This is a genomic window from Pseudomonas sp. K8 (genome assembly GCF_014889455.1).
In the GTDB taxonomy this organism is placed as follows: domain Bacteria; phylum Pseudomonadota; class Gammaproteobacteria; order Pseudomonadales; family Pseudomonadaceae; genus Aquipseudomonas; species Aquipseudomonas veronii.
The window spans coordinates 1-55917 of the sequence record NZ_VJWO01000008.1 but is presented as its reverse complement, the minus strand read 5'-3'; the positions used below and the strand labels follow the sequence as shown (position 1 = coordinate 55917).

At 55.2% G+C, this 55917-nt stretch carries 53 protein-coding genes, 1 tRNA gene and 9 pseudogenes (1 of these 63 only partly in view); 37 read left to right on the top strand and 26 right to left on the bottom strand.

All coding sequences use genetic code 11. The annotated features are described in order from the left end of the window. Together INT12_RS08205 and INT12_RS08200 are read left to right on the top strand one after the other, a co-directional pair. A protein-coding gene (locus INT12_RS08205) for a carbon-nitrogen hydrolase family protein (RefSeq protein ID WP_193040364.1) crosses the window boundary here: on the top strand, positions 1 to 192 show its 3' end. The gene continues 576 nt to the left of window position 1, outside the view; only the last 192 of its 768 coding nucleotides appear in the window; its start codon lies beyond the left edge, outside the window; the stop codon is at positions 190 to 192. A gap of 1 nt (position 193) precedes the next feature. After that, the gene (locus INT12_RS08200; protein ID WP_177032211.1) at positions 194 to 640 is read left to right on the top strand and encodes a GNAT family N-acetyltransferase; all 447 of its coding nucleotides are present in this window, start codon (positions 194 to 196) and stop codon (positions 638 to 640) included. Between the two features lie 55 nt (positions 641 to 695). Here the strand turns inward: INT12_RS08200 and INT12_RS08195 are convergent, their stop codons facing one another. Continuing rightward, positions 696 to 935, bottom strand: a complete 240-nt coding sequence (locus INT12_RS08195) for a DNA-binding protein (RefSeq protein ID WP_046384003.1) — start codon at positions 933 to 935, stop codon at positions 696 to 698. Between the two features lie 83 nt (positions 936 to 1018). On the opposite strand from INT12_RS08195, the gene INT12_RS08190 reads away from it, so the two are divergent. From INT12_RS08190 to INT12_RS08150, 9 genes are all read left to right on the top strand, one after another. Next, on the top strand, positions 1019 to 1375 hold the full coding sequence (locus tag INT12_RS08190; RefSeq protein WP_046485884.1) for a helix-turn-helix domain-containing protein: 357 nt from the start codon (positions 1019 to 1021) through the stop codon (positions 1373 to 1375). 165 nt (positions 1376 to 1540) lie between these two features. After that, on the top strand, positions 1541 to 2182 hold the full coding sequence (gene uvrY, locus INT12_RS08185) for a UvrY/SirA/GacA family response regulator transcription factor (RefSeq protein WP_026140040.1): 642 nt from the start codon (positions 1541 to 1543) through the stop codon (positions 2180 to 2182). Between the two features lies 1 nt (position 2183). Continuing rightward, positions 2184 to 4007: an excinuclease ABC subunit UvrC gene (gene uvrC / locus INT12_RS08180; RefSeq protein ID WP_017847080.1), complete on the top strand. Its 1824-nt coding sequence runs from the start codon at positions 2184 to 2186 to the stop codon at positions 4005 to 4007. A gap of 32 nt (positions 4008 to 4039) precedes the next feature. Further along, a complete protein-coding gene (pgsA, locus tag INT12_RS08175) occupies positions 4040 to 4600 on the top strand; it encodes a CDP-diacylglycerol--glycerol-3-phosphate 3-phosphatidyltransferase (RefSeq protein WP_017847081.1) in 561 nt (186 codons plus the stop codon). Between the two features lie 63 nt (positions 4601 to 4663). Further along, a tRNA-Gly gene (locus tag INT12_RS08170) sits at positions 4664 to 4739 on the top strand. A 235-nt stretch (positions 4740 to 4974) separates the two neighbouring features. Continuing rightward, positions 4975 to 6816 carry a tyrosine-type recombinase/integrase gene (locus INT12_RS08165; protein ID WP_115128426.1) on the top strand — a complete coding sequence of 614 codons (1842 nt, stop codon included), beginning with the start codon at positions 4975 to 4977 and terminating at the stop codon, positions 6814 to 6816. A gap of 90 nt (positions 6817 to 6906) precedes the next feature. After that, on the top strand, positions 6907 to 7449 hold the full coding sequence (locus INT12_RS08160) for a lysis system i-spanin subunit Rz (RefSeq protein WP_092239318.1): 543 nt from the start codon (positions 6907 to 6909) through the stop codon (positions 7447 to 7449). A gap of 148 nt (positions 7450 to 7597) precedes the next feature. Next, a complete protein-coding gene (locus INT12_RS08155; RefSeq protein WP_193040365.1) occupies positions 7598 to 8392 on the top strand; it encodes a DNA adenine methylase in 795 nt (264 codons plus the stop codon). 79 nt (positions 8393 to 8471) lie between these two features. After that, on the top strand, positions 8472 to 9074 hold the full coding sequence (locus INT12_RS08150) for a hypothetical protein (protein ID WP_139273610.1): 603 nt from the start codon (positions 8472 to 8474) through the stop codon (positions 9072 to 9074). A 27-nt stretch (positions 9075 to 9101) separates the two neighbouring features. Here INT12_RS08150 and INT12_RS08145 read toward each other — a convergent pair whose 3' ends face one another. Next, a complete protein-coding gene (locus tag INT12_RS08145; protein WP_092239324.1) occupies positions 9102 to 9803 on the bottom strand; it encodes an SOS response-associated peptidase family protein in 702 nt (233 codons plus the stop codon). 99 nt (positions 9804 to 9902) lie between these two features. On the opposite strand from INT12_RS08145, the pseudogene INT12_RS31205 reads away from it, so the two are divergent. The 4 genes and pseudogenes from INT12_RS31205 to INT12_RS31195 form a co-directional block, all read left to right on the top strand. Next, positions 9903 to 9995: pseudogene (locus INT12_RS31205) on the top strand (peptidase S24); the annotation flags it as partial. A 464-nt stretch (positions 9996 to 10459) separates the two neighbouring features. Next, the gene (locus tag INT12_RS08140; protein ID WP_069553013.1) at positions 10460 to 10669 is read left to right on the top strand and encodes a hypothetical protein; all 210 of its coding nucleotides are present in this window, start codon (positions 10460 to 10462) and stop codon (positions 10667 to 10669) included. A 484-nt stretch (positions 10670 to 11153) separates the two neighbouring features. Continuing rightward, positions 11154 to 11477 (top strand): hypothetical protein, encoded by a 324-nt coding sequence (locus INT12_RS31200; RefSeq protein WP_226926062.1) that lies wholly within the window; start codon positions 11154 to 11156, stop codon positions 11475 to 11477. A gap of 25 nt (positions 11478 to 11502) precedes the next feature. Next, positions 11503 to 11790 (top strand): transporter, encoded by a 288-nt coding sequence (locus INT12_RS31195; RefSeq protein WP_226926060.1) that lies wholly within the window; start codon positions 11503 to 11505, stop codon positions 11788 to 11790. 386 nt (positions 11791 to 12176) lie between these two features. Here INT12_RS31195 and INT12_RS08130 read toward each other — a convergent pair. Continuing rightward, positions 12177 to 12733 (bottom strand): annotated as a pseudogene (locus INT12_RS08130) (IS5 family transposase); the annotation flags it as partial. 248 nt (positions 12734 to 12981) lie between these two features. Here INT12_RS08130 and INT12_RS08125 point away from each other — a divergent pair. Both INT12_RS08125 and INT12_RS08120 read left to right on the top strand, forming a co-directional pair. Next, positions 12982 to 13314, top strand: a complete 333-nt coding sequence (locus INT12_RS08125) for a DUF2790 domain-containing protein (RefSeq protein WP_092230483.1) — start codon at positions 12982 to 12984, stop codon at positions 13312 to 13314. 264 nt (positions 13315 to 13578) lie between these two features. Continuing rightward, positions 13579 to 13710, top strand: a pseudogene (locus INT12_RS08120) (OprD family outer membrane porin); the annotation flags it as partial. Here INT12_RS08120 and INT12_RS08115 read toward each other — a convergent pair. From INT12_RS08115 to INT12_RS08105, 3 genes are all read right to left on the bottom strand, one after another. Then, positions 13709 to 14689 (bottom strand): hypothetical protein, encoded by a 981-nt coding sequence (locus tag INT12_RS08115; protein WP_147283342.1) that lies wholly within the window; start codon positions 14687 to 14689, stop codon positions 13709 to 13711. The pseudogene INT12_RS08120 and the gene INT12_RS08115 sit on opposite strands and share 2 nt — an antisense overlap. A gap of 445 nt (positions 14690 to 15134) precedes the next feature. Beyond that, the gene (locus INT12_RS08110) at positions 15135 to 16058 is read right to left on the bottom strand and encodes an NAD(P)/FAD-dependent oxidoreductase (protein ID WP_092230476.1); all 924 of its coding nucleotides are present in this window, start codon (positions 16056 to 16058) and stop codon (positions 15135 to 15137) included. Positions 16059 to 16897: 839 nt separating this feature from the next. Beyond that, positions 16898 to 17287, bottom strand: coding sequence for a DUF305 domain-containing protein (locus INT12_RS08105; RefSeq protein WP_226926058.1), 390 nt, complete (start codon positions 17285 to 17287; stop codon positions 16898 to 16900). Positions 17288 to 18222: 935 nt separating this feature from the next. On the opposite strand from INT12_RS08105, the gene INT12_RS08100 reads away from it, so the two are divergent. Next, on the top strand, positions 18223 to 18561 hold the full coding sequence (locus INT12_RS08100) for a DUF2790 domain-containing protein (RefSeq protein ID WP_034114901.1): 339 nt from the start codon (positions 18223 to 18225) through the stop codon (positions 18559 to 18561). A gap of 215 nt (positions 18562 to 18776) precedes the next feature. Continuing rightward, positions 18777 to 20105: an OprD family porin gene (locus INT12_RS08095; RefSeq protein WP_034114902.1), complete on the top strand. Its 1329-nt coding sequence runs from the start codon at positions 18777 to 18779 to the stop codon at positions 20103 to 20105. Positions 20106 to 20700: 595 nt separating this feature from the next. Here INT12_RS08095 and INT12_RS08090 read toward each other — a convergent pair. The 5 genes and pseudogenes from INT12_RS08090 to INT12_RS31190 form a co-directional block, all read right to left on the bottom strand. Then, a pseudogene (locus INT12_RS08090) lies at positions 20701 to 21054 on the bottom strand (ATP-binding protein); the annotation flags it as partial. A 212-nt stretch (positions 21055 to 21266) separates the two neighbouring features. After that, a complete protein-coding gene (locus INT12_RS08085) occupies positions 21267 to 24425 on the bottom strand; it encodes an efflux RND transporter permease subunit (protein WP_069553010.1) in 3159 nt (1052 codons plus the stop codon). Then, entirely contained in the window at positions 24422 to 25897 is a 1476-nt protein-coding gene (locus INT12_RS08080; protein ID WP_034114904.1) for an efflux RND transporter periplasmic adaptor subunit, read from the bottom strand. Before INT12_RS08080 ends, INT12_RS08085 begins: the two co-directional genes overlap by 4 nt. Beyond that, a complete protein-coding gene (locus tag INT12_RS08075; RefSeq protein WP_034114905.1) occupies positions 25894 to 27150 on the bottom strand; it encodes a TolC family protein in 1257 nt (418 codons plus the stop codon). Before INT12_RS08075 ends, INT12_RS08080 begins: the two co-directional genes overlap by 4 nt. 100 nt (positions 27151 to 27250) lie before the next feature. Then, the gene (locus INT12_RS31190; protein WP_080758782.1) at positions 27251 to 27592 is read right to left on the bottom strand and encodes a hypothetical protein; all 342 of its coding nucleotides are present in this window, start codon (positions 27590 to 27592) and stop codon (positions 27251 to 27253) included. Positions 27593 to 27942: 350 nt separating this feature from the next. On the opposite strand from INT12_RS31190, the pseudogene INT12_RS08070 reads away from it, so the two are divergent. Further along, positions 27943 to 29079 (top strand): annotated as a pseudogene (locus INT12_RS08070) (MFS transporter). Between the two features lie 29 nt (positions 29080 to 29108). Here the strand turns inward: INT12_RS08070 and INT12_RS08065 are convergent. Next, complete coding sequence (locus tag INT12_RS08065) at positions 29109 to 29576, bottom strand: DUF411 domain-containing protein (protein WP_069553036.1); 468 nt, start codon at positions 29574 to 29576, stop codon at positions 29109 to 29111. Beyond that, positions 29566 to 30222 (bottom strand): c-type cytochrome, encoded by a 657-nt coding sequence (locus tag INT12_RS08060; RefSeq protein WP_083272243.1) that lies wholly within the window; start codon positions 30220 to 30222, stop codon positions 29566 to 29568. The genes INT12_RS08065 and INT12_RS08060 overlap by 11 nt, the downstream gene beginning before the upstream one ends. An 18-nt stretch (positions 30223 to 30240) precedes the next feature. On the opposite strand from INT12_RS08060, the pseudogene INT12_RS08055 reads away from it, so the two are divergent. After that, a pseudogene (locus tag INT12_RS08055) lies at positions 30241 to 31094 on the top strand (IS5 family transposase). A gap of 198 nt (positions 31095 to 31292) precedes the next feature. On the opposite strand, the gene INT12_RS08050 reads toward INT12_RS08055, so the two are convergent. From INT12_RS08050 to INT12_RS08035, 4 genes are all read right to left on the bottom strand, one after another. Beyond that, on the bottom strand, positions 31293 to 32393 hold the full coding sequence (locus INT12_RS08050) for a copper resistance protein B (protein WP_169850847.1): 1101 nt from the start codon (positions 32391 to 32393) through the stop codon (positions 31293 to 31295). Then, a complete protein-coding gene (locus tag INT12_RS08045) occupies positions 32365 to 32637 on the bottom strand; it encodes a hypothetical protein (RefSeq protein ID WP_139273583.1) in 273 nt (90 codons plus the stop codon). The genes INT12_RS08050 and INT12_RS08045 overlap by 29 nt, the downstream gene beginning before the upstream one ends. A 12-nt stretch (positions 32638 to 32649) precedes the next feature. Next, positions 32650 to 34521, bottom strand: coding sequence for a copper resistance system multicopper oxidase (locus INT12_RS08040; protein ID WP_115128420.1), 1872 nt, complete (start codon positions 34519 to 34521; stop codon positions 32650 to 32652). A gap of 218 nt (positions 34522 to 34739) precedes the next feature. Beyond that, positions 34740 to 34946, bottom strand: a complete 207-nt coding sequence (locus tag INT12_RS08035) for a co-regulatory protein PtrA N-terminal domain-containing protein (RefSeq protein WP_034114927.1) — start codon at positions 34944 to 34946, stop codon at positions 34740 to 34742. Positions 34947 to 35345: 399 nt separating this feature from the next. Here INT12_RS08035 and flgB point away from each other — a divergent pair, with 399 nt between their 5' ends. Further along, a complete protein-coding gene (gene flgB / locus INT12_RS08030; protein ID WP_092237211.1) occupies positions 35346 to 35759 on the top strand; it encodes a flagellar basal body rod protein FlgB in 414 nt (137 codons plus the stop codon). 269 nt (positions 35760 to 36028) lie between these two features. On the opposite strand, the gene INT12_RS08025 is transcribed toward flgB, so the two are convergent. After that, positions 36029 to 36229 (bottom strand): heavy-metal-associated domain-containing protein, encoded by a 201-nt coding sequence (locus INT12_RS08025; RefSeq protein WP_034114911.1) that lies wholly within the window; start codon positions 36227 to 36229, stop codon positions 36029 to 36031. Positions 36230 to 36856: 627 nt separating this feature from the next. Here INT12_RS08025 and INT12_RS08020 point away from each other — a divergent pair. The 10 genes and pseudogenes from INT12_RS08020 to INT12_RS07975 all read left to right on the top strand — a co-directional run. Beyond that, a complete protein-coding gene (locus tag INT12_RS08020) occupies positions 36857 to 37096 on the top strand; it encodes a hypothetical protein (protein ID WP_092237208.1) in 240 nt (79 codons plus the stop codon). Positions 37097 to 37506: 410 nt separating this feature from the next. After that, positions 37507 to 37782 (top strand): metal/formaldehyde-sensitive transcriptional repressor, encoded by a 276-nt coding sequence (locus INT12_RS08015; protein ID WP_092239330.1) that lies wholly within the window; start codon positions 37507 to 37509, stop codon positions 37780 to 37782. Positions 37783 to 37801: 19 nt separating this feature from the next. Continuing rightward, positions 37802 to 38710, top strand: coding sequence for a CDF family Co(II)/Ni(II) efflux transporter DmeF (gene dmeF / locus INT12_RS08010; RefSeq protein ID WP_092239333.1), 909 nt, complete (start codon positions 37802 to 37804; stop codon positions 38708 to 38710). Positions 38711 to 38823: 113 nt separating this feature from the next. Beyond that, a complete protein-coding gene (locus INT12_RS08005; protein ID WP_092239335.1) occupies positions 38824 to 39198 on the top strand; it encodes a hypothetical protein in 375 nt (124 codons plus the stop codon). Between the two features lie 2 nt (positions 39199 to 39200). Then, positions 39201 to 39383, top strand: a complete 183-nt coding sequence (locus INT12_RS08000; RefSeq protein ID WP_092239337.1) for a DUF1289 domain-containing protein — start codon at positions 39201 to 39203, stop codon at positions 39381 to 39383. A 601-nt stretch (positions 39384 to 39984) separates the two neighbouring features. Then, a complete protein-coding gene (tnpA, locus tag INT12_RS07995) occupies positions 39985 to 40308 on the top strand; it encodes an IS66-like element accessory protein TnpA (RefSeq protein ID WP_186352298.1) in 324 nt (107 codons plus the stop codon). Continuing rightward, positions 40305 to 40640, top strand: coding sequence for an IS66 family insertion sequence element accessory protein TnpB (tnpB, locus tag INT12_RS07990; protein ID WP_034139925.1), 336 nt, complete (start codon positions 40305 to 40307; stop codon positions 40638 to 40640). The genes tnpA (INT12_RS07995) and tnpB overlap by 4 nt, the downstream gene beginning before the upstream one ends. 62 nt (positions 40641 to 40702) lie before the next feature. After that, positions 40703 to 42052, top strand: a pseudogene (tnpC, locus tag INT12_RS07985) (IS66 family transposase); the annotation flags it as partial. A 578-nt stretch (positions 42053 to 42630) separates the two neighbouring features. Next, the gene (gene ltrA, locus INT12_RS07980; RefSeq protein WP_024073359.1) at positions 42631 to 44292 is read left to right on the top strand and encodes a group II intron reverse transcriptase/maturase; all 1662 of its coding nucleotides are present in this window, start codon (positions 42631 to 42633) and stop codon (positions 44290 to 44292) included. A 104-nt stretch (positions 44293 to 44396) separates the two neighbouring features. After that, positions 44397 to 44618 (top strand): annotated as a pseudogene (locus tag INT12_RS07975) (transposase domain-containing protein); the annotation flags it as partial. A gap of 146 nt (positions 44619 to 44764) precedes the next feature. Here the strand turns inward: INT12_RS07975 and INT12_RS07970 are convergent. The 6 genes from INT12_RS07970 to INT12_RS07945 form a co-directional block, all read right to left on the bottom strand. After that, positions 44765 to 45247: an ATP-binding protein gene (locus INT12_RS07970; protein ID WP_169850845.1), complete on the bottom strand. Its 483-nt coding sequence runs from the start codon at positions 45245 to 45247 to the stop codon at positions 44765 to 44767. 144 nt (positions 45248 to 45391) lie between these two features. Next, on the bottom strand, positions 45392 to 46435 hold the full coding sequence (locus tag INT12_RS07965) for a cytochrome D1 domain-containing protein (protein WP_092239342.1): 1044 nt from the start codon (positions 46433 to 46435) through the stop codon (positions 45392 to 45394). A gap of 156 nt (positions 46436 to 46591) precedes the next feature. Continuing rightward, positions 46592 to 48928: a heavy metal translocating P-type ATPase gene (locus INT12_RS07960; protein WP_115128418.1), complete on the bottom strand. Its 2337-nt coding sequence runs from the start codon at positions 48926 to 48928 to the stop codon at positions 46592 to 46594. 2 nt (positions 48929 to 48930) lie between these two features. Further along, on the bottom strand, positions 48931 to 49185 hold the full coding sequence (locus tag INT12_RS07955) for a DUF2933 domain-containing protein (protein ID WP_092239429.1): 255 nt from the start codon (positions 49183 to 49185) through the stop codon (positions 48931 to 48933). Between the two features lie 97 nt (positions 49186 to 49282). Further along, the gene (locus tag INT12_RS07950; RefSeq protein ID WP_092239346.1) at positions 49283 to 49819 is read right to left on the bottom strand and encodes a plastocyanin/azurin family copper-binding protein; all 537 of its coding nucleotides are present in this window, start codon (positions 49817 to 49819) and stop codon (positions 49283 to 49285) included. 169 nt (positions 49820 to 49988) lie between these two features. Continuing rightward, entirely contained in the window at positions 49989 to 50342 is a 354-nt protein-coding gene (locus INT12_RS07945; RefSeq protein ID WP_092239348.1) for a co-regulatory protein PtrA N-terminal domain-containing protein, read from the bottom strand. Positions 50343 to 50551: 209 nt separating this feature from the next. Here INT12_RS07945 and INT12_RS07940 point away from each other — a divergent pair, with 209 nt between their 5' ends. The 4 genes from INT12_RS07940 (at position 50552) to copD (ending at position 54318) form a co-directional block, all read left to right on the top strand. After that, positions 50552 to 51241: a heavy metal response regulator transcription factor gene (locus INT12_RS07940; protein ID WP_115128416.1), complete on the top strand. Its 690-nt coding sequence runs from the start codon at positions 50552 to 50554 to the stop codon at positions 51239 to 51241. Further along, entirely contained in the window at positions 51238 to 52626 is a 1389-nt protein-coding gene (locus INT12_RS07935; protein WP_115128415.1) for a heavy metal sensor histidine kinase, read from the top strand. Before INT12_RS07940 ends, INT12_RS07935 begins: the two co-directional genes overlap by 4 nt. A 360-nt stretch (positions 52627 to 52986) precedes the next feature. Next, a complete protein-coding gene (gene copC / locus INT12_RS07930; protein WP_048388142.1) occupies positions 52987 to 53370 on the top strand; it encodes a copper homeostasis periplasmic binding protein CopC in 384 nt (127 codons plus the stop codon). A 3-nt stretch (positions 53371 to 53373) separates the two neighbouring features. Then, positions 53374 to 54318 (top strand): copper homeostasis membrane protein CopD, encoded by a 945-nt coding sequence (copD, locus tag INT12_RS07925; RefSeq protein WP_193040106.1) that lies wholly within the window; start codon positions 53374 to 53376, stop codon positions 54316 to 54318. A 165-nt stretch (positions 54319 to 54483) separates the two neighbouring features. On the opposite strand, the gene tnpC (INT12_RS07920) is transcribed toward copD, so the two are convergent. After that, the gene (gene tnpC / locus INT12_RS07920) at positions 54484 to 54840 is read right to left on the bottom strand and encodes a Tn3 family transposase post-transcriptional regulator TnpC (protein ID WP_115128413.1); all 357 of its coding nucleotides are present in this window, start codon (positions 54838 to 54840) and stop codon (positions 54484 to 54486) included. 294 nt (positions 54841 to 55134) lie between these two features. Beyond that, a pseudogene (locus INT12_RS07915) lies at positions 55135 to 55513 on the bottom strand (integrase); the annotation flags it as partial. A gap of 66 nt (positions 55514 to 55579) precedes the next feature. On the opposite strand from INT12_RS07915, the gene tnpA (INT12_RS31890) reads away from it, so the two are divergent. Then, a partial coding sequence (tnpA, locus tag INT12_RS31890; RefSeq protein ID WP_193058813.1) for an IS66-like element accessory protein TnpA occupies positions 55580 to 55917 on the top strand: 338 nt, incomplete at its 3' end.

The following is a 55917-nucleotide window of genomic DNA, read 5'->3' as shown; positions in this document are numbered from 1 at the left end:
GTGGTATTGATGGCCAATCACGGTGGCCCCTCGGGGGGCTGGGCGTGCGCGGGGCGCAGTGCTATCTGGGGCGCCGATGGGCAGGTGCTTGCCGCCGCGCCGGGGGTGGGCGACGCGCTGGTCATTGCCCGTCGCGATGGCGGGCGCTGGACCGGTCAAGCGGTAGCACTGCGGGCTGAAGGGGCGCGATGACATGACGTTTCACCTGCGCGCGGCGACTGACCAGGACCGCTCATTTGCCCGGACGTTGACCTACGAAGCCATGCGCGGCTACTACGCGCAATACCGTTTGCTGTGGTCCAACGATGGTTTCGACGTGGCCTGGGCGGGGCGCGAGAATTGGCTGATCTGCAGCGACGATACCGTGGTGGGCTTTATCAGCCTGAGTCGCGACAGCCAGGCGCTGTACATTCGCGAGTTGCATATTCTCGAACCGTTCCGTGGCCGTGGAGCAGGCAGCTGGGTACTGGAGCAAATGGCGCTTAAGGCGTGCGGTCAAGGTCGCGGTCTTTTACGGTTGACCGTGTTTAAAACCAATCCGGCAAAAAGGCTTTATCAGCGCAAGGGTTTGCAAGTTGCGGGTGAGGAAGCGTGCTTCTGGTGCATGGAACGCGATTGTCGGTCCATGTCCGCAGACTAATAAGTGACTCATTTGCGCAAAACAGGCACAACGGCTTAATAAGCGCATACTGAACCTAGGGCAATATTTCTTGTTCCTGCCTCAGAGGCTCATTCTCGGCAAGGATGATGCCTTCTTTCATGCCCAGAAGGACCGCTACCTTATGGGCCTCTCCCCGCCGTCCTTTCTTGCGCCCAGCGAGCACCTGATACGTGGTTGCCGGGTCGACACCGTGTTCCCGGGCGAACGCTTGAACCGACTTACCTTGGTGTTCAAGCCAAGCCTTGGCTTGTGCAGCAGTACGAATTCCGGGCATAGTTCAAAACCGTTCAAGTTTGTGTAACCAAGGGATCAGCGTATCACCTCTTGGGGTGTGCCAATTTAGGATCATACATCCAAATGAGTGGAATCGGTTTGCGTCTAAGGCAGGAAAGAGAGCGGCTTGGGTTGTCGCAAAAAGTGTTTGGTGAAATTGGAGGCGTTGAAGCGAACGCACAAGGCAAATACGAAAACGGCGGGCGGGCGCCGAAGGCCGATTATTTATCGCGTGTGGCCGAAAGAGGCGTGGATCTTCTGTACGTATTAACAGGCGCTCCCACGCCGGCGCAAATGGATAACTTGAGTCAGATCGAAGAAAAAGTGCTGGGCAACTACCGGGCCATGTTCAAAGAGGACCAGGATGCAATCAGGCGGTTGACCTCTACCCTGGCCGAGCATTCGCTGACGATGAAAGTGAACGGCAAATTAAAGCTGTAGCCCAGGATTCCTGACCTTTCCCCCAGGAAACAGCGCTGCTCGTCGTTCGACGGGCACGCTCTTCGCGCTCAAGCGCTATATATATGACACTTGCAACTAGGTCTGCGCCTTGGTTTTTTGCTAAGGTGTTCAGCAACCTATAAGACCATATCGCGAGGTGTCTGCTTGATTAGGGTGCTAGTAGTCGATGACCATGATCTCGTTCGTACAGGCATTACACGAATGCTGGCTGACATCGATGGCCTGCAAGTAGTCGGCCAGGCTGAATCGGGTGAAGAGTCCCTGATCAAGGCCCGGGAGTTGAAACCCGATGTGGTGTTGATGGACGTCAAGATGCCTGGGATCGGCGGTCTTGGCGCCACTACCAAATTGTTGCGCAGCCACCCGGACATCAAAGTCGTGGTGGTCACCGTGTGCGAAGAAGACCCGTTTCCTACACGTCTGCTGCAGGCGGGGGCGGCGGGATACCTGACCAAGGGCGCAGGCCTGGCGGAGATGGTACAAGCCATTCGCCTGGTATTTGCCGGCCAGCGCTACATCAGCCCGCAGATCGCGCAGCAGTTGGCGATCAAGTCCTTCCAGCCCACCAGCGATTCGCCGTTTGACGTGCTGTCGGAGCGTGAAATCCAGATCGCCTTGATGATTGTCGGCTGCCAGAAGGTGCAGGCCATCTCCGACAAGCTGTGCCTGTCCCCCAAGACCGTCAACACCTACCGCTATCGCATTTTCGAGAAGCTCGCCATCAGCAGTGATGTTGAATTGACCCTGCTCGCGGTGCGCCACGGCATGGTGGACGCCAGCGCCTGACATGACCACACCGTTTGATCCGAGTGCCTTTCTCTCGACCTGCAGCGGCCGCCCCGGCGTGTACCGCATGTTCGACAGCGAGGCGCGCCTGCTGTATGTGGGCAAAGCCAAGAACCTGAAAAACCGCCTGGCGAGCTACTTCCGCAAGACCGGCCTCGCGCCGAAAACCGCGGCCCTGGTGGCGCGTATCGCCCAGGTCGAAACCACCATCACCGCCAACGAAACCGAGGCGCTGCTGCTTGAGCAGACGCTGATCAAGGAATGGCGGCCGCCTTACAACATCCTGCTGCGTGACGATAAATCCTACCCCTACGTGTTTTTATCTGACGGCGACTTCCCACGCCTGAGTATTCATCGGGGCGCGAAGAAGCAGAAGGGCAAATACTTCGGACCTTACCCCAGCGCCGGTGCGATCCGCGAAAGCCTGAGCCTGCTGCAAAAGACCTTTTTCGTGCGGCAGTGCGAAGACAGCTTCTACAAGAACCGCACCCGGCCGTGCCTGCAATATCAGATCAAGCGTTGCAAGGCACCCTGTGTCGGCCTGGTTGAACCGGCGGAGTACGCCGAGGATGTGCGCCATTCGGTGATGTTCCTCGAAGGGCGCAGCAACGCCCTCACCGACGAACTCTCCGGCGCCATGGAACAAGCCGCGAGCACCCTGGATTTCGAGCGAGCCGCCGAGTTGCGCGACCAGATCTCCCTGCTGCGGCGTGTGCAGGACCAGCAAAGCATGGAGGGCGGAACCGGCGACGTCGATGTGATCGCTGCGTTCGTCAACCCGGGTGGTGCCTGTGTCCACCTGATCAGTGTGCGTGGCGGTCGGGTGTTGGGCAGCAAGAACTTCTTCCCGCAGACCGGGATCGACGAGGAGGTCGCTGAAGTCATGGCCGCGTTCCTGGGCCAGTATTACGTCAGCAGCCCCGAGCGCGACTTGCCGTCGGAACTGATCGTCAACGTGGTACATGAAGACTTCCCGACGTTGATCGAGGCCATCCACGCGTTGCGTGGCCGTGAACTGGACATCAGCCACCGCGTGCGCGGCACGCGGGCGCGCTGGCAGCAACTGGCCGTGACCAACGCCGAGCAGGCCCTGAGCGCACGCCTGGCAAATCGACAGCACGTGGCCGCGCGCTTCGAGGCCCTGGCCGAAGTCCTCAACCTGGACGAACCGCCCCAGCGCCTGGAGTGTTACGACATCAGCCACTCCAGCGGCGAAGCCACGGTGGCGTCCTGCGTGGTGTTCGGGCCGGAGGGGCCGATCAAGTCCGATTACCGGCGCTACAACATCGAAGGCGTCACCGCCGGCGACGACTACGCCGCCATGCACCAGGCCTTGACGCGCCGCTTCAGCAAATTGAAGGAGGGGGAGGGCAAGCTCCCCGATATCCTGCTGGTGGACGGCGGCAAGGGCCAGTTGTCCATGGCTCGCGACGTGCTCAACGAACTGGCGGTGCCCGACCTGATCCTGCTCGGCGTGGCCAAGGGCGCCACGCGCAAGGCCGGCTTCGAGACGTTGTACTTGAATGATGCCGCCCATGAGTTCACGTTGAAGGGCGACTCGCCTGCGCTGCACCTGATCCAACAGATCCGCGACGAAGCCCACCGTTTCGCCATTACCGGCCATCGCGCCCGTCGCGGCAAAACCCGGCGAACCTCAACCCTGGAAGGCGTGGCCGGAGTAGGCCCGACACGCCGACGCGATCTGCTTAAACATTTTGGTGGCTTGCAAGAGCTCTCCCGTGCCAGCATTGACGAAATAGCTAAAGCACCCGGTATCAGTAAAAAGCTCGCTGAGTTGATTTATGCAAATCTGCACAGCGAGTAGAATGCCTTCTCACCTCGCAGCCAGTTGTGCCGATGAATATCCCTAATCTGATCACCGTTCTACGCGTCCTGCTTATTCCGATTTTCATTTTGTTGTTCTATTTGCCTTACGAATGGAGCTACATGGCCTCCAGTTCGGTGTTCGCCGTTGCGGCCGCCACCGATTGGCTCGACGGCTACCTGGCCCGGCGCCTGGAACAGAGCACGCCGTTCGGCGCGTTCCTCGACCCGGTGGCCGACAAATTGATGGTGGCCGTGGCCCTGGTGCTGCTGGTGCAGGAACACGGCAACCTGTGGCTGACCTTGCCGGCTGCGGTGATCATCGGCCGCGAGATCGTCGTTTCGGCCCTGCGCGAATGGATGGCCGAAATCGGCGCCCGCGCCCACGTCGCCGTGTCGAACATGGGCAAATGGAAAACCGCCGCGCAAATGCTCGCGTTGGTGATCCTGCTGGCCAACCCGTCGGACTTTTCCTTCTGGGTCTTGCTGGGCTACGCCTTGCTGCTCATCGCTGCCGGCCTGACGCTGTGGTCCATGCTCCAGTATTTACGCGCTGCCTGGCCTCATCTGCGCACCACTGTTGAAAAAAAATAAAACTTTTTTGAATCAAGGGGTTGACGGGTGCTGAGGATTCTATAGAATGCGCCTCACCAAGACGCGGGAATAGCTCAGTTGGTAGAGCACGACCTTGCCAAGGTCGGGGTCGCGAGTTCGAGTCTCGTTTCCCGCTCCAAATATTGCGCTACAGAGTTCCACTGAATTCTGTAAGTGATTGAAATCAGGGCCTTTAGGCCCTTTTTTCGTTCCAGCGGGAACCACTGAAATCCAGCTCCATCCAGTGCTTTTAAGTCCCGATTTAAGTCCCGAATGAGGATCTTGGATTTGGATGTGCACTGAATCGGTTTTTTGCTGGAGCAGCTTGGATAGCGAAACGAGCATCTGGCCCTGACTCTGTTCAGGAGCTCGCTATGGCACTCTCAGATACCACCGTTCGGCAAGCCCGAATCACCGGCAATGACTACACGATAGGCGACACGGATGGGCTCGCGCTCAACGTGACCGCACGCGGCGGGAAAATCTGGCGTTTCAGATATTACTGGGCGGGCGTGCAGAAGCGCATGTCCCTCGGTAGTTATCCGCAAATCAGCCTTAAAGAAGCCCGTGCCCGACGTGACGAAGCGCGTGCCTTGGTCGCCCAAGGCATCAATCCCTATGAGCACCGTAAGCAGCAGCGTCGTGCTGTTCGTTTTGCGGCGGAGCATACCTTCGAGGCCGTGTTCAATCAGTGGGTGGAGTTCCGCAGGCTGAGCCTGAAGGAAGGACGCCAGAGCACGCTCTCGCAGATCTTGAGAATTTTCAATAAAGACGTCCTGCCCAGCCTTGGCGGGCGGTCTATCTACGATATCAATCGTCACGATCTGCTGGATTTGTTGGGCAGGATCGAACAGCGCAAGGCCTTAACGACAGCCGAGAAATGTCGGACCTGGTTCAACCAGTTGTTCCGCTATGCGTTGGTGAAAATCGAGGGGCTGGAACACAACCCAGCTTCAGACCTCGACGTTGTCGCACTCCCCAAACCGCCTGTTACGCACAACCCATTTCTTCGTATGGACGAGCTTCCGGGATTGATGGCTGCTCTTCGAAATTACGGTGGCGCCAACCAAACTCGGCTTGGCCTTCGGTTGTTGCTGCTGACCGGTGTCCGCACGGGCGAATTGCGGTTGGCGACGCCCGACCAGTTCGATCTGGAGAAGCGTTTGTGGGTCATACCGGCGGAGGTGGTGAAGCAGCTCCAGTTAGCGATGCGAAAGCCGAGTAAGCAGATCCAAAACGTACCGCCCTACATCGTGCCGCTGTCGGTGCAGGCGCTCGAGATCGTGCGTCACTTGCTGGACCAGGTTGTTCCGGCACAGCGCTACTTGTTTGCGCATCGAAGCGACCTGAGCAAGCGTATCAGTGAGAACACGCTGAATGGCGCGTTACGTCGGATGGGGTACGCAGATCAACTCACTGGTCATGGGATGAGGGCGACGATCTCGACGGCGCTGAACGAGATCGGATACCCGAAGGTTTGGGTGGATGCTCAGCTTTCTCATGCTGATCCAGATAAGGTGAGTGCGGCCTACAATCACGCGGAATACGTGGAGCAGCGCCGGACGATGATGCAGGATTGGGCGAACCGCCTGGATCTGTGGGGGCAGGGCCAGCTGAAAGCGGCAAGCTCTCCGCTTACCATCCGTTTGGAAGGGGCCGCTTCGCTGCCATCGCTTGAAAACGCGAGCGCAGATTCCATTCAGTTCAACGGCACCTTTCCAGCGACAACCGTCTCGGTGCCCAAGGCTTCGGTTAGCAACGAACCAGCTCTTATCGTGTCGCACCAGTCGCCTGTCGTACCTCATTCGGTCCCGACTGAAAAGCCGCATCAATCTCGCGTGTCTGACATCCAGCGCGTACGCGCCGAGATGCTAGCCATTTTTGAAGCTCCGAATAATTTACCGCTGCTTGTCTTCGCCAAATTGGCAGGCAAATCTAGAGATCAGATCAATCGCGATATCAAGGCTCGGCGCCTGCTGTCGCTGAGCCTGGGGAATCGCGGTCAGCGCATTCCCGATTGGCAGCTTGATCCACTGCGGCACAAGTTGGTACTTGCTGCGTTAGCGCGGTTTCCGGATGTCGATGCCTGGAGGCTTTATCGGGCGGTCTGTGAGCCCCACGAGCGACTGAAGGGGCGTTCGCCAATCGATGTGCTCACTCCGGAGAACTTCGACATGACTGCGCGGATCGTTTGCAGCGCCCTGAGCCCAAGCTGAGTTGCTGTCCTAGCGCGGTGACAATGGGTGTCACCGCTTGCTTGAGTACTGCTTGGCAAGGAACTGTAGTCGAGGCCTGCCGGCGGTGTTATGCGTCTCGTCGACCTGATCCCCTTGCAATACCGCGTGCTGGTCGCCGGCCTTTTACTGCTCGCTTTGGTCGCTACTTCGGCGGCCATCGCCTGGACGGTCCAAGGCTGGCGATACGGTCAGCAGCTGGAAAAACAAGCCCGGCTCCACACCGAAACCCTCAACCAGATCACCCTGGCCTCGGCCGCGCTGCAGCGCGCCGAGCAGGACAAGCGCCTGACCCTGGAACAGCAGCTGGCCGCCAAAGACCAAACCCACTATCGAGCCCTAACCGATGCCCAACGTGATCAGGATCGCCTGCGTGATCGCCTCGCTACTGCTGATGTCCGGCTGTCAGTCCTACTCGACGCCACCGATTCCACCAACGGCTGTGCAGTGCCAGCCACCACCAGCGCCGGCGGCGTGGTTCATGGAGCCACACGCGCCCGACTTGACCCGGCGCATGCTCAACGAATTATCGGCATCACCGATGTCGGCGACCGGGGGCTGATAGCCCTGGCGGCCTGCCAGGCCTACGCCAAAGAAGTTTCAACACCGAAGTGAAAAGGAGCGACCGGGCCGGATGCGCCAACATCCGGTCCGGTCGCCGTCCCTGCAGATGTCCCTGCAAGTCCAGCCAAGGCTCCTGCTCCGTGCACAAAGCGCGGCGAGTCTAGCACCTGTTTATCCATACAGTAATGTCTTGCTTTCAATGAGTTCACCCATCATCCCTTGGATGGGCGGCAAACGCCGCCTAGCCGACCGCCTCATTCCGCTTTTTCCGCCTCACGAATGCTATGTCGAAGTCTTCGTCAGCGGTGCCGCGCTTTACTTCATGCGACCCCAGGCCGCTCCGGTTGAAGTCCTGAACGACATCAACGGCGACTTGGTAACGCTCTATCGTGTCGTGCAGAACCACCTGGAAGAATTCGTGCGCCAGTTCAAATGGGCGCTCAGCTCCCGCCAGGTGTTTGAATGGCAGAAAATGACCCGTCCCGAAACCCTCACCGACATCCAGCGCGCCGCCCGATTCTTCTACCTGCAGCACCATGCCTTCGCCGGCAAGGTCAGCGGACAGACGTTTGGCACCGCGACCACTGGCCCGGCCATCAACCTGCTGCGGATCGAGGAGAACCTCTCGGCCGCATGGCAGCGACTGTCCGGCACCTACGTCGAAAATCCCCCCTGGCTTGATTGTGCTGAGCGCTACGACCGCGCTCATACGTTCCACTACATGGACCCACCGTACTGGCAGACCGCTGGATATGGCGTGGACTTCCCGTTCGAGAATTACGAGCGGATGGCTGACTTTATGCGTCGCTGCAAGGGCAAGGTCATGGTCAGCATCAACGACCACCCGGACATCCGTCGCGTGTTTGAAGGCTTTCACTTCGAGACGTTGGACATTCGGTACAGCAACACGAACCAGCGAAAGGGCACGGCCGAGGTCAGCGGCGAACTGGTGATCATGAACTGGGAGCCGGAAGCGTTAGGAGGCCTGTTCTAGCCATTCGTTTTGGCTCTGCTACAGTGACGACGCTGTAAGGAAAAAATGGGACCTTTAACTCTCACAAGGATAAATGGATATGACTTCTGCAGTTGTTACCTCAAACGATTTCCTAGTTGTCATGCAAGAGCGGTGCACACGGGCAAAAAGTTACATCGAGAACGCGTCCCAGAATCCCTCCGCTCCGTTAGTGGAGTCTCTCGCTGTACGTGAAGAGTCGGGATCGCTTCCGGTAGCGAACAGCGATGCGCTCGGTGATGCTTTGCAGCAAATCAAGGCGGTAGCCAATGCTGGCGCCACCCACACCGCTAACCAAGCTCAGAATGAGATTAGCACCAGCGTCTCTAATTTTATGCAGAGTGCGAAAGATGGTAGTGCTGTTGAGAAATTTAGGGAAAGCATGAGGAGAAGCGGACAAACTGCCAAAGTTAACGCGAATCAGGCAATCGATAAAGCCTACGATACAGCTATAGAGCTTGTCTCTAACATGAGTCCTTCAGACCAAAATGCTGTCGTTAATCTTATGGATAACATTGGAGGAGTCCTTTCGAATATTTATTCGAAAATCAATAGTTTCATATTAAACGCAATCGAGACGTTACAAAGTTGGATTAATAACGCGTTCGAAGCTATTAAGGCATTATTTTCACAAATAGCGGCGTATATCAAAAGCGTACTGTAATTTGGGCTAGAGCCGTTCTATCGAAGCTTAGTTTTCTTCTGAGCGCCAGGGAAGCAGCAATTGTGCTCCCTGGTTTTTCACGTTCCCCACCTCTTTGCCTACGGTATACCATTCGAAGTGGGCTTCCGACCGGGAACGGTCTCTTGCAATTTCCTCTGCTTGCCTTGCGCTGAGATCTGGATCAAGCCAATCCCGCGCTTGTTCAGGTGATAACACCAGAGGTCTGCGATCATGGATATCCACCATGCCCTGTTCGCAAGACGAGGTAATGATCACGAAGCCGTCGCCGTCGCGCTCGTCGAGACCTGGACTGGCCTGTGCGAGCGCCCCGTAGAACATCGGCTTCTGACTTTTCAGGCGAATGAAATACGGCTGCTTTTTCTTTGGATCATTTGGGTCTTTAACCCACTCATACCAGCCCTCGCTGGGCACCAGTGCGCGCCCGGCCGGCCAAAGCTGTTTGAAAAACTTTCCCGTCGTAACGGTCTCGATCCTGGCATTGATAGGGTCCGGACGCTTCCCCTTCGCCCAGAAGGGCGCCCATCCCCACCTCACTGGCGTGACATGAACGCCTGCCTCTGTGCTGTGCAGGATCTGCACGCGGGTCGTCGGAGCCACGTTGTACCGGCTGATCGGCTCCGCGTCGTACCCGCCGAACAATGGCAGCTGGAGGCCTAGCTCCTCCATAAACACCGCCATCCCCTCGTACTGCACGAATCTCCCGCACATGAGCTGTCCCGCCTGTCAGATTTTTCCTATACAGAATTGACCGCGAACCTTGTACAAAGTTAACTGTATGTTCGTACAGTATTTTTGGATCGGTGCGTCATGAGCTTTTCAATTCTAGGCCCTATTGCTGAGGGTGGCTTGAAGCTGCCCCTGTGTTCGTTTCGAGTGCCTGCCGGGTTTCCGTCCCCGGCGACCGTTTTATAATGGGGAACATATGTCGACTATGAAAGCTCAAGGCTTGAGTGGTGGTTGTATGCAGCGCTCATATGTTTAGATGTGTAAATTTAAGTCAATAAATGTCTAGTCAACATATTTCGGTAGGTTTGCTCTGATCAGAAACTTGTCTATTGTTCAAACCTAAAACCGGCTTGCAGGACGCGACTTGGCTGATGATTTTCTAACGGTTGAGCTTGGTACAAAACTAGAGATTGGAAATTGCATGCTAATTGACCACCACATTTGCATTCGATTTGACCACCTTCAGCTGATTAGTTTTGATCTATAAGAAAACGTCATGGCAACACAATCCGCCCAGTTGTCGCCTAAGCTCTGCTACCAATACATACGCATTGAAGGGATTGCGCATAGGGGCTCATCATCAAATGGCCTGCTAGCCTTTACGCCTCTATAACGATGGCACATTACGGAAATTGGCAATGGCGATAGACCAAACGAAGAGGTTGATCAGCACTCGCAGCGAGGAAAACGCCAACCAGTTGCTGAGGGCAGGATGGACGCTGTTGTTGGTGGCTGATCGTAAAGAAGGAAAGCACCAGTGGCTGGTCTATCAGCTAGCGTGGCAGCGCGAAAGTGACCCCGTTGAGATCACCTTCACTGGTGTAGAGCCGGGGCCAGACCCGTTTTAAACTCACGGAGCGTCGTTGCTATCTGCGGCATTAATCTCTCGATTTATCGTTTAAAAAAATTATTTGCACGGCAGTTGACCACTACACCCCCCACTGCACCGGTATCTGCTCAGACGTTTCCGTCGTCCAGCACTTCAAGTGCTCAAGTCGAATGCAGCCTTGTTGATGCTGATAGTGCCTGCCGCTTGGCTGACTGTCACCTTGGTGATGGGGGGCAGGCGCTATTGGTGCTGGCGCGATAGGGGCGTGCAGATCATGAGGTGCTAGTCCTGTATGAGGACTGGAAACTGCAATGCCAGGCCGCCGGCATCATCCGGAAGCGGTTCAAGGAAGTGCGTGATGCTTTGGTCAATCGAGGATCGGCCAAGAGTATCCGATCGAAGTGCGGCCACACAGTGCTGGTGGCAGCTGTCAGTGCCAAACGAATGCTGATGCGCTACAACAATACATAGAACTCTGGGGTCCTCACAGGAAGCGAGCGAATGTGAATGAAATACAAACTCTGCGTCGTCAGGTTGGTTCGGTTCGCATCCGCTTCGCTCATCATAGTAGCCCCGGTGCAGTCGCAGAGGATCTCGAACCCAGGTCCTACGCCAATACGCCGGTCGGTATCAATTTCCTGCTCATGGGCTACAGCGATCTCAACGGCAGCGTGACGGCCCACCCCTCAATCCCGCTCCAAGATGCCAAGCTCAATATAAAGACTGTCGTGCTTGCTTTTGCCAAATCTCTGGACGTCTGGGGCCGCTCCGGGAAGTTCGATATCGTGGTGCCTGAGGCAAGATTGACGGGCTCTGCTCGCCGGTGAACCCAAGGATCGTAATGTTACAGGGTTGATCGATCCAAGATTCCGCTTCTCGGTCAACTTATATGGCGCCCCGGCGATGTCCCTGACGGAGTTCCCCAGCTATCAACAGGATGTGATAATCGGCGCCAGCCTGGCGATCACGGCGCCGCTCGGCCAATACGACGCTAGCAGGCTGGTAAATCTCGGCAACAATCGCTGGTCATTCAAGCCTGAACTTGGGTGTTTGCGCCGATGCCGAATTGACCCACGTGCCGAGATTTTACTGAGCCCCTCTGAATTCTTGCGAACCAATGCCAGTGCTGCATTTCGTTAGATTGGACTTGGGTCAGTCTTTAGTCGGCGCGTGGATCAATTCGGCATCGGCGCCAACACCATCTTGCTCTGGAACAGCGCCATGGGCATGGCGCGCAGTCTTTGGCAGAGACGCAGACGAACCTGGCCGTAAGCGAACGGGAGCGTGCCCTGCTGACGGAACATTTAACCCGAGCTAAAACCCAACTGACCGAGTTGACCACAGACAAGCAGCTCCTCCTGCAAGATAACGCGGTGCTCTCCAGTCAACTTTCGGAGTCAAAGGCCAAGTGAGAGATATGCCTAGATAAGGGGGGTCATTCGATTCGTCAATAACCTACTGTTATTTATTAATTTCTTATTTTTTACGGTCAAAAATAATTGGTGATGAGCTCCTCAGGAAGCCCGCCGTTGAACTCTTTCAAGATCGCTATTTGTCAACAGCCCTCGTCGGCTATGCATTAAACCGGACTCGGTATCGACGCCAATGTGCGCTTTCATCCCGAAGAAATACATATTCTCCTTCTTCATCTGATGCCTTTCCGGATCGCGCTTGCCGTCCTTGTTCTTGGTCGAGCTCGGGCTCGGGCTCGGGCATGACTGATCGTCGCATCGACCACGGTGCCTTGGCGCCGTATCAAGCCACGATCGTCCAGATAACCGTTGATGATCTGCAAAATCCTGCCCGCCAGTTCATGTTTTTCTAGCAGGCGGCGGAAGTTCAGGATCGTGGTTTCATCGGGAATTCGATCCAGATGTAGGCCGGAAAACTGGCGCAGGATCGTGGTCTCATACAGTGCCTCTTCCATCGCCGGATCGCTGGAGCCGAACCAGTTCGGCATCAGATGAACCCGCAGCATCGCCATCAACGGATACGCTGGATGACCGACTTCGCCCTTCGGATAATGCGGTTCGATCAAGGCAATCAAGCCCTTCTAGGTCACGACCTGATCCATTTCAATCAGGAAGCGCTCGCGGCGGGTCTGCTTACGTTTGCCGGCGTACTAGGCATCAGCGAAGGACATCTGTTTCATGGGGTAAAACCGTCATGTTCGTTATTTCACCAGAGCTGGAAGTCTTTTTCAGAGTTCTCTTAAGTATGCCATTAACGGAGCAAAGACCTTGCCTGACAGACATGTAATGTTAACGGCAGCTTTCTGACAGGTATCATTAGCTACTATCTAGTCACCAGTGAATTAGAGCTCGTAGAATCATGAAAACATTGAATGCAGTCATCGCTATTTCGATATTGGTAGTTTCATCCTTTGCCATGGCTGAAGGCGGAGGAGATCGTGTTTATGGTCGGATGATGCAAGAAAATCAACAGGCGATGGAGCAATACGCTCTCAAAAATAGTAAAGCCATACCTGAGATTGTTCATTATGAATATGGTATGAACCTGGATGTTCAGAAGGTAGTTAGTGTCACCCAAGCCAACAAATCCTGTGACGTTGCGCCTTCGCGCATGACCTATGAGGACTCTGCTGGCAAACTCAATACCTTGGAGTACATAGTTATGGGTACCAAATGCCAGCACGGAGGCTAGTCCAAAGGAGCCATGTCTGCGTCATATTATTTGGTTTGATTGTTTAATCGCGCTTACGGCTAGCTGACATAAAAGTAATTTTCAGGCCGCACTTGAGTTATCTTTTGTATGGAGTCATGTCTGCCGGCGCGTAGAAGAAACTCTCACGTGCCGGAGGGTTTTTATAACGATAAAATATTTCATAAAGAAACTCTGCCAAGCTATAGCCTGGAGTGTTACATGAATAATAAAAACTTTTATGGTCTTCCCCTCATTGCCCTTGGCATGAGTATGGGGCAGTTTGCAGTGGCCGTTGAGCAAAAACCAGAGGGGTTCATTGAAGGGAGCAACTTTAACATTCTCAACCGCAATCTCTACTTCAATCGCGACTTTCGCAACGGTCAGTCCAGTCGAACTATCTTTGCATATTGTGTTGAAAGTAGAGCTTTTCGTCGCCATACCGAGATGCCACGATCTTGGAATTTAGAACCAGCTGGCCTAAAAGTTTAGCCTGCTCGACCGTCTCGCCTTTATCCAAGGCGTAAACGTCGTACAGCACCTCTCCGACAGGGAAGTCAGTCAGCTTTATCCGAAAGTCATCCTGCATTGTCACCCCGTTGAAGCGAGCAACAGCTGCCGGCCGTGGCTTAAAAATAAGTTGATAAGGCGCCCTTGGCGCAGCCACTTTAGAGCCATCGATGTTAATGCCGGCCAGGTGCTCAACGGTCAAGTGACCAGGATCTGAATCTCTAGCCCCAAAACGTATGGCTGCCCATTCAAAGAAACCGGCTAGTAAGCGCGTCGCAAAAGAGGTTGCGGGTGGAATGATGTTGCTGAAAGTCTTTTCGAAGAAGTTGTATCCCTCTTGGCCGTCGATGGAGTTCATAACCTGTAGATTGACCGACGGGTGATTATCGTCAATGAAAAACTTCAAAGCTAAGGCCGGCACAGAGTGCGTATCCGTCGGCTTAGTCGCCACCGAAAGACGGCCGATCACGCAGTCGGCGCCACTTTGGAAGATGCCGGTATAGCGACTCGCCACTCCACGGTTTGCCACAAACCGGAAGCGCGCCTCTGCACCAAATGCATGCACCAATTTGCGCCGCCCTTGCTCCAGCTCATCGCCTTGCGCAGTCAGCGACTTAACCGTAAAACTCGGCATTGCCAAGGTTAAGGTATCGCCGATGCCTGGCGCAGTCAGCGCTGGGAGTTCAGAGCCGTAGAGGGAAGGCACAATCTTGTTTTTCCAGATGAAGTCCTCCTTTTGACACGCCGATTGAGGTCGCGCTACGGCATCCCCAGTGATTGATAATGGCTGAACGCTGGGGGGTTGGCAGCCCGTCGTCGTGAATACAAAAAAGGCGGATAAGAGCGTACTTGCTTTGATCAACGGCATCGTCTGACTCCGAGTATTCCCTACCGATGTATGCACAATAACCACGATCTCCGTATAGCGCGGCAGATTGGGGTCTTCGGTTCTGCTTCATCGAGCAGCGCCGGTACCTCGGCCCCTCGATATAGCCGTATACGGTGCCATCGCGCCGCCAGCCACCTGACGCTTGATCTCGAGAAAGTCTGCTCCGGCACGGTAAGCGCTCGTAGCCGACCCGCGGCGAAGGCTGTGGCTGTGCTCATCTCCCGTAGCCTTGCCTCTCAGGCTCGTGTCGCCTGGGTGGTATTAACGCTATCCCCATGCAGCGCAGCATTACCGACTAAATCCCTACTGCTAATGAGCAGAAATAAAGGTCGCTGCTCAGTCCGAGCTGCCTCTCACCAGCACGTAATGTCGTGGGCTGCTATCAGTGTATGGCCGAAGCAGACCGTTCTTCGAGATTAACTTATCAGCGATAGTTGTCCTTGAGGGCGTTGTGTATCGCGGTCGCCGCAGTCGCCGCATGGGCGACTCCAACACTCATCTGATTGAGCGCGTTGACTACATCGCCCGCCGCGTACAACCCTAGGACTGACGTGCGCTGGTCGGTGTCCACCACCAACTCGCCATCGCTCTCAAAAGTTACGCCGAGGCTTTTGGCCAATTCGGTCCGTGCGTTGGAGCCAAGCATCGGGTATAAGGTGTCGAAACTGAGTTCGTCGCCGTTAGCCAAGCGTAGCGCCACACGATGCCCTTTGATCTTGCGGATTTGCTCGATCGGTTCCTCGATGAGACGGACGCCTGCCTGTGCAATTTTGAGACGTTCGTCGTTGTCTAGTTCTCTGCCGCCCGGTTGCACAATAAGTGTGAGCTGGCGGGTGTAGGTACGGAGAAATAGCGCATGCTTGAAACCTTCCTCGGCGGAGGCGAGAAGAGCAATGTCCTGGTCGATGACATCGTATCCGTCGCAAATCGGGCACCAACGCACATAGCCACCGAGAGTGGCCTCACGTAGATTGGGTATCTCAGGAGGCTTATCAATAACGCCGGTGGCAAGAATCACAGTTGACGCAACAACGCGGTCATCGTCGATGTCGGCGATGAAGTCGTCTCCTCGCTTTGATAGTGCTTTCACGGTGGCTCGTCGGACATAAACATTGTAGCGCTCTGCCTGATTGCGCAGCCGAGCCAACAACTCGGCGCCCGAAACACCTTGAGGAAAACCGGGATAGTTGTGCGTGATCGGGATCAGCTCCGCACGGCTCTGGCCGGCATCAACCAGGAGAACCTGTCGGCGATAGCGCGCCAAATAGATAGCCGCCGTCAGCCCGGCAGGGCCTGCACCGACGATAAGGCAATCCACCACATGATATTGAGCCTGCTTGCTTGTCATCCGGCTTTCCTTCTATTGCCGACGCTGCCGGAGCCAGAGTCATTTGGCAGTGAATTGAGGCGCCCAGTTCTAACTCCAAAAACTACTGTTTCAGGCGGTCAGACCACCGGCCAACTTGGTATCTATCATTCATTTACCGAGCTGAAACGCTGTCTAAGTCACTGCGTAGCGTTGTCCGAAACTGATAATTAACGGTGTTGGCCTCGGCAGACGCAAGCATCTCGCCGTCTCGCGCCACGACCACGAACGGGTCGCCGGACGACTGTAAAACCGTCGTTTCCGGCAACCGATTAGTCCTTTTTGACCGCGTACGATCACTTTGGCGTAAGCGCAGCCTCGGTCCCTCTAAAGTTGGCCATTTTCGAGACGCCCAGCCAGCGTACTTGCGCGGCGCCCCGATCAGACCGTATCTGGCGGTACCAAAGCGCGGAGCGGTCATATCCAACACATTGCACGGGGTATAATCGCTCCGCCGACCACGCGGCTCATCCGCGCCACGAGCAGGACAATACCGGCCATCATGCAGTTATCGAAATTAGCTCGAACAGAACGCTTTGGCCCATGTTCTGGTCTCGCAATGTCTCTACTGCTCTCAAACGATTTTGCTTCTCAACGCGCAGTGACAGAGGAAGAAGATCATCTCGGACTCAAATAGTGCCTTTGCTTGCAGGTCTTTGGCCTATCTCGAATGGTTTTGGAAATCCATGGACCAAGCGCAGCATAGTTTTCGTCCAGTACCAGTTCACCGTGATATGCGCCGGCAGCGAATTACCGTCCAAACCGGCGCGGTTATTTCCTTCAAAGATACGGCGCACAGATCGACTTCGGCATCACCATAGTCATGGCTTTTTATTCGCTTTAATCCACTGATCGAATACGGCGATTTCCTTCTTCTGTGCGGCAATTATGTCCTTGGCCATACGGAGCATCTCTGGATTTTTTCCGTTCTGGAGTTCGGCTTGCGCCATCTCGACTGCCATTTGGTGGTGCATGCGCATGTTGGCCGCGAAGTCATAATCCACGTCACCAGTCATGGACATGCCGCCCATTTGTTTCATCATCTTCGAATGATCCTTCTGCTCGGAAGGCATCTGCATCGCTTCGCTTTTCGTGGGTTCTGCGGCATTAGTCCACGTCGGCGCTGCTGCCATTACCGCGACAGCCATCGCTACCACCCTCATCGACAAAGTGAACCGGCTAGAGCTGTTGTGCTTGATATGCTGTGACATTGTGAATCTCCTATTAGCGCCGAAGGGTTGGCACATGCATGCCATGGCCCCCGAACACGGAAATTGCTATTTCTGTACTGCATGGGGCTTGACTAACTCTGTTCGCCAGCCATTTTTCGGCAGATCTCTGCGCATTCACGGCAGGCCCTGACGCAATCTTCCATACCACCGACCTGTTCGCAGCTCTTCACGCAAGCATCACAGATCTCGGCGCAAACCCCACAAACGTGGTGGTGAAAGGTGGAACCACTCAACAAGAAATTGGCCGACGTCTGACAGATCTCGGCGCAGTTGATCATTAGGCGAAAATGTTCGGCCTCAAGGTGTTTACCCCCCGCCTCAAGGCAATGGGTCATCGCTGTATTCAGACAGGTTTTGTGGCAGTCGCTACACGCCTCAACGCAAGGCCGCAGGTATTGGTGAGTGTTTCTGTGAGAGGTAACCGGGGTGTCGCTCATAGCTATGTTCTCCATTGCATCCAAGGAAAGACAACACTAGCAGTGGTGCTGAGACCAGCGGCATTCGATAATTTCTATTAAAAACAACTGATCATTTCAGACTGATCGCGGATGAGTGATACTGCAGACAAGCACCAAGCGTAACGCGAGCAAGATGCTGTTAAATAGCATTCAAGTAAGTGCATACCCAAGGGCCAAGGGCTCATATTTCACCCTAGACCACGCTCGGCGGACAGTCGACTGAAATTAAAATTACATTTCTGTCAGCTCTTGGTTGGTTAACACTTCGTTGCGAATTGAGTTTAGTACCGAACGTCACCTAATAACGGTCGAAACACAAATTATAGGCGCGCTGTTAAGCATGCCATTAATTGAGTAAAGACCTTGCCTGACAGATATGTAATGTTAACGGCAGCTTTCTGACAGGTATCATTAGCTACTCTCTAACCATCAGTGAATTAGAGTTAGGAGAGGGTCATGAAATCATTGAAGGCAGTCATCGCTATTGCGGTATTGGCAGTTTCGTCCTTTGCCATAGCTGAGGGTGGAGGGGATCGCGTCTTTGGTCGGATGATGCAAGAAAATCAGCAGGCGATGGAGCAATATGCCATCAAAAATGGTAAGGCCATACCTGAGGTTGTTCATTACCAGTATGGTTTGAACCTTGATATCGCAAAAGTTATCAGTATGACCCCAACCACAGGATCTAGATACTGTGGGTTGGCCCCTTCGCGTATGACCTACGAAGACTCGAGTGGCAAGTTGAATACCCTCGAGTACCAAGTGCTGGTCAGTAATTGCCCTCATGGTGGCTGATCGCTTACGGTCCAAGTGCATTAGAGAAACTAAGGTTTATTTATGGAGCACCAAGTGGATAATTACATTCCGCTGACAAAAAAGTAATTTTTAGGTCATGCTAGCGTTATTTTAGATGTGAAACTATGCTGCTGCACGCAGGGTGTTCACCTGCATGCTTATAATCATAAATATTTCACATTAAAACTCTGCCAAGCAAAAGCCTGGGGTATTACATGAATAATAATAATAACTTTTATGGTCTTTCCCTCATTGCCCTTGGCATGAGTCTGGGGCAGGTTGCAGTGGCCGTTGAGCAAAAGCCAGAGGGGTTCATTGAGGGGAGCAGTTTTAACATTCTCAACCGAAATCTCTACTTCAATCGCGACTTTCGCAACGGTCAGTCCAGTCGAACGGGGAACGGTTACTCCGAAGAGTGGGCTCACGGAATTATCGGACGTTTTGAGTCAGGCTTCACACAGGGCACTGTGGGCTTCGGCATTGATGCATTCGCAATGCAGGGGATCAAGCTTGACTCGGGTGATGGCCGTTCTGGAGCCGGTGGCACAGTAGACATCATGCCCTACAACAGCAAGGGTCAGCCTGAGGATACCTATTCAAAAGTCGGTGGAGCAGCCAAGCTTCGCTTGCTAGATACGGTCGTCAAGGTTGGGGACGTATTTCCTTCCACGCCTGTTGTGGCGTATGGGGACTCACGACTGCTGCCTGAGAGCTTTCGTGGCGCCACGTTTGCCAACACCAGCATTGAAGGCCTGACCTTGCAGGGTGGTCGCCTGCATGCGATGAGCCAACCGAATTCAAGCAGCATGCGCGATGGTTTCGCTACGTTCTATGCAGGATCTGTAGACGCGCCTTGGATCGCCTACTTGGGTGGCGATTACACCGTTAACGAACATATCGGTGTGAGTCTCTATACCAGCCGCTTCAAAGATGTGTGGAACCAGTATTACGCTGGCACCACGTTAAGCTACCCACTTTCCGAGACTGTCGCGCTGATTGGTGGCCTGAACTACTACCGAGCAGTCGACGAGGGAAAAAAACTGCTGGGCAGCTTCGATAACAACATCTGGAGCGGTAAGACCGGTATCCAGTTTGGTGCCCACACGCTGACCGTTGGCTACCAGCGCAGCAATGGGGATGACGATTTTGATTACCTGCGCCAATCTGATTCTATTTTCCTGGATAACTCTATCCAATACAGCGACTTCAACTCCCCGAAAGAGCAATCCTTGCAGCTACGCTATGACTTGAATATGCAGTCCTTTGGCATTCCTGGCCTGAGCTTCATGACTCGTTACGCGAAGGGCTGGGATGCTGACTACTCGAATGCGAACAGCGTCTATATGCGCCGAGGAGCTGATGGCGCTCCACTGCAGGACCAGAAGCGTTGGGAGCGAGACATCGAGGCTAAGTACATCATTCAAGCCGGCTCCCTGAAAGACATGTCCTTCCGTGTGCGCCAAGCGACGACTCGGGCTACCGCCTTCGAATCAGATTTGGATGAGATTCGTCTGATTGTGGAGTACCCGCTGCAAATTCTCTAAATCGAGCATTAGCTACCTAGCTCACCAGGTACAACCCGTCTCTTTGTTACTCCTTTGGTTGGGAGGCGGCTTAGGCGCCCTTGTGGCGCCTTTTTTTATGGTGCGCCAGGCATGGCGCGTTGCGCGCAAGCGCAACCAGTTTGGCTGTGGTGGCCACACTGGTGACTTGGAGGTGAAAGTCCTCTACACACCCGGCAAGGGGAAGTGTTAGCCAGAGGCAAGGGTGTCGCGGGTGACCGCGAATCTGAAGGAAGCCCGAGGCAAAATGCTGGCCTGACGAACAGGAAGCGGATTAGGCGGCACAGCGGGGTAAGGTAGCCATAATTGCCCAAGCCCAATACTTGCACGGAGCGCTGTGACGTAAATCCGACAGGCATAAGCAGGAAGGTCGCGCGAATTACCCTGGGAGATCTGTTTAGCCTGCCATGTGCTACCGGCATCGCGAGATGACGGGATGGGCGACAGAAGTCAACAGAGGCCGTAGTAGCTGCTCGAAACCGGAGCAATGAAGGGCTGAACCTGCCATGAGTGGATAGTCGGGTGTGATCTCTGCAGAGCGTAAAGCAGAAACTCCGCGTAGCGGGGGTCGAGACCATCAGGAGGTAGGAGCCGGAAGCTCCGAGGGCCGGTCTGGGCGCTTAGATACCGCAGGCGACACATCAACGGAACCAAACTCGCTGACGCTGTTTGTCAGTAGGCAGGAAGCGTTGTGCACCAGCCGATCCAAAATGGCATCGGCCAAGGTCGGATCGACGATAAGCTCATGCCATTTGTCCACCGGCATAGAGCGGTCATCCAGCAACTCCAGCATGTCGCGCCGTTGCTCGGCGGTAAGCGGCACAAGCCCCCAGTCGAGGATCAGCAGATCGGTCTTGGCGTAGCTGTCCATCAGTTTCGCGAAGAGGTCTTCCAGCAGGTGTGGCAGGCGCAGGTAGCGCACTCTGTAGCCGTTGTACCCACGCCCTTGGAGTCGCCATGATCAGGTTCAGCCCAACGCACTGCCACCAGCGTCGATCTCTATCAGCCGTGTTTTGACGCAGTTCCGATAGAGTTCGATCACCGATTGATTATAAAGGTCGCCCCCTGCCAGACCAAAAAATCAGACTGCTGGATGACGTTGCACAAACAATCATGGGGCGTGCAGTGGCGGACACAATCACTTCATGGCCTGCTTCCTTCCGAGGGTATGGATTCAACCGCGAGGCGTCGTCGGCGCATCAATCGGTAAGCTGCCGGGATGACAAATAGGGACAGTAAGGGCGCGGTAACCATACCACCGACCATGGGCGCAGCGATGCGGCTCATTATTTCGCTACCGGAACCGCTGCCCAATAGGATCGGTAATAGGCCAGCAATGATGACCGCCACCGTCATGGCCTTGGGTCGAACCCGCTGCACGGCTCCTTCGCTAATTGCTGCTATTAGCCCTCGCTCGGTACTGTCGCCGGCCTCTACACGTTCGGCCCAGGCGTTTTTCAAGTAGAGCAGCATGATCACGCCGAATTCGGCAGACACACCCGCCAGAGCAATGAATCCGACGCCGGTAGCCACCGACAGGCTAAAGCCGAGTAGGTAGAGGAACCATGCCCCACCAGTAAGGGCGAACGGCAAGGTGGCCATGATCAGCAAAGCCTCGTCGAATCGGGAAAACGTCAGGTACAGCAGCACGAAAATGATCATCAGCGTGGCCGGCACTACCAGCTTGAGCCGTGCGTTGGCTCGTTCAAGAAACTCGAACTGCCCCGAGTAACTCAGGCTCATGCCTGGCTGCAGCTTGACCTGCTCATTGACAACACGACGCAGATCGGCAACCACTGAGGCAATGTCCCGGCCACGTACGTCGATATACACCCACCCGGAAGGTCGGGCGTTCTCGCTCTTGAGCATCGGCGGGCCTTCACTGACCTTGACCTTCGCCACCGTGCCAAGGGTGATCTGGCTCCCTAGCGGAGTGTAGATCGGCAGTTGCTCTAGGGCGCCAAGCGAATCACGCCACTCTCGGGGATAGCGCACATTGATCGGAAAACGGGCGAGCCCTTCAATGGTCTCGCCAACATTCTCACCACCAATAGCACCGGCGACGATCGACTGCACATCAGCGATATTCAACCCGTAGCGGGCAGCGGCTTTGCGGTCGATATCCACATCGATGTAGCGGCCGCCCGTCAATCGTTCAGCCAGAGCCGAACTGACCCCGGGCACGTTTTTGGCTACGCGCTCGACCGCCTGAGTCGCCGCGTCGATTTCCGTCAAGTTTGTGCCGGCAATTTTCACTCCAATCGGACTCTTGATCCCAGTGGCGAGCATGTCCATGCGGTTGCGGATCGGTGGTATCCAAATATTAGTCAGCCCAGGGACGCGCACCACTCGATCCAACTCTTCCACCAATTTTTCCTGGGTCATACCAGGACGCCACTGTTCGCGTGGTTTGAACTGGATAGTGGTCTCGAACATCTCCAGCGGCGCCGGGTCGGTAGCGGTTTCGGCACGACCAGCCTTACCAAAAACGTGTTCGACTTCGGGTACCGTCTTGATCAAGCGGTCGGTCTGTTGCAGCAGCTGCGCCGCTTTCTGTGCCGACAACCCCGGCAGAGCCGAAGGCATATAGAGCAAATCGCCCTCGTCCATTGCAGGAAGGAACTCGCCACCCAAACGAGAGATCGGCCACAACGCGCTGAGGAAAACCATTAACGCGATTAATAGGGTGACTTTGGGTCGATGTAACACCGCATCAAGGGCCGGCTGATAGATCCTGATCAACCAGCGGTTTAGCGGGTTCTGGTCCTCTTTGGGGATCCGACCACGAATCCAGTAACCCATCAGTACCGGCACCAGGGTTACCGAGAGTCCGGCCGCCGCCGCCATGGCATAGGTCTTGGTGAAGGCCAATGGACCAAACAGACGACCCTCTTGAGCCTCCAGGGTGAACACCGGGATGAACGATAGGGTGATGATCAGCAGGCAGAAAAACAGCGCCGGCCCCACCTCCGCCGCCGCTTCGGTTATCACATGCCAGTGACGTTCGCCCTTCAACTCCTCCCCAGGATGGGCCACATGCCAAGCCTCGATCTTCTTGTGAGCGTTCTCGATCATTACCACGGCGGCGTCGACCATGGCGCCGATGGCAATAGCAATCCCGCCAAGGGACATGATGTTGGCGTTGATTCCTTGATGCCGCATGACGATGAAGGCAATGAGCACCCCCACCGGCAAAGAGATAATGGCCACTAGGGATGAACGTAGGTGCCAGAGAAATATCCCACAGACCAACGCGACGACGATGAACTCCTCAAGCAGTTTGTAGCTGAGGTTTTCCACTGCGCGGTCGATCAGTTTGCTGCGGTCGTAGGTGGTGACGATTTCCACCCCGGCCGGCAGACTGCTTTTCAGGTCGTCCAGTTTGGCCTTGACCGCCGCAATGGTTTCGCGAGCGTTCTTGCCGCTGCGCAGAATCACCACGCCGCCGACGGTTTCGCCTTCGCCGTCGAGTTCAGTGATGCCGCGGCGCATCTCCGGCCCCAGCTGGATCGTCGCCACGTCGCCTAGGGACACTGGCACCCCGCCAGCACCGAGCTTGAGCGGAATGGCACGAAAGTCATTCAGCGTCTTCAGGTATCCGGAGGCGCGCACCATGAACTCGGTCTCCGCCATCTCCAGCAACGCACCACCGGTTTCCTGATTGGCCTTGCCAATAGCGTCGGTTACCTCAGCCTGAGTGATACCGAGGCTGGCCAGCTTGAGTGGATCGAGTTGGACCTGATACTGCTTGACCATGCCACCCACGGTGGCCACCTCCGCAACGTTGGGCAGGGTCTTGAGTTCGAACTTGAGGAACCAGTCCTGCAAGGCGCGCAGTTGCGCCAGGTCGTGTCCGCCACTGCGGTCCACTAGTGCGTACTGATAGATCCAGCCCACGCCTGTGGCGTCTGGCCCCAAGGACGGTTTGGCGGAAGTCGGCAGTCGGCTTTGGACCTGACTCAAGTATTCCAGCACCCGGGAGCGGGCCCAATACAAATCGGTACCGTCTTCGAACAGCACGTAAACGAAGCTGTCGCCGAAAAAGGAATAGCCGCGTACGGTCTTGGCCCCTGGCACCGAGAGCATGGTGGTGGCCAACGGGTAGGTCACCTGGTTCTCAACGATCTGCGGCGCTTGTCCCGCATAAGGGGTGCGGATGATTACCTGAGCATCGGAGAGATCCGGAAGTGCATCGATCGGCGTGCTCTGAACCGACCAGACGCCCCAGACCGTGACGAAGATCGTCGCCAGCAGCACTAGAAATCGGTTGGCCACTGACCAGCGAATCAGGGCGGCGATCATGGCTGACCCCTTAGTTTTTCCAGGCGTTCAATGCGTAAACCATCATCGGTTTGGCTAACCGATACCCTAACCTTGTCTCCCGTCTTGAGACCTTGAACGAGAGCAGGGTCAGTCAATGGGAAGGTCATGGTCATACCAGGCATGCCCAGCGTCTTGAACGGACCAAGGGCGATTGTTACGTCTTGGTTATTGATCTCGACGATCTGCCCATCCGCCTCATGAAAGCTGGAGGCTGCTGCGCTGGGTGGTGACATTTCCAGCGTGCTCGCAACAATGCCCTTGAGACTGGCCTCAGAGTCGAGCAGGAACTGTCCAGAGCTGACTACCTGCTGACCTTCTTCCAACCCCTTCAATACCACCGTTTTGCCTTCGTTTTCCTGCCCGAGTTGCACTTCTAGGGGGCGGTAGCGACCCGCGTCTTCGGCGAGCATCACCAGGACGCGTCGGCCGGTGCGAATGATTGCCTCGCTCGGCACCCACAGCACGCTTTGTTCGGTAGAGCGTTTTAGGTGCACCTGGGCCGTCATGCCCGGCCTGAGTCGCCCATCAGGGTTGGGCAGTTCGACCCGGACACGCACAGTTCGGCTGTCGGGGTTGGTTTCGGGCAGAATCGCACTGACTGTGCCCTTGAGCACTGTTCCCGGAAAGGCTGGCAAACGTGCTTCTACCGCTTGCCCCATGATGATCGATCCAGTCTCCGACTCTGGTACGGCCACTGCCAGCCAGACGCTGCTCAATCCATTGACTCGAGCCAGAGTCTCGCCGGCCGCCACGGTCATACCCGAGCGTACATCCAACTCTTGCAGTACACCGCTAATGGGGCTGGTGAGCGTCAGGACCGGCTGGGTCTTGCCGCTTCGCTCCACTTGAGCAATCAGCGGTGCTGGCATCCCGGTCAAGCGCAAGCGCTGGCGTGCTGCCGCCAGCAAGTCGGCATCGCCACTGCGTTTGAGTGCGAGAAACTCTTCCTGAGCAGCGGCCCATTCCGGTACCAGGATATCGGCCAAAGCCGCATGGGCTTTGAGCACATCGCCTGGAGCACGGGCGTACACTCGCTCCACAAAGCCAGCAGTACGCGATTGAATCACTGCAACATCCCGCTCGTTGAATGCCAACACACCGACCACGTCCAAGTTGGAAGTAAGCACGCCGCGAGTGACTGTGGCCACTCGCAAACCGAGATTCTGGGTCAGGCTGGGGTCGATACTGATGGCCGCACTGTCCGCTGCAGCATCCGCGTAGCGGGGCTTCAACTCCATATCCATAAAGGGAGACTTGCCTGGTTTATCGAACTTCTGCTGCGGGGACATCGGGTCGTACCAATACAGTACTTTGCGTTCGTCTTGGGCTTTAGGGGCCTGTTCGGCTGCGCTATCAGGCATGCGCTGTTGAGCGAACCAGTAACCGCCGGCAGCGCCCAAGGTAATCGAGAGACCTGCCAGCAAAGCCCCTTTCCAGATTCGAGTACTCATTGATTGGTGTCCCCATAGGCGAAATACAGGCGAGCACTGGTGAGGGCTCGCTGTTCTTCGAAGTCGATCTGTTTGAGGCGGGCCTCGATGAGTTCACGTCGGGCAGTGATGACAGGTGCCAGGTCGCTTTTACCGGCCCGGTAGCTGGCCATGGTCATCCCGACTTTTTCCTTGGCCAGGGGTAACAGACTGTCCTGGCTGCGGTACACGGCACGGTTCAGACGCTCGTATTCGGCCAGATCGTCCTCCAGTTGCTGGGTGTGTTCACGTACGAGAGCTTCGCGCTCGGCCTCCAACTGATTCAGTTCAGCGTGTTTGGCGGCGATCTTCGGGTTCTGTCGGGACTCGGGGAACAGTGGCAAGTCGAACGTGAACTGCACGCTGACCATGTCGCCGAACTGACGGTTGCGGCGCTGGTAATCAAGCTCCCAACTCCAGTCGGACTGCTTTTCGGACTCTGCTTCACGGACCTTGGCCTGCGCTTCGCGAGTCATTGGCGCGTATGCCGCCAATGCGGGGTGATATTGCAGCTTATGGGAATAACCTGAGGTATCGATGGGCCACTCGGGCAAGCTGCCGACGGGCTGGTCATTGGCCGCTGGGCCAATCCAGCGTTTGAGGGCCGCTCGGGCTTGCGCACGCAGGCGAATTAACTCGTCCTGTTGTTCCGCCAACTGAGCCGCCTCCTGTTTCGGCGTTACTGCATCGGCAGGTTGGGCACGACCACCGGCGATCTGCGCCCGGACGGTATCGGCCAACAGACGGTTCTCCCGGTAAAAATCCTGAAACAGCACCTCTTTACGCTCGACGGAGTAGCTGCTGATCCAGGCCAATGCCGTGGCCTGACGAACGTTCAGCCGCTCGACACGGCCTTCGGCCGCGGCTCGATCTACGGCCGCCTCGGCAACTTCGATACGCGCCCTACGCTTGTCACGATTGGGCACCTCCTGCATGACGCCGACCATCTGCATGGTCATACCGTCCTGCTCGAGGCGCCAGCGGTCAGGGCCACCGATGGGATAGTCTTGTATGCCCAGCAGGAGCTTCGGGTCGGGTAGTTCTCCAGCTGGAATGGCGGCGCTGCTGGCCGCTTGCAGTTTGGCCGCTTGGGCGGTCAGCGATGGTGCATTGTTTTCAGCCAACCGTAAGGCTTCGTCGAGTGTCAGGGGTGCAGCAAGGCTTGGCAATGCCAGCACGCTTGCCGCCAGGGCAGCCACGAGGGGCCAACCGGTGCAGTAGCACTTGGGATTCATGTTCACGATTCCTGTGATGATCCACTGCGCGTGTCTTGGGCTCGCGCGCAGATATGCCATCCCGCGCCAGGGCGGGATGAGGCTCAGTGGGGTACAGGAATCAAGCGCGAGGCGGTCGCCACACCCCGGAGGGAGCCTGAGTAGACAGGGAGTCGCTGAAGATTGTTAGTATTTGCGGACTGGACAAACGGGTGGCAGGTTTCCCCAACAACACTTGTAGCAGACTGGCGCTCCTGCATTCCTGACCAGGTTTGCAGGGTTTGCCATGATCGGCGGAGCTGCTCATATCACCGCAACAGTCCTGGTTCATATCATCCATCATGGTCATACCCGTCGTGTTCGTCGGGCAAGGTTCTGTCGGTGACTGAATGCCCGCCATCCCGCTCAGGGGAAGCGCCAAGCTGATCAGAAAAATGAGGAACAACCGCAGATAGCGTTTCATGCGAGGAAGTTTAGTCGCTGGCGACGGGCGATACCATTACGAATCTGTCAGGTAGAACCAGCAGCAACGGCGCTCCTTAATTTAGCGGCCTGTCTATACGCATGCTGATAGGTCAGGCTTCGTAAATGATTGTCTCGTGAGTCGGTAATGCCACGATAAGGATCACCGAAATGGGTAGAACCAGTGGACCGTGCCGAGAACAGCGCTCAACAACAGATAGATACCCGCCAAACACCTACTATCCTACCGCCTATAAGTTTGTTGAGCAGATAGCTCAATATGAGCTCGCCGCAACAGAATCACTGGACGCTGTAGATACACTTGCGGACGACAGCCAAGGAAACTGGAATATGTCCGAGACAATAGCTACACATAGCATTCCCCGTACGGTCTGGGCGCTAGGTTTCGTCAGCCTGTTCATGGACTTTTCTTCAGAAATGGTTCATAGCTTGCTGCCTATCTTTCTGGTGGGCACTCTAGGCATCAGCATAATCACTCTGGGTCTGATCGAGGGCATTGCGGAGGCGACGGCCCTGATAGTGAAAGTGTTTTCAGGGGCGATCAGCGACTACGTCGGTCGTCTCAAGGGCTTGCTGCTGGTTGGCTAGGGTCTTGCGGCACTCACCAAGCCGCTCTTTCCATTGGCTCACTCTGCAGAAATGGTGTTCACCGCACGCTTTCTGGATCGGATCGGCAAAGGTATTCGCGGCGCTCCACGTGATGCCCTGGTCGCTGATGTATCGCCACCGCATATCCGTCGCTTGCTTCGGCTTACGTCAATCCATGGATACGATAGGGGCCTTCCTCGGGCCAGCAGTAGCCATCCGCCTGATGTATGCCTTCAGTGAAAACATTCCACTGGTGTTATGGATCGCGGTGATACCGGCGTTGGTAGCGGTCAGTCTGATTTTTATTGGCGTCGATGAGTCCGAACACGAGCATTCAGCTCAGCGCTTTCGTTCACCCTGGCACGTTTTAGTGAGGCCTTCCTGGGCTTGCGCGCTCAGCAAGCAGGGTTGTCTGCAACCTGGGTGCCGATAGTAATGGTGGTGATGGCCTTGTTCTACACGCTCTCGGCCTACCCTGTGGGGAAGCTCTCTGACCGTGTAAGTCGCACAAGTCTCCTCAGGGTCGGGTTGATATTGCTGATCTTGTCCGATCTGGTTCTAGCCAGTGCCGAGTCCGTCTCAATGTTGATACTCGGCGTCGCCCTATGGGGACTTCATATGGGATTTAGTCAGGGGCTACTGGCTGCGCTTGTCGCTGACACGACACCGGCAGAATTGAAAGGAACCGCTTTCGGGATTTTCAACCTGGTGAGTGGTGTATCCATGTTGCTGGCAAGCGGGATTGCGGGGTTATTTTGGCAAACGTATGGCTCAGCAATGACATTTTATGCCGGCGCGGTTTTTTCTGCGATAGCGCTCATACTGCTGATAGCACAACGTAGCAAGAGCACACATCGCTTGCATGATCACGGGCAGTGATCATGCAAGAATCAAGGAAAGTTTGAAACTTAGTTTGCCATGTACTCGGCAATCACTTGGTCAGTACCTGCTTTGCTCAGGCCGATGACCTGATAAACATCCTGCTTCCCACCGACCTCCATGCCAGGCGAGCCTGCCGGCATGCCCGGCACAGCTATCCCGATAAGGTCGTCGCGTTTGCTCAAAGCAACTATTTGCTCGGCAGGCACGTGGCCTTCAACAAACTTGCCGTTGATCACCGCGGTGTGGCATGACGAGAGACGCGGAGCAACACCCAGGCCCTGCTTGACCGCGCTCATGTTGGTTTCTACATGATCAACGACGGTGAAGCCGTTAGCTTCAAGGTGCTGCATCCACTTCTTGCAGCATCCACAGTTAGCGTCACGATGGACGTCGATCGTCATCGATTCTGCTGCATGACCAGCGGAACTGATAAACAGAGCCGCGAATGCAGCGAGGCGAAGTGCCCGGCCAGGACGAAGAAAGTTATTTCGCATGGGTATGCTCCTTCCCATCAGCATGGGTATGAGTTTTTGGCTGATCCGCAGGAGCATCTGCACCCTCAGTATGAGCATGCTCAGTACTTTCATCCTGAGAGGGTGCTGCGTCTTCATCATGAAGATGCGCACTATTTTTGTCGTCATGATGATCGTCGGACTCAGCTACTTCTTCAGCGCCGCCTGCATCATGATGTCCAGCGGCAGCCTCTTTTTGACCGTCATGCTGTCCTTCATGGTTATGCATTTTGGTCTCGCCGCCACCGTGTTGGTGGCCATCGCTGCTTGCTGTCAGGGCCTTATATTGCTCTGCATCCAAGGCGGGAAGCTGCTGAAGAAAAGCAACCATCCCCCAGATGTAGGGGTCGGCCATGCTTTTGCCCCAGGCTGGCATGCCTGTGGACTTGATACCGTGCTTGATGATCCAGAAGGCGGCAGCTGGATTTCCATCAACGCCCAGTTTTGAAAGATTTGGAGGTGCCGGGTAAAGACTTTTACTCAACTCGGTTCCAGCGACACTCGGAGCGAGGTGGCAGCCAATGCACATTGAGTTGTAATTGCCTGCACCTGCACGAATGAGAGCTTCATCGCTTAGGCTCTGTACGTAAACCCAAGAAATACGATTTTCTGTAAAATACACCGCCATTAAAGCCAGGAGGCCAAGATGGCAAAGCGGTATGAACTCCCCGACGCAGCCTGGGATCTGGTTGCAGATATCTTCACCAAAAATCAGCGCACCGGGCGCCCTCGGGCCGATGATCGCCTGATGCTAAACGGTATTCTCTGGGTGCTTTGCTCTGGCGCAGCCTGGCGAGACATGCCCGAACGATTCGGCCCTTGGTCAACGATCTATCAACGGTTCCGAGGATGGCGTGATTGCGGAGCTTTTGATCAGATGCTCAAGCGTCTTCATATCCGATTGAATGAGCAGGGTTTGATTGACTTGGAAACATGGATGATCGACTCCACTGCCGTACGAGCAACCCGGGCCTCATCAGGTGCCGGGAAAAAAGGGGATTTGAAGAACCGCAAGACCACGCGCTCGGGCGCAGCCGGGGTGGCCTGACGACCAAGATTCACATGCTGTGCGACGCCAATGGTGTGCCTCTGCGTTTCCTGTTGTCAGGCGGACAAGCCAGCGATATAGCCTATGCCCAACCGCTACTCGATCAGGCTTGCATACCCAGCCTGCGCGGTCGCCCACGCAAGCGTTGCCGCTGGTTGCTGGCTGACAAGGGTTACGACGCTGAAGCGCTGCGCCAGTATTGTGATCGTTATCGCATGCAGCCAGTCATTCCGTTGCGAAGCATGAAGCGCAAAACCAAGCCAGGATTGCCTCGACTTTTTGATCGCCCCAAATATCGGCAGCGCAACATCATCGAACGCATGTTTGGCTGGCTGAAGGAGAACCGTCGCATCGTGACGCACTTCGACAAGCTCGCAACAAGTTTTGCGGCGATGGTCTCATTGGCCTGCGCTATGCGGTGCTTGCGACAATACTTTACGTACAGAGCCTAGGTCGGGGACTTTAATGTCGCGTGAACGCACTGCAATCGAGCGATCCCGAGCAGTGGACAGAAGTGCGTAAACGGGATCGGAGTGGGGTTCATCGGCCCCAACGTTGAACACACCAAAATGCACGACGCCGGCCCCCATGATGACTGCAACCACACCGGCAGCAGCCAACGTTTTTATTGTTCTTTTCATATAAGGTTCTCAAAACCACATCCGAATACCTACGACAAATCGCGCCTCGTTCGTATCCTCTCCTTCATCGCTAGCGAGGTCTGCGGTCTTGCCATAGGAGCGACTCCAGGTAACGCCGATGTAGGGGGCAAACTCGCGGACAAGCTCGTAGCGCAACCGCAAACCTACTTCGGTATTGGCCAAACCAGAACCAATGCCGCGTTGCGGGTCGTTTTTCCCGTAAAAATTCATTTCGGCTGTGGGCTGCAAGATCAAGCGATTGGTAAGCAGAATGTCGTAATCGCCCTCTAACCGAGCCGCGGTCTGCCCGTTCTCACCAATGAATGCGGTGGCTTCCGCTTCAAAGTTGTAGAGAGCCATCCCTTGGATACCCAAAGCGCCCCAAGTCTGTGGCGAGCCTGGTTTAAAATCTTGACGCACCCCGGTAACAACGTCCCACCACGGACTGATCGAGTGCCCCCACAGTGCTGTGAGTTCGGCGCTCTCGGTTACACCGTTGGTACGTTCACCTTCCGAACGCAGCCACAGACGATCAACGTCCCCACCGATCCATCCCGTAGCGTCCCAGCTCAGGGCACTGCCGTTGTCAGCGTCCTGATACTCGAACTGATCGAGGAGAAAGAACGTGTTGAGGCTTTTGTCAGAGAGGCCATGACCAGCCACCGGAGGAAAGGCGGCTTCACGATCAGCGTCGGTCAGTACCGGAATAGGGGTTCGGCTCGTGGTAGTCGCCCTTGCATCCATACTCATTTTGCTGTGGTCCATGCCTTCCATCTGGCCTTGATCCATTTGCCCATGATTCATTTTGCTATGGTCCATCGGCTTTTCTTGGCCTTGGCCCATGTTCATTTTACTGTGGTCCATAGGCTCCATCGAACCATGATCCATCTTGGAATGGTCCATCTGGCTGTCTTTGGCGGGGATCGACTTTTGAACCCCCGAGGGTTTCGAGTCCGAACTCGAGGGCATGGTCATCGACGGATCCATTGCCTCAGCGGCGTTCGCCAAGCCAAAAAAAGCGGGGCTGATGGAGACGGTCAGTGCCAGCAGGGTTGGGCGTAAAAAATTACTGGTCATGATCTCAATCCGCTTTTTTAGTTTTTTGGTCATGATCCATCGACTCATCGCTCATTTTGCTGTGATCCATCGAGCCATGGTCCATGGAACTGTGATCGGTTTTGGATTCATTGGTCTTGGGTTTTTGGGTTGACTCTGGCTTGTCCGTTGATGATGCAGGAGTTGGATGGGAATGATCGCCACCGCTTTCTCCTGCCAGTGCAACGGGCACTCCCCCTAATAGGCCAATGACGAGGGCGCAACCGATCAGCGACTTACGATTCAGATATGTGTTCATAACCCGTCTCCTTTACTCATCAACCCGTACTTCACGGAACATGCCCATTTCCATATGGAATAGCAGGTGGCAGTGATAGGCCCAGCGACCCAACGCATCAGCGGTGACTCGATAGCTGCGTTTGGTTCCTGGTGGCATGTCGATCGTGTGTTTGCGCACCATGAATTTCCCGTTCTCATCCTCAAGGTCACTCCACATACCGTGGAGGTGGATGGGGTGAGTCATCATGGTGTCGTTCACCAGCGTAATGCGCAGACGCTCGCCATACTTGAGGCGCAATGGTTCGGCGTCAGAGAATTTGATGCCGTTGAATGACCAGGCGAACTTTTCCATATGACCGGTCAGGTGCAGCTCAATGGTGCGATTGGGCTCGCGGCCATCCGGATCCTGGAAAGTGCTCTTAAGGTCAGAGTAGGTAAGCACGCGACGGCCATTGTTGCGCAAGCCAATACCCGGATCGTTGAGCTTCGGCGTAGGGGTCATGGCTTGCATGTCAACCAGGGGGTTATTGGTTTCGGAGGCGGGGTGAGTCTGCATCTCTCCGCCCATGCCGCCCATGCCGCCCATACCTGCCATACCGGACATGTCACCCTGGTCCATACCTGCCATATTGCTGTGGTCCATACCGGTCATATTGGACATGTCATCCTGGCCCATGCCGGTCATTTTGCTGTGATCCATGCCGGCCATACCGGACATGCCACCTTGCTTCGTAGCGCCGCCATCCATGCCCGCCATGCTGCCATGGTCCATACCGGCCATACCGCCCATCCCCATGTCATCCATGGTCACAAGAGGGCGAGGATCAATCGCCGGTATCGGCGCCTTCAATCCTTCGCGCACGGCCAAGGTTCCGCGCGCATAACCGGTTCGATCCATGGACTGGGCAAAAATGGTATACGCCTCTTGACTGGCAGGCTCGACGATCACGTCATAGGTCTCTGCCACGGCGATGCGGAATTCGTCGACGCTGACCGGGTTGACGTGCTGGCCGTCGGCGGCCACAACGGTCATTTTCAAGCCTGGGATACGGACGTCGAAATAGCTCATACCCGAGCCGTTAATGAAGCGTAGGCGCAGCTTCTCTCCCGGCTTAAAAATACCTGTCCAGTTACCGTTGGGGGCCTGGCCGTTCATGAGGTAGGTGTAAGTATCCCCACTGACGTCCGCGAGATCGGTGGGGTTCATTTTCATTTCGGCCCACATCTTCCGATCCGCCACTGTCGCGGACCAGCCTTTCTCGCTGACATCGTCGATGAAGTCGCCCACGGTACGCTTGTGGTGGTTGTAGTAGTCCGATTGTTTCTTGAGCTTGGCCATGACGCGAGCAGGATCTTCATCGGTCCAGTCGGTCAGCATCACCACGTAATCGCGGTCGTACTGAAAAGGCTCCGGCTCTTTTGAATCGATCACGATGGGGCCATATACGCCAGCTTGTTCCTGAAAGCCCGAGTGGCTGTGGTACCAGTACGTACCGTTCTGATGCACCTTGAATTTATACTCGTACATGCCATCGGGGGCGATGCCGTGGAAACTCAAGCCCGGCACTCCATCCATGTTGGCCGGCAAGATGATCCCGTGCCAATGGATTGAAGTGTCCTGATCCAGGCGGTTTTTTACCCGCAGCGTGACCGTTTCCCCTTCGCGCCAGCGCAGCAATGGTCCCGGCAAGGAGCCATTGATGGTCATGGCCGTGCGTGGCGAGCCGGTGATGTTTACCGGGGTTTCACCAATAAACAGATCAAATTCGTTGCCGGTGAGTACGCTCGGCAGACCAGGACTGGTCACTGCCCATACAGGAGTGCGCCAAAGGCCAAAGCCGCCGAGAATGCCACCAGCGGCCAAGCCTTTAACGAATGTCCGCCTAGAGGTTTTGGAATGCATGCCGTTTATATCCAGTCAGTCGAAAGGGAAACCGTGTGAAACACGCTGTGGATTATGCTTATAGGTTAGCGGGCTCTCAGGAGCTCGTCTCGAATCTCTATGAACCTTGCCCGCCGCCGCAAAGGACTAAACTCATAGGGCAGGCGAGCTCAGAAATTGCCACATTTTAACCACCGAGGTGATTACATTTCTGTCAGCTTGGGAGTGCATCGAGCCGTTCAATATTTGGCTTGGTCGACAGCGTTGGCTTTGCTCTCGGCTACTGGGGGTTGAGTGCCTTGCTTTTGGGCAATTTGGTACGCGTCCATTGACCTCTTCATTGCAGCCTCCATGCGCGCGAACGTCCGGTCACCGCCACCTTCGGCCATCGCCAGAGAAGAGACGGTCAAAGCGGCTATGACAAACAGGGTTTTAATGGATTTCATGGGGGTATCCTCGAATAAGTTTTGGTCATCCCGTTGAATCCACATTGAAAAATGATTCTTGGGGGCTGAGCTCAAGGCTCGATATAACTTTAGGACTCATCCCCTGTCAGAAACCTTAGGTGAATATTACAGTTGTGTCAGGCTGCCACTTTTCTATTGAATAGCAGGCGGATTAATTCGTAAGCTCTCACTCATCCAAGTAACACTGCATCGTATTTAACCGATTAAAATTTATATATGACAATTTTGTAAGCTTCCTGTCATTTTTAAAGAGATTCGACGGTTTTTGAACAGCTGAACAGGATCTGAAATTCGCCGACGCTGATGCATTGTATTTAACCTTGAGTGTTCGATATGCGTATTGCGTCGGGACTGGTAATTCCACAAAGGTGATTAGACGTGAGTATTAATTTTGAAAAAGCCGTTGGTTCTGCGGAAAGAGCGTTAATTTATCGCAGCCAAAGAGCGGAGGTGCTGAGCAATAATATAGCTAACGCCGATACGCCAAATTTCAAGGCCCGCGACTTGGACTTTCCTGCCTTGCTTGCAAGCCAGTCAAAGCGAATGACGGATGCTCAGTTTTCTTTACAAACAACAAACCTAAAGCACATTGCTGGGAACGGATCAGCAGCCGAAATTGATGAGAGAGCTTTACTTTACAGAATTCCAAATCAACCGTCCCTGGACCAAAATACCGTGGATCAGCAAGTCGAGCTTGCGAAGTATACGGAAAATGAAATTCATTTCGAGGCAGCGTTCACCCGACTCAATGGTTCATTTAAAGGCCTGATTAAGGCTCTTCGTGGGGAGTAATTGCCAAAAAACAAGTACTTGCACTATAGAACAGGCCGGTTATCTCTGCCCTGGTTGCCCTAAAGTCAATGTCAGCAGACTTCGACCCATTGCCTACCACATTGTGCTCATTGAACCATTGAGGCGGGCTGGATAGGTGCTGAAGCTATTACTCCAGGAAAGCGCTAAGAAGACTTTGATCAGCTTATCTCGGCCCTGGGCTCATATCTGAAATGAGCCCAGGGAGAGCCTGTATATGGGAGCGTTAAAGCTGGAGCGGATCAGCACCATCAGGCGCTGATTTTGGAAGGAAAACCCAATGTTTCCACAGCTGCGCGGACTCGCTCAGGGTTTTCGCTACTTTCAACGTTGACCTTGCCGGCAGCACGATCCACCAAAACCCTTGCCTCGCTATCCAACGCGTGAATAGCTTTGGTGATTTTGCTAATGCAGCTGCCGCAACCAATGCCGGACACATCTAAGACGAACATAGTTATTCCTCTCGTATTGAGCGGCTTCTTTAGCCGCAAACACAGCATAAACGTTGACATGATGGCAAGGTCAAGTCTTGCCTGCACCCTGGTTTGGGGAGATCGCAAAAAAAGGAGTTCCGCACACTAAGCGACAACCGACCGGCTTCAGCCTTTGTGACACGGCCTATGTCCGGTTGGAGCAGGGGTCATGCCGAGATAAGGGAAAATTAGGACATTTGCTTCGCATGCGGTTGTTCTATAAAGGCTTGCGTGCAATCCACCTCAAGTCCTCCTGAATGGCTGGCGACTTCGGACAATCCGCGCACGCCTATCGCGTTGTCTGGGGTGCATAGAGAAAACGGAAAAAATCGTACGATAAGCCCCTGCTGACAGTCTGTAAGCCCTTGCGTTGTGCAGTCTGTGTCCGAATGGAGTACGCCTCAACCCGGCGTCAGGCCGGACGACGGAGGTACGTCAAGGTAGGGTCTATTTCGGCTTTTCCTGACGTTTCCCTACAAACCTCTATGAGCTCAACCTGACAGGCCACCGCCTCGGGTTGTTTGGTTGTCATAGGACTTCTCAAAACTTGAAGAAGTGGCGGGCTGTCGCTATTAGTTAAGGTTCACTCAACACAAGGACGCGAAGATGATCCAGAGATTCGTTGTTGTTCCTGCGATCCCCACCGAAACAGGATCGGTTCGCAATGGAGCTCGCTTTCACTCCACTACAGTTCCGGCTGGTTTTGATATTTATGACAATCAAGGTAAGCAGCGATTGCAGTTCACCTACTCGACACGGATAGAAGCAGATGCGGAATGCGAAAGACTGAACATGGAGTGCGATCAAACCACCATAACAACACCTACCCGCATCAGCTCACCATGATCTGTACGAACGCAATTTACTGGTCATCTGTTCAGCGATGCGGACTGAAAACAAAAAAACCGTCATGACTGACGGGATTTTTGTTGATGGGAGCTGATCCTTCAGCTCCCATCATTGTAGTTAAGAAATGAGGAGGCATGCGTTTTGAGATCCCTGTTGGTCGGCCTGACGCCGGGTTGAGGCGTACTTCAACCGGACGCAACAGTGCCGAACAATGCTTGCAGCAGAGCAGCATGGCTTAGCGTACAAACATCTCCGTTTTCTGCGATTACCCCCTTCGGCCTGACCCTCCACACTTGAAGCATCGCTTTCCAGCAAGGCACTGCGGGCGGCCTCTCCGTCATACGACGCTTGCATAGGGGTACTAGGTATGCCTATCATGCGACTTGCATAGGTAGGAGGGGTATACCATGGGTCACACAGCTTCAAACAAAGACGCTCTTCTCAAACGAGTTAAACGCATCGCAGGACAAATCCAGGCAGTTGAACGTGCTTTGGAATCGGATCTCGATTGCGCAAAAACATTGCATCTTGTCGCCGCCACACGCGGGGCCATCAATGGATTAATGGACGAAATTATTGAGGACCACGCCAGGGAGCATGTAGCGAACCCAGCGCTCAGCGATGAAGAGCGCAACAAGGGTGTCGAAGAACTTATTGAAGCCATTCGCCGCTATTCAAAGTGAAGAAACCAGGTACAAGTTCATGAGTAGCAGCACCAATATCGAAATTAATCACATACACGACCACGTATTCCTTGGGTCAGCGCACGAAGAAAATGCCAAACGTACCCTTTGGGTCGTGGCGCTTACGGTGGTGATGATGGTTGGCGAAATCACCGCCGGTTATATCACTGGCTCGATGGCTTTACTTGCCGATGGTTTTCACATGGCGACCCATGCGGGCGCTTTGGGCATCGCAGCGGCTGCTTACGGATACGCAAAACGCCACGCGTCCAGTAATCGTTACAGCTTCGGTACCGGTAAGGTTGGAGATCTGGGTGGGTTTGCATCGGCGCTCATACTCGGCATGGTGTCCCTGGTAATCGGCGTAGAGTCAGTAATGCGCCTCCTCCAGCCAACGGAGGTTCAATTCGGGACCGCTACGCTCATTGCGATTGTTGGCTTGATCGTAAACATTGTGAGCGCGCTTCTGCTTGGCCACGGCCACAGTCATGATCATGATCATGGACATCACGGGGATAACAACCTGAAATCAGCGTACGTCCATGTAATAGCGGACGCACTGACCTCCGTGCTGGCAATTGCTGCATTGCTCGCTGGCCGGTATCTCGGGTGGGTATGGCTGGATCCGGTAATGGGTATTGTTGGTGCCATCGTTATCGCGCGTTGGGCGTGGAGCTTGATGGGTGTGACCTCTGCTGTACTGCTAGATCAAACTGATGAGCACGTTGCAGAGGAAATCCGTGAGCTGGTTGAGAAGCCAGGCGATGCAACCATTACAGACTTGCATGTCTGGCGGGTTGGACCAGAAGCGCATGCGGCTATCGTAAGCGTCCTTGGCGAAGCCACTGCGAACGCCGAAATCATTCGTGAACGTCTCAAGCCTGTTCACGAGGTCAGCCATCTGACTGTCGAATTTCGACCTGTCTGATTCAGTCTGATTCCTCTGGTAAGGGGCTCTAATTGAGCCCCTTCGCTAACTCGCTTTGTTGAACCCGCCCGTTGCAGGGCGCCCCCCATCTATTGCCTCCAAAGGAGCCCGCAATGCCCTTAGGCAAACGTGAACTTGCGCGGATCGAACGCGGTTTAATTGCAACTCTCACCGAAGCTTGCGAAACGGCAAAATCTGAAATCAAAGGCTTTTCCTGGCTCACCCACGAAGCTGACTTAAACGCGCTTCCTGAAACTCTAAAAGTGATCTGGGTTTTCGAAACGTTAGCAGACAAAAAGCTTGCCCAGTCTAGCGCGCAGAAGGTGCGCATCTTTGAGCTGACTGCCATGGCGCTGAACGGCGCAAACATTGATCTGCGCCCATCAGACCACAATGTACGGTTCGACTCTGAGGAGGAGTGCCAACGAAGTCATGGTGGCGATTGGCAGAAGCGGTTGGCGCAATCACGCGTGACAAAGGGTTATTGACGATGGCTAAAGAAATCGAAAGTCCATGCATTTCAGTTTGCCAGCTAAGTGGCGATCTTTGTGTGAGCTGCGGGCGAAGCAAGGAAGACATTAGGAAATGGAAACGAATGAAGCGGCCCGAAAAGATGGCTGCTGTCCAAAGGGCGAACATGCGTCTGAAAGGATTGAAGAAAACACAGGGATAGCTGGGATTGTTCCCGACATTCGATGAAAGGCTCGCTAAAAGCAGAATTCACGGATTGCCGTCAACATACAGGCCGAACAGGATGTTATGGCATAACAATTAAAATCAGTGAGTGATGCCGTCTTCGGTGTTCCACAGCACAATCGCGGCGGTTACCAGGCTGAGGCCGCTGGCCCGGTAGCGCTGTGGAACACCGTCTACCTGGAGCGCGCAACCCAAGGGCTGACTGAGGCCGGAAAGCCGACAGGATCGTCATTTCACACAAACAAAACGCAAGATTCGAATCCTTCTGAAAAAAGCTAAGTGAATCATTCAGTTACAGGTCTAATGTCCTAATTTTCCCTTATCTCGGCATGACCCCGAGCACACCTCAATCAGGCGTCACCCGTCAGGGTCGGGGATCGTACGCATGCTAGACCTTGCACTGGGTACGCAGGTAGGAGCCGCCAGCACCTTGTTTCTGGTCGCCCCCGACAATCGCCGTGATGAGGTTGCACAGCGTATGCGTCCGGCCAAGTCATCTACCCAACCCCGCAACGCTTGGACATGGTGTGCACTTAATTTAAGTGGGCACCAGTTCTAGCCTTTTAAGCGGGTATGTCATGCAGCCAACACGCCGTTCCTATTCCAAATCCTTCAAGGCCCAGGTCATTCAAGAGTGTGCCCAACCCGGCGCTTCGATTGCCGGCGTCGCCCTCAGCCATAGCCTCAACGCCAACCTCGTCCACAAATGGATTCGAGTGCACGCGCACAAAAGCTCAGCGCTTCAACCAGCATTTATCCCATTGCCCATGCAGATAACGGCACACCCACCTTCATCGAATATCAGCATTGAGATTCTGCACCCACGCGGCACCGTCAAAGTGAACTGGCCGACCGATAGTGCTGCTGCCTGCGCCGCTTTCCTTCGAGACGTGTTGCGATGATCCGTATCGACGCCATTTGGCTCGCCACCGAGCCCATGGACATGCGCGCCGGTACCGAGACTGCGCTGGCCAGGGTGATCGAGGTCTTCGGTGCGGCGAAGCCGCACTGTGCTTATCTGTTTGCCAATCGCCGCGCGACTCGGATGAAAGTGTTGGTACATGATGGGATCGGCGTTTGGCTGGCTGCACGTCGCTTGAACCAAGGCAAGTTTCACTGGCCAGGCCTTCGACAAGGCAGCGAAATGCAGTTGGATACTGAGCAACTTCAGGCCTTGGTGCTCGGCCTACCTTGGCAACGTGTTGGCGTCGGCGGTGTAATTACACTGCTTTAAAAAACTTTAATTAGCGTCTTGGTTTGCTGTCGCAGGCGGTCTGCTTTGGTAAAATCCACGGCATGACTTCCTCGCCCAATCTCGATCAAATGACTCCCGACCAACTGCGTGCATTCGCTGCGCAGTTGCTGTCGCAAGTGGAGACCATGGGCAAGACGGTAGAGACCATGGGCAGAACGGTCGAAACCATGGGCAAGAAGATCAACCGCGATCAAACGGTGATCGAAAAGCTGACCCACGAGATCGCACAGCTCAAGCGTTTGAAGTTTGCCAAGCGTAGCGAGCAGATGAATCCTCAGCAGGCCAGCCTGCTGGATGACCTGATCGATACCGATATCGCGGCGATTGAGGCCGAGCTTCAGGCCTTGCAAATCGCGCCAGCGACAACTGAGAAAAAGCAAAAGCCCAAGCGCACTGCGTTGCCGGCAGAATTCCCACGCACCTTGATCCATCACGAACCGGACAACACTCACTGCCCATGCGGCTGTGCGCTTAAACGCATCGGTGAAGATGTCAGCGAAAAGCTGGACTACACGCCGGGCGTGTTTACCGTTGAGCGCCATGTTCGTGGCAAGTGGATTTGTGATGACTGTGAAACGCTGATCCAGGCGCCGGTACCTGCGCAAGTTATCGACAAGGGCATCCCGACTGCCGGATTACTTGCCCACGTCATGATCGCGAAGTTCGCTGATCATCTTCCGCTTTACCGTCAGGAATCGATTTTTGGTCGAGCTGGCTTGTCGATTCCACGCTCCACTTTGGCTCAATGGGTCGGCGTTACGGGCGTGCAGTTGCAGCCACTGGTCGATGCCCTGCGTGACGTAGTGATCGGGCAGCAGGTCGTGCACGCGGATGAAACACCCGTACAGATGCTCGCTCCGGGCACGAAGAAAACCCACCGCTCTTATGTTTGGGCTTACGCCACCAGCCAGTTCTGCGAAACAGCCGCTGTCGTCTACGACTTCAGCCCCAGCCGCGCCGGTGAGCATGCTCGCAACTTCCTGCAAGGCTGGAAAGGCAAGTTGGTCTGCGATGATTTTGGCGGTTACAAGGCCAGCTTCGAACTCGGCGTGACCGAGATCGGCTGCATGGCCCACGCCCGGCGCAAGTTTTTCGAATTGCATGCCACCAACAAGAGCCAGCTCGCCGAGCAGGCCCTGCGTTACATCCAGTTGTTGTACGAAATCGAGAGCGAAGTGCGTGACCTGGAGTCGGAATTACGGCGCCGAATACGGCAAGAAAAAGCCGCGCCAGTGATGGATAGGCTGCATGCCTGGATGATCGCCCAGCGTGATCTTGTGCCCGAAGGTTCAGCCATCAGCAGAGCATTTGATTACAGCCTCAAACGCTGGGCAGCGCTGTCGCGCTACCTCAATGACGGGGCCGTACCTATTGATAATAATTGGGCGGAAGTGCGACACGAAGTCGCTTAATGAAGTTGTTCCCCCTTGGTGGGAACCACCCGTGTCACCGGGTGAATCTAGAAGGCTGAATCAAGAGCGCCTTCGACAATGTTACGAGGCGCCGCAAGGTGCGGGGTACCAATCGTGAGAGGCGTACCCTTCTGGCAGCCATGGCCGGACAAGTGCTAGATAGTTGGTATGGTGAACACACGTGAATCTGCGCAACGATCGTTAAATTAAGCGAGCGGAAATGGCTTACACGCTCGAACCAAAATGGTAATGGAGGTGGGAACTGCGTCTTTCTACTACGCATTCGTGACCCACATGCCTCCCGGTCGATAGCAGGCACCTAACCCGACGCACTTCAGTAAGCGGAACGTGGAAATCCCGTATCGCTCCCGTCAGGGAAAGCCGTTTGTAAAAATTGCCCATGGCGGTGCGGGCGAAGGAACGAGGAAAAAGCGAACGCCGTCCTGTAATGGGTTGGATAGAGGTTGAAACATCACTTCACGCGAAAGCGGGCAGACGTCCTCATGGTCTCTCTTCACACGAGAGTAGGTAGAACCCTTTCAACGGAAGGAGAGCAAATGAACGCAGCAGCATTGGCGTGTGCACCTTCCGGCACGTCGTGGGACAGCATCGATTGGATCGCCGTACAACGTCGTGTCAGAGGGCTGCAAGCGCGTATTGTGAAGGCTGTACAAGATGGCAGACATAACAAGGTGAAAGCCCTGCAATGGCTGCTGACTCACTCGTTCAGTGGCAAGGCATTTGCTGTGAAACGGGTGTCTGAAAACAAAGGCAAAAATACCCCCGGCGTGGACAAGGTTACTTGGAATACGCCTAGGGCCAAGCTCGGCGCGATAGAGTCGTTGACGCGGCGAGGTTACTCGCCGCTCCCGCTTCGGAGAGTGCTTATTCCGAAGAAAAACGGCAAAACGAGACCTCTTGGAATTCCCGCGATGAAATGCCGGGCCATGCAGGCGCTTCATCTGCTGGCTCTGGAACCGATAGCGGAAACTACCGGCGACCCGAACTCTTATGGGTTCAGGCCGGAACGCTCAACTGCGGATGCCGTCGCACAGTGCTTTGGTGTGCTGTCACGAAAAGCAAACGCGGAATGGGTGTTAGAGGGCGACATTCAAGGCTGTTTCGACAATATCAGCCATGACTGGTTGATCGCCAACATTCCCATGGACAAGGCGATTTTGCAGAAATGGCTCCGGGCTGGTTATGTCTACCAAAAGCAGCTATTCCCCAGCCACGCCGGAACCCCGCAGGGAGGCATCATATCCCCGGGGTTGGCGAACATGACGCTGGATGGGTTGGAAGCGATGCTGGCGAAGAGATTTCCCAACGCGAAGTGGACAGCCCGAAAAATGCGCGTGGTGCGTTATGCAGATGATTTCATCATCACTGGTTGTTCGAAAGAATGGCTGGAGAATGAAGTCAGGCCCGCCGTGGTTGAATTTCTGGCAGAGCGTGGACTTGTCCTCTCTCCGGAAAAAACCAAGATAACGCACATAGGGGACGGGTTCGACTTCCTCGGATGGAACCTGCGCAAGTACAACGGCAAGCTCCTGATCAAGCCGTCCAAGGCGAACATCGGGGCTCTACTTGCCAAGCTGCGAGAGTTGATCAAGACCAACAAAACGATACGACAGGCTAACTTGATAGGTTTGCTCAACCCGGTTCTACGGGGCTGGGCGAACTATCACAGTCATGTCGTCGCCAAGAAGGTCTTCAACCAGGTGGACAGCGCAGTGTGGGAAATGCTCTGGCGATGGGCGGTACGTCGCCACCCTCGCAAGACACGCCGATGGGTGAAGGATCGGTATTTCAAAGTACAAGGGGCGCGCCGTTGGGTGTTCTCGTGTACTGAAAAATCCGCCGATGGTCGGAAGCGTCAGTACACGCTAGTAGACGCCTCAGACACACCGATTGTGCGACATATCAAGATTAAGGCTGCTGCCAACCCTCACGACCCTGCATGGGATGAGTACTTCGAGTCCCGCTGGGGCAAGAAGATGCTCACTTCCGTTAAAGGTCGAGCCAAGCTGTATCGGGTATGGGTGCAACAGGGCGGCAGGTGCTGCGCCTGCTTCAAGCCGGTGACCAAAGACACACCGTGGCACAGTCGCCATATTGTGAAGCTAGGTCATGGCGGGACGGACGCTGCGGCTAATCTTGAGATTTACCACCTGCGTTGCCCACGAGATGTGCAATTTGCCAATGTCGACGATGTATAACCGGGTGCCCAATGGCGCCTTAGCAGAGGCTTGAGCCGTGTGCTGGGAAACTCGCATGCACGGTTCTTAGGGGGTTGGACGCGGGCAACCGCGTCTGACTACCCGACAACCAGATCCGACCATGGGCCCTTGGACGCAAGAACTGGCTCTTCGCCGGGTCGTTACGCAGCGGAAAAAGGGCGGCGGCGATCATGAGCTTGATCCAGTCTGCGCGGCTGAATGGCCATGATCCGTACGCCTATCTAAAGGATGTTCTCACGCGTCTACCGACGCAGCGGGCGAGTGAAATCGAGCAGCTGCTTCCGCATAAGTGGCAGCCGGTTTAATCACGCAAGACGTGTTGCCCGGACGCATACTGCACAGCAACTCAAGAGACCCGTTTTCTCGCGAGTATCCGAGCTGGGCATCCGATATCTTCCCTACAACCAACTTAAAGAGCATAGGGAAACGATTGGGCGATTCGGCCCCAGTATCAAACCGTTAATGGAGATTTCCCAGCTGCTCTAACTTTTCCTGGTCGAGGCTTGCCGGACTGCTTTAAAGCCGGAAATACCAATGTGAAAGGCGTTTCGCCATCCTTTTGGCTGCACATCCGGACTTGTCCGCCATGGGACAACATGATGAAACACACAATGGCCAGGCCGAGCTCGGTACCGCCCACCGGAGCGCGCACGGCCGGAATCAACGCGGTAAAAGCGATCAAGGACCCGCTCCAGATGGGCCGGGGCGACTCACCCAAGTTGGTCACCGCCAAGGTAACGTTTGGGCCTTCTGCAGCGATGGCTAAGGTGACCGTTGAATTGAAAGCGGCATGACGGACAGCGTTAGACACCAGATTGGTGATTGCACGCTGCACCAGCAAACGACCTCCCAAGATTTTTGCATCTCCGGTCACTTCCCAAACGATGCCCTTGCCTTCAGCGATCAGAGATAAATAGTCAGTTACCCGATTCACTTCGTGAGCGATCGCTATGTGTCGAACATGACGAGGTTCTGAAACAGCAGGCTAAACGCCTGCTCGCAGGCGTCGTTGCAGGCTTCGCGGATTTTTTCCAGGGCTTGGGTCTCGCTCCCTGGGCTGCACGCGACGGTCAAACCGTCAAGGCGTCACGCTGATGCCGTTGGGGGCCTTGCCGACCGGTACGGTCTTCGTGACCTTGCGGTCCTTCACGTCGAGCACGGAGACCGAGTTGGCGTAGGTGTTGGTAACGTATGCGTACCGTCCGTCACGGTCGACGACCACGCCATGAGCACCGGCGCCAGTCACGACTGTCTTGGCGACCTTGAAACTCTCCAGGTCGATCAGGCTGACGGTTTTGCCAGGCTTCTTCGGCGTGCCCTGGTTGGCCACCAGCAGCGTGCGCGAATCCGGCGTGACGTACAGCTGGATAGGCACCGTTCCGACGGCAACCTTGCGAATCACCTGGCGCGTGGCCGGGTCTATCACGGCGACGGCGTTTTCTTCCGACAGCGACACCAAGACAAGACGACCGTCCGGCGTGAAGCCGACTTGAGCCGGACCCTTGCCTACCTGCACCTGCGCGATCTCCTTTTGGCTGGCGGTATCAATGACCGACACCGTGCCGCCCTTGAGGTTGGCGACGTAGGCCTGCTTGCCGTCCGGACTGATGCGAAGACCGTGGGGGAACTTACCGACAGGAATCGTGGCGACAACACGCTGCTCCGATGTGTCAATCACACTCACCATGTCGTCGCCGCCGTTGGTGACGTAGGCAAGGCGGCCATCTGGCGACACCACCACATGGGCCGGGTGCATGCCGACCGGCACCTTGGCGATTACCGCGTCACTACTGGTATCAATGGCCCAAACGGCTCCTACCGTCGCCATCGTGCTGTGTTCACCTTTGGCCATTTCCTTATGCGCAGAGCCAGCCGCCTGATCAGGCTCGCCGTTATTGGTCACCCATACGACCTTTCCGTCAGGCGATACCTGCACGTTGTGCGGTGTCTTGCCGACGCGCACGCTTGCCAGTGTCTTGAACGACGCGGCATCGAGCACGCTGACCGTGTCAGCGCCCTCATTGGCCACATACACCTTGTCAGCGGCCCATGTAGTGCCGGACCAGGCCAGCAGCCCGACCTGTATTGCCGTTAAAAACCACTTACCTTTACTTGTCATCATGATTAATCCTTATTGAGAAAATAAAACTTCTATCGTCAGGCCTCAGCCTGCGGCGGCCCGTCTTGGATGCCATTACCGGCCACGTCGCCTCGAATCTTGTGATTCACCTCCTTAACCGTGACAGCCGCCGCCGTCGATACCACCAAAACAGCGGAGTCATACGCGTCTGTTTCGCAGCCGCAAAGCGTTGCCGATCACCGACACCGAACTCAAGCTCATGGCCAGCGCGGCAATCAGCGGCGACAGCAGCCAGCCGGTCAGCGGATACAGCACGCCGGCCGCAATCGGGATGCCCAGCGCGTTGTACAAAAAGGCAAACATCAGGTTTTGCTTCATGTTGCCCACCGTGGCTTCCGACAATGCGCGCGCAATCGCAATCCCGCGTAGATCGCCCTTGACCAGCGTGATCTGGGCGCTGTTCATCGCCACGTCGGTTCCGGTGCCCATGGCCACGCCGACATCGGCCTTGGCCAGCGCCGGCGCGTCGTTGATGCCATCGCCCGCCATGGCCACCACGCGGCCTTCCTTTTGCAACCTTTCCACCAGCAGCAGCTTGTCGGCCGGCTTGACCTCGCCATGCACCTCGTCGATGCCCAGGCGGGCTGCAACAGCCTTGGCCGTGGTCAGGCCGTCGCCGGTCGCCATCACGATGCGCAGCCCCGAAGCCTTGAGCGTCGCCAAGGCTTCCGGCGTGCTGGCTTTGATCGGGTCGGACACGGCCAGCAGGCCCATAAGTTGGCCATCGACTGCCAGGTGCATCACACTGGCGCCTTCTGCACGCAAGGCCTCGGCCTGCGGCACCAGGGCAGCGACCGAGACGCCGATCTGCTCCATCAGCGTGGTGTTGCCCAGCGCCAGTTGACGCCCTGCCACCTGCCCACGCACGCCGATGCCCGAGCCGGACTCGAAATTCTCGGGCTTGTCGAACAGCATGCCGCGCTCGCGGGCGGCGCGCACGATGGTTTCGGCCAGCGGGTGCTCGCTGCCCTGGTCCAGGCTGGCGGCCAGGCGCAGCACCTCGTCGGCATCAAAGCCGGGCGCAGGCACGGCGCGCTCGAACGTCGGACGCCCCTCGGTCAGGGTGCCGGTCTTGTCGATGATGAGGGTGTCGATTTTGCGCATGTTTTCGATCGCTGCAGCATCACGGAACAGCACGCCGTGCGTTGCACCGCGACCGGTGGCGACCATGATGGACATCGGCGTGGCCAGGCCCAGCGCGCAGGGGCAGGCAATGATCAGCACCGACACCGCGTTGATCAGGCCGAACACCCAGCGCGGCTCGGGACCGAACAGGCCCCAGCCGAGGAAGGCCAGCAGGGCGATCCCCATCACGGTGACGACAAAGTAGCCCGCCACGACGTCGGCCATGCGCTGCATCGGCGCACGGGAACGCTGGGCCTGCGCCACCATTTGCACGATCTGGGCCAGCATTGTGGTCGCGCCTACATGTTCAGAGCGCATCACCAGTGCGCCGCTGGTGTTGAGCGTGGCGCCGATCACTTTGTCGCCCACGCGCTTGGTGACCGGTATCGGCTCGCCCGTGAGCATGGATTCATCGACCGAGCTGCCGCCTTCAGTCACCACGCCGTCCACTGGCACCTTCTCCCCAGGGCGAACGCGCAGTAAGTCGCCCACATGTACATGGTTCAGCGGGATATCCTCTTCGGTGCCGTCCTCCCGGATGCGGCGGGCGGTCTTGGGCGCCAGGCCCAGCAGCGACTTGATGGCCGCCGAGGTCTGCGACCGGGCCTTGAGTTCGAGCACCTGGCCCAGCAACGTGAGCGAGATGATCACGGCGGCCGCTTCAAAGTACACAGCGACGCGGCCCATGGAGATGAACGAGGCCGGGAACACCTGCGGCGTGACCGTGGCGACCACGCTATAGACGAAAGCCGCACCGGTGCCCAGACTAATCAAGGTCCACATGTTCGGACTGAGGTTCTCCACGGACTGCCACCCGCGCGTAAAGAACGGCCATCCGGCCCATAGGACGATGGGGATCGACAGCACCAGTTCGACCCAGCTCTGCACGGTCATGTCCATCCACTGGAAACGGTGGCCGAACATGGCGAGAACAAAGACCATGCCTGTCAGCGGCAAGGTCCACCAGAAGCGGCGCTGAAAATCGCGCAATTCGGGGTTCTCATCGTCGTCGAGTTCCGGCAGCAAGGGCTCCAGCGACATGCCGCATTTGGGGCAGTTGCCCGGATGGTCCTGACGTATCTCGGGGTGCATCGGGCAGGTGTAGATGGTGCCGACGGCCGCTGGCGCGGTCTCCGCCGGTGGTGCCGGCGTGAGGTATTGCAGCGGATTTGCCGCAAACTTGCCCTGACACTTGGCGCTGCAGAAGTAATAAGGCCGGCCCTCGTGCGTTAACTTGTGAACAGACTGCTCCGTGACGGTCATGCCGCACACCAGATCACGTAGACCTTCACCTTGGGGGTTTAATGGATGGGAGTGACTATGGTCGTGGTGGCTCGTGTTGGTGGCCATGATTATTTTCCGTCCTCATTCTTGTTGGTTTCTGCCTGATCAGCATTTCGACCATGCCCTCCATGGCCATGTCCAAAAAAATGCATCAAAGGACAGATCAACAGGATCAGATAGGGTAAATAAGGCGAAACATGGCTGAAGTGCTCCCGAACCAGGTAAAAGACACCAATCGCAACCAGCATGATCAGTACAACGCCCGTTTTGCTCCTCCAGAAAGACGAAGGAGCGTTTTCAACCGAATGATGATGGTTAGTCATGATGTAGTCCCCACTGTCCTCGCAAAAGTTGCGGTGACGTCTGCGACTGAGAGTAGTCAACGCTCGCTTTGAGGCGGTGATATCGATCAAGCCACGTTTACTTCACTTCAAACTGACCAACCATTCCTGATTGGTAATGACCAGGTACGTTGCAGGCAAACTCCAGCCCCGTGCTCTTGGCGAACGTCCAGATGAGCTCTTTGGTTGCGCCAGGTTCGATCAAGACGCTGTTCGGATCGTTGTGCTCCATCCCGACCATCTTCATTTCCCCCATGCTATGCCCCATATTGCTCATGGCTTGCCCGGACCCAATAGGCGTGAGCGTGCCGTTCTGGAACATGGCTGCCATCTCTTTTTGGTGAGCAGCATGTGCAGCTGCGTTACCAATATTGAATTCATGCAGCAGCGAACCTTCGTTGCGCAGGACGAATCGAACCGTCTCTCCGGGTTTGACATTGATGTTTTTGGACGCGAAGAAAATGTCGCCCATTTTCACCTCAACGGTGCGGGTAACCTCGGCAGCGGTTCCAGGTTGACCAATGTCATCTTTGCCATGCCCCACACTAGCCATGGCTGTAGCACCGAAAAATAGAGCCATTGTCGCGATAACAGGGGTAAAAAATTTAGCGTTCATAGTGACCTCAAGGATGAGCGAGAAAAACACTCGCTATATTAAAGTGACTGAGCTACCAGTTAACTGACCTGAGCACTACATTTCTGTCAGTTTTTAAAATAAACAACGGCGTCTAAGCGACGTCGTTTGTAATCGCAATTAATTGCGAAAAGCCTTGAAAGCAGGATATTTACTGATGGTTTTCTGAAAGCATTAGTTTGTGTTCGCGTTGCATTTGGTTCAAAACGTCATCGACGATTTTGTCGTGCTTCTCCATCCAGGCGAGATGCTGTTGGGGCGACATTGATGCATCGGGATGGTCTTGATGGAGTTGGCTCATGATCTCGCCAAGCATTTTCATGTGCTCTGCCATGTGCACATGGCGTTGGCCTGCAGGGGCTTTTTCGGCTTGAATCAGAACGGTTTCCGCTTTATTACGCATACTTTCCATGCGCTCCATCACTCGGTCTCCGCCGCCCTCAGCCCATGCCGAGGCCGAGAGCAGGATCGAGCCAGCCAGAAACACGGTTTTGAGATAGCTCATGGGGCAGCTCCTTGATAGGAATGGTGTCCGACTCCTGAGGGTTTTTCTCTCTGGAGAGTCGGATGAGCACTTGACGGTGTTCATGGGCAAACCCTAGACAACGCTTGCTGACATCAACCTGAAGCCAGAATTACATTTCTGTCAGTTTCTGGTTGGCTGAGCTAATTCGTTGCAAACTCAGCCCCATCATCACTTTGAGAGCCACTCCCATGAGACTGTTGGTTGCGGAAGACGAACCGAAAATAGGTATCTACTTGCAACAGGGCCTTACTGAGGCTGGGTTCAACGTTGATCGTTTCACCAATGGTACTGAGGCCCTGCAACACGCCTTGAGCGAAGCGTATGACCTGCTGATTCTGGACGTCATGATGCCCGGTCTGGATGGGTGGGAAGTGCTTCAGAAGGTGCGTTTGGCAGGGAAAGATGTACCGGTGTTATTTCTGACTGCGCGAGACCGTGTTGAAGATCGCGTTAAGGGGCTTGAGCTCGGAGCGGATGATTACCTGATCAAGCCCTTCGCATTTTCTGAATTGCTGGCCCGCGTCAGAACACTGCTGCGTCGCGGTAATGGCGCACCCTCGCCAACCAATTTGAAACTGGCCGACCTAGAGGTTGACCTGCTCAAACGCAGGGCCATTCGGGGGGGGAAACGCATAGGCCTGACGGCCAAAGAGTTTGCGCTGCTGGAGTTGCTGCTCCGTCGCCGGGGCGAAGTGCTGCCGAAGTCGCTCATCGCCTCGCAAGTTTGGGACATGAATTTCGACAGCGATACCAACGTAATCGAGGTTGCGGTGCGCAGGCTCAGGGCGAAGATTGATGACAGCTTTGAGGTCAAGCTGATCCACACCGCACGTGGTATGGGCTACATGCTTGATGCACCGGATTCGGAGTCAAAATGAACCGTCTGTCCCTGACTACACGCATGAGTCTGATGTTCATGCTTGCGGTAACAGCTGTGCTCACCGTCGCCGGAGTCAGCTTTAACCACCTCAGCCAGCATCATTTCAAAATGTTGGATCAAGAGGCTCTAAACGAAAAACTCCACTCGACCCAGAGAATCCTGGGGGAGCTGAAGAGCACCGATCAATTCGGCGAGTTAAAGCCCGAGTTACAGGCTCTGCTCGGGGCTCACCGTAATTTGACAGCCGTCATCCTAGGCGATGACGGGAGGCTACTTTTCGCTGACCCAGGGCCAGTCAATGTTCCGGAGGAGTTCCTCACGACCACCAACAATAATTTTTGGGAATGGCAGAACCAAGAGCAGATGTTCCGTGGTTTGACTGCTCAAGCGATGGTGACCGGTCGGGACAAGCCGCTGACCGTGATCTTGGTTTTTGATGTTACTGAGCACATGTTTTTCTTCGAGACGCTCCAGCGATGGTTCTGGATAGGGCTGGTGATCAGCGCGCTCGTCAGTGTGGGGCTGGGTTGGTTGGTTGCCCGCAGTGGCATGCGTCCGATTCGGCAGGTGACCATGGTCGCTGCGTCGATGTCGGCCAAATCACTTAAAGAGCGCATTCCATTAGCGTCTGTTCCAAAAGAGCTTCAACAGATGGTGTCGTCGTTCAACGCGATGTTGTCACGTCTGGATGATGCTTTTGTCCGGTTATCAAATTTCTCTGCGGACATTGCTCACGAACTGCGCACACCGGTCAGTAATCTGATGATCCATACCGAAGTGGTGCTCTCTAGAAAAAGGGATATTGAGGACTACGAAGACAATCTGTATTCGAATCTGGATGACTTGAAGCGTATGTCTCGGATGATCGACGACATGCTCTTTCTGGCTAAATCTGACAACGGCCTGATCCCCCATGAGAACAAACCGATAGACCTATTGGAGGTCGTGGAGAAACTGCTCGAATACTACCGCCTGCTGGCAGATGAGCGCGGCATCAACCTGACGGTTTCAGGGGGAGGGAGTGTTCGGGGCGACGTACTAATGCTGCACAGAGCTGTCTCGAATCTGCTTTCTAATGCGCTGCGGTACACCCCGGAGGGGAGGACCATCAATGTCGATATCCAACAGAGAAATACCTCGACATTTGTGGTCGTGGAAAATCCAGGAGAAACCATTGCACCCGAGCACCTTGAAAAGCTCTTCGATCGATTTTATCGCGCGGATCCGGCACGGCGTGAAGGGAGCCCCAGCAATGCTGGACTGGGGCTCTCAATTACGCGGTCGATCGTAGAAGCCCATGAAGGCAAGATCTGGTGTACCTCATCCAATCGAAAAACAGCCTTCCATATGGAATTTCCTAATGCCGGATCGAAACGGGCCTAGCCTCGCTGAGGCGCCGTCTTGGAGCAAGGGGCGCGGCCTTTGCTCCAAGACGGATTGACCGACAGGCTTCAGAGAGAAAGCCAATGTAGTGCACATCGGGAAAATAAAAAGCCACGACGACAACCCTCAATTATGGACCAGAGGGCATGCGTAAAGCTTACTGAAATGTAATCGAATGGTCGGCAGTCATGTGGCATCGTGTCCTAGCTCTATAACGCGGATCATTCTGATCCAGAACCTGGGTTAAGTACGCGGCATACGCTTGGTATTTGCCTGTGGTTTTAATCGGAATTGAGAAGTAAAAACTAGATCTCCCCAACCCAACCTCGAACCAACAGCTTATGCTGTGAGGAGTCTTGCATGTCATTCTTTAAAACTACTACCGTAGCTGTTGCACTTACCGTCGGTTTGCTCGTGAGCGCTATCGCCCAGGCGCATCCAAAACTGGTGTCTTCTACCCCAGTGGAAGGCTCGACGTCTGCGGCACCTTCCAAGATCGAGCTGCACTTCTCGGAGAACCTCACGACTCAGTTCTCGGGAGCGAAACTGATCATGACTGACATGCCGGGTATGCCGAATTCACCTATGGGTGTTAAGGCTGGTGTCGCCGGCGGCGACGATCCGAAAATGATGGTTATCACGCCCGCCGCTCCGCTAACCACAGGTACTTATAAGGTCGAATGGCGGGCAGTCTCTTCCGACACTCATCCCATTACCGGCAATTTTTCTTTTAAAGTGAAATGATCCATGAGCGACTCAATCAACATCGCCGTTCGTTTCGCTCTTTATATGGACCTCATGCTGCTGTTTGGATTGGCCATTTTTGGTTTGTATAGCCTACGGGGGAAAGAGCGAGTGTCCGGCGCTGTCTTAAACTTTGAGTCGCTCCTTTTCGGCACCGCAGTTGTTGGTGTACTTCTGTCTCTTGCCGCTATGTTGTTACTTGCGAAAGCAATGAGCGGCGTTTCAGAATTTATGGAGCTTCACCATCACATCTTCGAAATGGTTCTAACTGGTACCGACGTCGGGCTCACCTGGATGGTCCGAATAGCAGCCCTGGTGCTGGCAGGTATCGCCATCCCACTTAACAAGCGCCTCCCAACCCTCAGTCTTTGGGCGGTTACCGTCTTCGGTGCTATTGCTCTCGCTACCCTAGCGTGGACAGGGCATGGCGCAATGGACGAAGGCAATCGTCGTTATATACATTTCATTAGCGATATTCTTCACCTTCTGGCAGCCGGCGGTTGGATGGGAGCTCTGGCCGCATTCGCTTTACTGCTGCGTGCGAAAAGACTAAATGGCGGACAAGAAATACGGGTTCTCTCCCGAGTCCTGACTGGGTTTGAATCAGCTGGCGCGCTAATTGTTGTGACTTTAAGCATTACTGGCGTAGTGAATTATCTCTTTATCGTGGGCCCAACCCTGGACGAAGTGATGATGACTACTTATGGCACTCTGCTATTTTTGAAAGTCTTGCTCTTCGCAGGGATGATTATATTAGCGACGCTAAATCGATTCCATTTGAGTCCACTGTTAGAACGCTCAATCAAGGAAGGGGACCATGCCGTCGCCGTCAATGCTTTACGACGTAGTATGATCCTTGAATTCTCCGTTGCAATAGTCATAGTATGCCTTGTCGCTTGGCTAGGAACCCTGAGCCCGGGGATGGATATGAGCACGGTGCAGCATTAATAATCCGCATAATGTCCACAGCTACCTGGAGCGCCTACGCTCCAAACGCAAATTTTGTGAGCGTTGAGCCAAACGTCCATGTTGTCGTAACGCTACGGTTCTCAAGCCACAACTCGTTTGTCACCAGCATGTTGACTCCGGGGGGTAAAATCCGCACCCTTGCCGCTAATAGTCAGGAGCAAGTGCTACCAAAGGAGCCAAGTGTTTAGAGCCTGTTTGCAAGCAAAAACATAAGGCAGAAATATCCCCTTGAAGGGCGATCGCCTTCTCCCAAATACTGTCAACATCAGCGGTAGCTACGGCGAGAGGGGAGCCTTCCAATATCGTCATGGCCATGGCATGTAGATGTAAAAAGTCGTCCTTAATGCAGCCGATCCCACCAATTTCAGCAAGACAGGCATCTAGCCGGTCCACCAAGTTAAGTAATTGAGAGATGTCGTAGCTCGCGCGCAGAGAATCGAGTGCCTTGGCATCGACGTCCCCATAGGGTGTCACTCGAAACGAAACCGGCGGGATGTGCATTAGTTCGCCTCCTCAACTTTGCTATTGGGCATCTGTTTCGCACGCATTGGAGCTCAGACTCTGAGAGCGAATAGCTCTGATGAAGCTCTTTCGACGACAGATTCGCCGGCAGCTTCGGATAGGCTGTCCGCTCCAGAGAGGCCATGGAGTTCGTCCCTCAAGGAAAAGCAAAACCTTCAGCATAGACGGCTAAACTTGGGACGAGGAAAGGAAACGCAGAAAAAATTTAAATCATAGCAATATCATAATATTACAGAGCGAATGTCCTGATTTTCCTTTATCTCGGCATAACCCCGTGGAGAGATGATCTGAGCCGTGCAACCGGGTCGGAAACAAGAAGTCCTCACTGCGGAGGAGGGCCTGATGCATCCAAGCCTCCAGAACCGTTCGGGTTTGCTCAGTGATTTCAAACTGGACTGGGTGCTGAGTTTTCTGCTGCATCACGATGGCCCGTGACGACACATGTTCCCCATGGGCTATGTCTCGTACTCGCAGCTTGGTTAAGTCACAGGCGCGCAGCTTGCTGTCGATGGCCAAGTTGAAGAGGGCCAGATCCCGTGTCTTCTCCGCGAGCTGGAGCCTGCCAGATATCTCTGACTCGGAGCGGGGCTTTCTGCCCGACAAGCTTACCCTTGTTCCAAGGCTGATGGCTGTATGGTAACCGTCCGGCCAGCACCCTCTCCTGACAGCCCTCCAAATTAGCCAAGATAGTGGACACCATTTTTTAGTGGACACTATCTTGGATACCGTTGCCCTAGCCCGTCGAACCGGCCGCCGCCCCAACTTCCCGCTGGCGTTCAAACGCCAAGTCGTCGAGGCGACCCTCCAGCCTGGCGCCTCCGTGTCGTTGATCGCTCGTGAGCATGACGTCAATGCCAACCTAGTGTTTCGCTGGCGGCATCAATATCAGGAAGGGGTATTCGGCGCCGTCAGCCAGAGCGCAACGCTTTTGCCCGTCCAGGTGATGGAGGCGCCAATCGATCTGCCGCACGTCGTCCAGCCACAGGCGGAGTGTCATTCCGAGATCGCAGTTGAGGTCGGAAAAGCCAAGTTGCGTATCATGGGCGCACCCGATCC

Excerpts from the sequence above, each read along its gene's own strand:
- INT12_RS07960 (WP_115128418.1), bottom strand. The coding sequence starts at position 48,928 with ATGGCCACCAACACGAGCCACCACGACCATAGTCACTCCCATCCATTA.
- INT12_RS08065 (WP_069553036.1), bottom strand. The coding sequence starts at position 29,576 with ATGCGAAATAACTTTCTTCGTCCTGGCCGGGCACTTCGCCTCGCTGCA.
- INT12_RS08200 (WP_177032211.1), top strand. The coding sequence starts at position 194 with ATGACGTTTCACCTGCGCGCGGCGACTGACCAGGACCGCTCATTTGCC.
- ltrA (WP_024073359.1), top strand. The coding sequence starts at position 42,631 with ATGAACGCAGCAGCATTGGCGTGTGCACCTTCCGGCACGTCGTGGGAC.
- INT12_RS08005 (WP_092239335.1), top strand. The coding sequence starts at position 38,824 with ATGCCCTTAGGCAAACGTGAACTTGCGCGGATCGAACGCGGTTTAATT.
- INT12_RS08145 (WP_092239324.1), bottom strand. The coding sequence starts at position 9,803 with ATGTGCGGGAGATTCGTGCAGTACGAGGGGATGGCGGTGTTTATGGAG.
- tnpC (WP_115128413.1), bottom strand. The coding sequence starts at position 54,840 with ATGCACATCCCGCCGGTTTCGTTTCGAGTGACACCCTATGGGGACGTC.
- INT12_RS07950 (WP_092239346.1), bottom strand. The coding sequence starts at position 49,819 with ATGAACGCTAAATTTTTTACCCCTGTTATCGCGACAATGGCTCTATTT.
- INT12_RS08100 (WP_034114901.1), top strand. The coding sequence starts at position 18,223 with ATGAAATCATTGAAGGCAGTCATCGCTATTGCGGTATTGGCAGTTTCG.
- INT12_RS08150 (WP_139273610.1), top strand. The coding sequence starts at position 8,472 with ATGACTTCTGCAGTTGTTACCTCAAACGATTTCCTAGTTGTCATGCAA.
- tnpB (WP_034139925.1), top strand. The coding sequence starts at position 40,305 with ATGATCCGTATCGACGCCATTTGGCTCGCCACCGAGCCCATGGACATG.
- INT12_RS08085 (WP_069553010.1), bottom strand. The coding sequence starts at position 24,425 with ATGATCGCCGCCCTGATTCGCTGGTCAGTGGCCAACCGATTTCTAGTG.
- INT12_RS08080 (WP_034114904.1), bottom strand. The coding sequence starts at position 25,897 with ATGAGTACTCGAATCTGGAAAGGGGCTTTGCTGGCAGGTCTCTCGATT.
- pgsA (WP_017847081.1), top strand. The coding sequence starts at position 4,040 with ATGAATATCCCTAATCTGATCACCGTTCTACGCGTCCTGCTTATTCCG.
- INT12_RS08050 (WP_169850847.1), bottom strand. The coding sequence starts at position 32,393 with ATGACCAAAAAACTAAAAAAGCGGATTGAGATCATGACCAGTAATTTT.
- INT12_RS08125 (WP_092230483.1), top strand. The coding sequence starts at position 12,982 with ATGAAAACATTGAATGCAGTCATCGCTATTTCGATATTGGTAGTTTCA.
- INT12_RS08040 (WP_115128420.1), bottom strand. The coding sequence starts at position 34,521 with ATGCATTCCAAAACCTCTAGGCGGACATTCGTTAAAGGCTTGGCCGCT.
- INT12_RS08045 (WP_139273583.1), bottom strand. The coding sequence starts at position 32,637 with ATGAACACATATCTGAATCGTAAGTCGCTGATCGGTTGCGCCCTCGTC.
- INT12_RS08165 (WP_115128426.1), top strand. The coding sequence starts at position 4,975 with ATGGCACTCTCAGATACCACCGTTCGGCAAGCCCGAATCACCGGCAAT.
- INT12_RS08060 (WP_083272243.1), bottom strand. The coding sequence starts at position 30,222 with ATGGCGGTGTATTTTACAGAAAATCGTATTTCTTGGGTTTACGTACAG.
- INT12_RS08095 (WP_034114902.1), top strand. The coding sequence starts at position 18,777 with ATGAATAATAATAATAACTTTTATGGTCTTTCCCTCATTGCCCTTGGC.
- INT12_RS08190 (WP_046485884.1), top strand. The coding sequence starts at position 1,019 with ATGAGTGGAATCGGTTTGCGTCTAAGGCAGGAAAGAGAGCGGCTTGGG.
- INT12_RS08105 (WP_226926058.1), bottom strand. The coding sequence starts at position 17,287 with ATGTCACAGCATATCAAGCACAACAGCTCTAGCCGGTTCACTTTGTCG.
- uvrC (WP_017847080.1), top strand. The coding sequence starts at position 2,184 with ATGACCACACCGTTTGATCCGAGTGCCTTTCTCTCGACCTGCAGCGGC.
- tnpA (WP_186352298.1), top strand. The coding sequence starts at position 39,985 with ATGCAGCCAACACGCCGTTCCTATTCCAAATCCTTCAAGGCCCAGGTC.
- INT12_RS08160 (WP_092239318.1), top strand. The coding sequence starts at position 6,907 with ATGCGTCTCGTCGACCTGATCCCCTTGCAATACCGCGTGCTGGTCGCC.
- INT12_RS08035 (WP_034114927.1), bottom strand. The coding sequence starts at position 34,946 with ATGAAATCCATTAAAACCCTGTTTGTCATAGCCGCTTTGACCGTCTCT.
- INT12_RS08140 (WP_069553013.1), top strand. The coding sequence starts at position 10,460 with ATGGCGATAGACCAAACGAAGAGGTTGATCAGCACTCGCAGCGAGGAA.
- INT12_RS08115 (WP_147283342.1), bottom strand. The coding sequence starts at position 14,689 with ATGCCGTTGATCAAAGCAAGTACGCTCTTATCCGCCTTTTTTGTATTC.
- INT12_RS08155 (WP_193040365.1), top strand. The coding sequence starts at position 7,598 with ATGAGTTCACCCATCATCCCTTGGATGGGCGGCAAACGCCGCCTAGCC.
- INT12_RS08000 (WP_092239337.1), top strand. The coding sequence starts at position 39,201 with ATGGCTAAAGAAATCGAAAGTCCATGCATTTCAGTTTGCCAGCTAAGT.
- INT12_RS08110 (WP_092230476.1), bottom strand. The coding sequence starts at position 16,058 with ATGACAAGCAAGCAGGCTCAATATCATGTGGTGGATTGCCTTATCGTC.
- INT12_RS08195 (WP_046384003.1), bottom strand. The coding sequence starts at position 935 with ATGCCCGGAATTCGTACTGCTGCACAAGCCAAGGCTTGGCTTGAACAC.
- INT12_RS07965 (WP_092239342.1), bottom strand. The coding sequence starts at position 46,435 with ATGATGACAAGTAAAGGTAAGTGGTTTTTAACGGCAATACAGGTCGGG.
- INT12_RS07935 (WP_115128415.1), top strand. The coding sequence starts at position 51,238 with ATGAACCGTCTGTCCCTGACTACACGCATGAGTCTGATGTTCATGCTT.
- INT12_RS07955 (WP_092239429.1), bottom strand. The coding sequence starts at position 49,185 with ATGACTAACCATCATCATTCGGTTGAAAACGCTCCTTCGTCTTTCTGG.
- copC (WP_048388142.1), top strand. The coding sequence starts at position 52,987 with ATGTCATTCTTTAAAACTACTACCGTAGCTGTTGCACTTACCGTCGGT.
- INT12_RS08020 (WP_092237208.1), top strand. The coding sequence starts at position 36,857 with ATGATCCAGAGATTCGTTGTTGTTCCTGCGATCCCCACCGAAACAGGA.
- INT12_RS08015 (WP_092239330.1), top strand. The coding sequence starts at position 37,507 with ATGGGTCACACAGCTTCAAACAAAGACGCTCTTCTCAAACGAGTTAAA.
- INT12_RS07940 (WP_115128416.1), top strand. The coding sequence starts at position 50,552 with ATGAGACTGTTGGTTGCGGAAGACGAACCGAAAATAGGTATCTACTTG.
- INT12_RS31190 (WP_080758782.1), bottom strand. The coding sequence starts at position 27,592 with ATGAAACGCTATCTGCGGTTGTTCCTCATTTTTCTGATCAGCTTGGCG.
- dmeF (WP_092239333.1), top strand. The coding sequence starts at position 37,802 with ATGAGTAGCAGCACCAATATCGAAATTAATCACATACACGACCACGTA.
- INT12_RS08075 (WP_034114905.1), bottom strand. The coding sequence starts at position 27,150 with ATGAATCCCAAGTGCTACTGCACCGGTTGGCCCCTCGTGGCTGCCCTG.
- copD (WP_193040106.1), top strand. The coding sequence starts at position 53,374 with ATGAGCGACTCAATCAACATCGCCGTTCGTTTCGCTCTTTATATGGAC.
- INT12_RS07945 (WP_092239348.1), bottom strand. The coding sequence starts at position 50,342 with ATGAGCTATCTCAAAACCGTGTTTCTGGCTGGCTCGATCCTGCTCTCG.
- INT12_RS08025 (WP_034114911.1), bottom strand. The coding sequence starts at position 36,229 with ATGTTCGTCTTAGATGTGTCCGGCATTGGTTGCGGCAGCTGCATTAGC.